We start from the raw sequence: 50005 nt of genomic DNA, 5'->3' as shown, positions 1-50005 counted from the left end.
TGGTAGTAATCCGTACTGAACATATTATACATTATTTTCAGTATAGTTGAGCTTATTATTGACTAGAGTCATGCTCCAATTGCCCCTAGCTTAGGTCAACAACCCAGGGCCCAAGAGACGGGCCTGACGCTCTTCCAGTATGCGGCTTAAGGGGGGCCAGCGCTTCAGGTCGGGGTCTTGGACAATAAGCTGCTCTGCCGCCTGGCGGGCCAGCTGCAGCACCTCTTGATCCTCCATGAGACTGGCCAGGGCAAAATCGGGTAGCCCCGACTGGCGGGTGCCCATCACCTCCCCTGGGCCGCGGAAGCGCAGGTCCATCTCGGCAATGAAAAACCCGTCGTGGGACTGCTCCAGCACCTTGAGCCGCCGCAGGGCCTCCTCGCTTTTGGATCCTGTCATCAGGATGCAGTAGGCCTGGTCAGATCCCCGCCCTACCCGCCCCCGCAGTTGGTGCAGTTGGGAGAGCCCAAAGCGCTCCGCATGCTCCACCAGCATCACCGAGGCATTGGGCACATCTACCCCCACCTCCACCACCGTGGTAGAGACCAGAATATCCAGCTCCCGCCGGCGAAAGGCCGCAATGACAGCTTCCTTCTCGCTACTGGTCAAGCGCCCGTGCAGCAGGCCCACCCGAAATTGGGGGAAGACCTTTTCCTGCAGACGCTGGTGTTCCTCGATGGCAGATTTGAGATCCAGCTTCTCCGACTCTTCAATCAACGGCAGCACCACGTAGGCCTGCCGCCCTTGGGCAATTTCCCGCTCCATCAGCCGCACCACTTGTAGGCGATCTCCAGGTCGAGCCACCACCGTATGCACGGGCTTGCGCCCCGGGGGCAACTCGTCAATCTGGGTAACATCCAGATCCCCATGCAGGGCCAGGGTGAGGGTGCGGGGGATGGGGGTGGCGGTCATGGTGAGCACATCGGGGTGATCCCCTTTCTGTTGCAGAGCGGCCCGCTGCTCCACGCCAAAGCGGTGCTGCTCGTCGATGACCACCAAGCCCAGGTTGCGAAACTGCACTGCCGGCTGGATGAGAGCATGGGTGCCCACCACCAAGGGCAATTCCCCGGTCTGCAACTGCCGCAGGATCTCCCGGCGCTTAGCAGGGGGCGTGGATCCAGTCAACAGTTCAACGGGCACCTGCAGCTGGCTGAGCCATTCCACCAACTTGCGGTAGTGTTGCTCGGCCAAAACCTCGGTGGGAGCCATGAGGGCCGCCTGCCAACTGGATTGAATGGCTGCCAGCACAGCTGCCACCGCCACCACGGTTTTGCCGGATCCCACATCTCCCTGCAAGAGGCGGTTCATGGGCAAGGGATCCCGCAGATCCGCTAGGATCTCGTCGATGGCCCGCTGCTGGGCAGCGGTAAGCTGAAAGGGGAGGATTTGGTAGAAGCGATCCAACAGCTCCCCTCTAGCCGGCTGGTAACGAGGTATGGCCTGAGCTTGGGCACGGTAGCGGTGTCGCCGCTGCAATAGGCTTAGTTGTAGGTAGAAAAACTCATCGAACACCAGCCGCCGCCGGGCCTGGGCCAGCAGCTCTCGGGTCTCAGGAAAGTGGATCTGCTGCAGGGCAACAGGCAAGTCCAAAAGCTGCAACTGCCGCTTGAGATCCGCCGGCAAGGGATCCTCCACCAAGGCCGCCGCCGGCAAAGCCAGTTGCACCGCCTTGCGCACCAGATCGGCGGGGATCCCTTCTGAGAGAGGGTAAACTGGCAAGATCTTGCCCAGCCTGTCCAGCTCCTCGCCCTCTCCCCCCAGCACCTCCAGTTGCGGGTTATCCAGCGTTAGGCCCAACCGGCCCTTTTTGACCAGGCCGCTGGCAGCCACCAGGGCCCCCTTGGGGTATTGCCGCTCCAGGGAAGCTTGCCAACTGCGCTGGGCAAACTGCCGCCCGCTGTAGAAGCGGCTGAGGGTAATTACACCACTTTTGTCGGCAATCTTTAGGTTGAAGATGGTCAGCGAGGGATTCTTAGGGCTGGTAAAGCAACTGCAACTTTTCACCGTCCCTACAAGGGTAACGGTCTCCCCCACCTTGGCTTGGCGGATGAGCACCCGCCGGGAATAGTCCAGGTAGTCGCGGGGGAAGTAGTAGAGGGCATCCCGCACGCTGTGTAGGCCCAGTTGTGCCAGTTTCTCCGCTGACTTGGGACCAATGCCTTTGAGAAACTGCAGCGGCTGCTCCAGGCTGAGGCCGGCGGGGAGAGATGGGGAAATCGTGCTCCGCCCTGCCTCTGGGGGGGTTGTTGCTACGCCTACGGCAGGGAAACCAGAGCGCTGTGGCAACGAGGCTGCAAACGAGCCAGGTTGGTGGGAACTCGGTCGGGACAGCTCTTGCTGACGTCGGACTCGCTCCAGCCAGCGGCGGGTTTCGGCCACCAGGTGCTGGCGTTCGGGCAGCTCCAGCTCGGAATACAGGGTATAGCGGGATCCCAGTTCTTTCCATCGCCGCCGGTCATCTCCACTCAGCGCCCAGTCAGAGGGGGGATCCTGTCCGAACACACTCCCCAAGAATTGGGAGAAGGTCTGCTCTCGCCCCCGCAGGTCGGTAAACCCCACCTCTGCTTCTAGGGAAAGGGCGCGCTGAAGCCGCTGTAGATCCACCTGGCTCAAGTTGCTTGGCTGCCGGGAGTGCTCCTTATCAATCCAACTTTAGCCAACAACGGCAGGACAACCGAAGGAGTGCAGCAGCGCAAGCCACACTTTCCATTCCTTGATAAAGAAAAAAGCCTGCCTTATTACTCCGCAACACTGTCGTGACGGGGCAGGCCGAAGGGATCCAGAGGCACTTTTTGGGAGATGCAGGAGCTTTAGCTGCGGGCCAGGGCGGATCCCAAAAGCAGAGCCATCACTGCCGGCACCAAGGCAATCGCCAGGATGGTGAAAACTTGTGCGTCCGTCATAACCAACTCCCTAACAGTGGAATTGCACAAAAGTTAGCCCCCTCACTCTACCGTAGCTTGAGGGGTAGCCTTGACACCGAGAAGAAAAGCTCAACATTCTTTACAAAGCAGCCCTTGCCCATCCCGCTTGACCGTGGCTCCCAGATCCTCTGCTTGGATCGATTGACATTCTCCCCACCCCTAAAGCAAGGGATTCTTTCTCAGTTTTGGGGTTTTACCCCAGGCAGAAAGGCCGGGGCCTGCGCTGCTGGTTTGCGGGTCATGCTACGATGTTGCTCCGCAACGCCGTCGCGACGGCGAAGCAGTTCTTGCCCATTCCTCCTGCGAAGTTCGGTCTTGGCGTCATCATGGTAGCTGCTCCACAAAGTCTGACCACCTCACGGGATAGCTTGGCCATCCTGGCGGAAACGGATCCCGTTGTTTACCGCCTGATCCAGGAAGAGCTCAACCGGCAGCGGGATCACCTGGAGATGATTGCCAGCGAGAACTTCACCTCTCCTGCCGTCTTGGCAGCCCAGGGCTCGGTGCTCACCAACAAGTATGCAGAAGGGCTGCCGGGCAAGCGCTACTACGGCGGCTGCGAGTTTATTGACGAGATTGAACAACTGGCCATTGACCGGGCTAAGCAACTCTTCGGGGCAGCCCACGCCAATGTGCAGCCCCACTCGGGGGCGCAGGCCAATTTCGCCGTTTTCCTGGCCCTGCTGCAGCCAGGAGACACAATTATGGGCATGGATCTGGCCCACGGCGGCCACCTTACCCACGGCTCCCCGGTAAACGTCTCCGGCAAGTGGTTCCGCGTGGTGCACTACGGGGTGCATCCGCAGACGGAGCGGATTGATTTTGACCAAGTGCGGGATCTGGCCCTGCAGCACCGGCCCAAGCTGATCATCTGCGGCTACTCTGCCTATCCGCGGACAATTGACTTTGCCGCTTTCCGCGCCATTGCCGACGAGGTGGGGGCCTATCTTCTGGCCGACATTGCCCACATTGCCGGCTTGGTGGCCACTGGACATCACCCCAACCCCGTGCCCCTCTGCGATGTGGTGACCACCACTACCCACAAGACGCTGCGAGGGCCGCGCGGGGGACTCATTCTCACCCGCGACCCAGAATTGGGCAAAAAGCTGGATAAGGCAGTGTTCCCCGGCAGCCAGGGGGGGCCGCTGGAGCATGTTATTGCTGGCAAGGCGGTGGCCTTTGGAGAAGCCCTGCAGCCCAGCTTTGCCCAGTACTCGGCCCAAGTTATCGCCAATGCCCAAGCCCTGGCGGGATCCCTGCAACGGCGAGGCATTCGACTGGTTTCCGGGGGCACCGACAATCACCTGATGTTGCTGGATCTGCGCTCGGTTTCGGCGGTGCTGGAAAAAACTGGGGCGGCGGATCCGGTAATGACGGGCAAACGGGCGGATCGGCTGATGGGGGAGAGCCACATCACCGCCAATAAGAACACCATTCCCTTCGACCCACAGCCGCCCTTTGTAGCTAGCGGCCTGCGTCTGGGATCCCCAGCCTTGACCACCCGCGGCTTGGGGCCAGTAGAATTTGAGGAAATTGGGGAGATCATCGCCGATTGTCTGTTTCAGCCTGAGGAGCCTGCTGTATTGGAAGAGTGTCGCCAGCGGGTGGCTCAGCTCTGTCGTCGTTTCCCCCTCTACCCCCACTTGGGATAACCGCAATCCTCGCCACGGCTTGCTATGCCCTACTTGGTTGCCTTTCTGGCTGCTGCCTGTGTGGTTCTGTGGGCAACCCCGGTGGTGAAGGCGGTCGGGATCCGCAGTGGCCAGTTGGACTTTCCCGACGAGCGCAAGATCCACCAGCAACCGATGGTGCGCCTGGGGGGGGTTTCCATCTTTTTTGGCAACTTGGTGGCCCTGCTGTTGCTCTGGGGAGCCGGAGCTTTTGGGGGCTTGCGCACCGAGCAGGAGGACGAGATGTGGGGGGTGACGAGCGGTGGGGTTTTTGTTTTTTTTGATTGGCCTGGCGGACGACCTGTTTCACCTGTCGCCTTTTTCCCGCTTGTTGATGCAATTCGGCGTGGCTGCTGCCGCTTGGGGAGTAGGGGTGCGCATTGAGTTCATCAGTCTGCCCGGGAGAGGGATCTGGCCCTTTCCGGTGTGGTTGAGCCTGCTGATTACCCTGTTCTGGCTGGTGGGGATGGCCAACGCCATCAACTTCATGGACGGGCTGGATGGGCTGGCGGCAGGGGTGTCGGGAATTGCGGCAGTGGTGATGCTGATCGTAACCCTGCTGCTGGATCGACCGGCGGCGGCCATGCTGGCGGCGGCTTTGGCGGGAGCTTGCCTAGGCTTTTTGCGCTACAACTTCAACCCGGCGCAGATCTTCATGGGGGATGGGGGGGCCTATTTTTTGGGCTTTACTCTGGCTGGGATCGGGGTGATCGGGGTGGCCAAGGGGGTGACCACGCTGGCAGTGGCTCTGCCTTTCTTTATCTTGGCGGTGCCGATCCTGGATATGTCCACCGTGATCCTCAAACGGCTGGCCAGGGGGAAGTCGCCTTTCCATCCCGACAAAGGCCACTTGCACCACCGCTTGCTCAAAGCCGGCCTATCCCATCGGCATTCAGTGCTGCTCATCTACGCCATGACCCTCTGGGGGGGATCCCTGGCCTTGGCCTTGGCGGGCTTGCCAGCAGGGGGCACCTACCTGGGCGGGGCCTCGCTGGTGTTGGCAGGGGTGGCTTGGGGGGCTTGGCAACGGCAACGAGCTTTGCCCTCGGAGGACAGGCCCGAACAGGAATATGTTGCTCCGCAATGCTGTTGCGACCAGGAATGTAAAGAAGATTGAGCTGGGCTTGTTCTCCATCGCTCGCCTGCCTAGACTGGAGGCGCTCTATATTTGTTGTTTTTTGTTTTGTTGTTTTTTGTTTAGCTCTGTGTTGCCTCATGCGCCCCACACCTGAGTTGGCAGCTCTCCTGCGCCGCACCGCGGATCGTATCCAATCCCAACACTGGGGCTTCTGGGACTGGGAGTACTGCTGGCGGGACAGCACCCGCTGCAATTGCGGCCTGCTGGTGCGAGAAGCCCTGGGATGGAACCGGCACCAATTGAGCCTGCGCATCCACCGCGGCACCTGGCGCTCCATCGCCCAAACCGCCTACCGAACTGTTGCCCTGGCCTTGAGGGATCCCTGGCAACTGGAGGGGCAGTGCGAGGCCACCGGCCTGCGGCTGGGGTATGTGTTCGAGAAAATGGCAGAGCTGGGGTTCGACCAACCGGAAGACTTTGCCGCCCTGGAGGAGCTGAGCGATCCCGTCATTCTGGCCCGCCTGGCGGAAAAAGGTGTGGAGCCAGCACAGCGCGACCAGGCGATCCATGTGGCGCTTTACATGCGGGAACTGGCGGACTGGATTGACGAACAACTGCAGGCGCAGGCTCAGATCAGCCGCTTGAGCCAACCTTTGCCCAAAACACCAGGGATCCTCGTCCAACAGTCGGTGCACCTTACTTGAGGAACTCAGTTGCCTTCCTCTACCATCACCACATGGGCAGGGATCCCAGGGGGAAGAGCCTTGCAGCCGGACAAAAAGGCCAGCTCGATTAAGAAGGCAAATCCCCCCACCTCAGCGCCGCTCTGGGCCACCAATTGGGCGGTGGCAGCGGCTGTACCCCCGGTGGCAATGACATCATCCACGATCAACACCCGCTCTCCAGGCCGCAGGGCGTGGGCGTGCAGTTGGAGCTGGTCTTGGCCGTATTCCAGGCTGTAAGTCTGGCTGAGCACCGGCGGCGGCAGTTTGCCTGGCTTGCGAACCGGGACAAAGCCCAAGCCCAGGTGTTGTGCCAAAGCAGCCCCTAAAATGAACCCCCGCGACTCGATGCCGACCACATAATCTAGGGATCCCATGCCGGTGGTGCCGGCGGCCAACTGTTCAATAGCCGCCCGGAAGCCTGCCGGATCCTGCAGCAGGGGGGTCATATCCCGAAAGAGGATGCCGGGTCTGGGAAAATCGGGCACCAAGCGAATGAGGGCTCGCAGATCCATCCTGTTTTCCTCGCTGGCCAGTGGCTTGCTGTTCGCGTTAGCGGGACGGAGTCCTCAAAGGACGCTCCAAGCAACCCATCATACTCGGTTAGCTAATGGGCAGATGGGATCCCTTTTGGTCAGTCTGGCAACGGGGAAGATTTTTTATAATTGGCAAGGCTAGGGGCCGCGGCTCACCTGGTCACCCATCTGTGAACTCGGAGACTTCTCATGCGTTATTACATGGCCATCGACTCCAATCCCCTAGCCAGTTTGCCGCTGGCTCTGTTTGGGGTGAGCAGCGAGGCGGCCTATGTCGATCTGCTGCAAGACAAGCTCATTGTGCGGGCGGGCAGCCTGTTCAACGAGACGTTCTCCTTGAGCGAGTTGGGGCGAGGGGAGCGCTTTCCCTGGCCCTGGTACTACGGGGTGGGCGTGCGCACCGATTTTCAGGGGATCGTTGGCCCGGTCACCAGCACCCAAGGGGTAATTGCCATTCCACTGGTGCAGGAAAAGCCTCTTTTTATTCCGTTGCTGGGGCCGGTGGGGCTGCAAGTGCCCTGCAAAAAGCTGGTCTTCAGCCTCAAAGATCCAGACACCTTCCTGGCCAACTTCAATCAGGGTCGCCCAGAGGTGAACGCCGGCCCGAAGAGTGTGGTGATTGAGTAGATGGGGATCCCTGTGAAACCTGAGAGACGGCGGCCTGTCAAGAGCCTACAGAGATCCCCCAAGGGTTGGGGTGACAGGCCCAGAAGCAACGCGGCTTATGCGACGCAAGCCCGGCAAGCCGGCATCCACCACCACCACACTGCCATCCGCTAAGACTACCAAGCCGGCAGGCTGCTCAAACCGGGCTGCCGAGGTGGGGCCATCCTGCCAACCGCGCTGATTCTGTCCGGCCAAGGTGGAAACTTGTCCCCCAGGCTGAAGACGACGAATGCGATGGTTATCTCGGTCGGCCACCCAGAGGTTGCCTGCCGCATCGAAGGCCAGCCCCCCCAGGGTTTGAAAACGGGCCTCTGCCAGGGGGCCATCCCGATAGCCTGGCTCTGCCCCGGAGAGGGTGGTCACTCGTCCGCCAGCAGAGAGCCGGCGCAGGCGATGTCCATCGGCAATCCAGAGGTTCCCCTCCTTATCCACCGCCAGAGCCGTGGGCTGCAGGAGCTGGGCCTGTTCTGCTGGGCCATCGACGGATCCCGGCTGGCCGGTGCCGGCAACCGTGGTCACTTCACCTGCAGGGGTGATGCGGCGGATGCGGCGATTGGCGCGGTCGGCAACGTAGAGGCTGCCATCTGAACCCAAAGCCAGCCCAGATGGCTCCCGGAACTGAGCTCGGTCAAGCCCCCCATCTCGGTATCCGGCTATACAAGTGCCGGCAAAGGTGCTCACCTGTCGTTGCAGGTTGATATAGCGCAGGCAATGGTTGCCGCTGTCGGCCACCCACAATCCCCCCTTGGGATCCCAGAGCAGCCCCTGTGGGGAGTCAAACTGAGCTTGATTGGCTGCTCCGTCGCGGCGGCCTGCTTGGCCTGTGCCGGCCCAAACTTCCAATTCCCCCTCTGGAGACAGCCGGAAGATGCGGTGCTGGGCTCTATCGGCTAAATAGAAGGCTCCTTCAGGATCCACAGCAATGCCGCTGATTTGCTGCAGGTAGATCCTGGACTCGGTGCCGGTGTTATCAGGGGCGTTGCCGACAGGATCTGCCGCGGGCGAGGTGCGGCCATCCAGCAAAGTTTCCACCACCCAGGCCGATGCTGCTGGAGCAGTGGGGGTGGGAGAGGGGCTGGGGGAAGGAGTAGCGGCAGGCCAATCGTAGACCAGAGTGCCCAACCCTTGCCCGGAAGCATCCGCAACAGCAACCCAAACTGAGCCGGAAAGAGAAGAAGGCGGCATCACCACCAAACGGTCACCGCTGCGGGAGCGAATTTCCCCCCTCAGGATGCGCTCGGGATTGGCTGCTGCAGCAAAGAGAACTGTTTCCACCCGCTCCAAATTTTCCCCTGAGAGCAGCAACGGCTGGCCGAGAGCGGGAGTTGTCGAGCTACTGTGCAGAAGCGGCACCCCCACCTCAGAGAGCACCAACATCGAAAGGCGACGCTGACGCTCTGTGTCTTGGGGAGGACGGTTAGCACCGCCAGAACCCTCAGAGCGGACAGAAAGGGTCAGGGATCCCTTCCCTTGCGCCAGAGTGGTGGATCCCCGATAGGCGATGGCGCTGAGCTCCGCTTCCCCGGCGGGAGGATTGGTGAAGGTGAAAGTGGCCGGTTGCCCCGGGCGCAGAGGGGCAGTGGCGGTTTGGCGATAGGTGCCCAGGGTAATGCTCAGGTCGATCCCTTCCACCCCCGGCCAGGTGGGAGTGCGAGCCAGCCAGCGATCCACCTCTGAGGCCGGTAGCTGGGCCACCAGATCGGATCCCTGTTCCTGGAGCAGCAGAACGATGCGGTTGCTGGGCACCGACAAGCCGGACTGGCGGGCTTGCTCGAAAGTCAGAGAAAGCGGGGAGGGAGGGAGAGGAGTTGGAGTTAAAACCGGCTGTAGGGCCGCAGGGGGAACAACGCTGGGAGACAGACTAGAAGAAGAAAGCTCGCCACAGCCCGAGAGAGCCAGCACCAAGGCACTCAGCGCAGGCCAAGGTAGCGGTGTCAGGGAAGCCCGTCGTGGCATGATGCAGCTCATCCCCTCCCACAAACTGGGAAATTGCGGCACCCCCAACCCCCCCGCTTACCTTCATCAGCGTACAAACCGGCGAGAATTGCCCAGCACCCTCTCTGCCGCAGGAGCCACCTCGACCAATGCCTTGGCCCCTGAACCGCATTCCTATTCATGACCAACCATCCTCACCCGCAGGTGAGTCGCACTCCTCACTCCATCTATCCTTACTCAAATCCCCACCGAAAGACCAGATAGCAGTTTCAGCGGCCAGGAAATCATCCAGGCCATAGCGGTAGCGCTGTAAGTCGATGCTGCCCGCGTTCGCCCGACCCGGCTATAGAGTGGGGACAGGCCATTCTCGCGGATGAATCAAGTAGACGGTACCCCCGGAGTGCTCCAGCCACAACGACTCTAGCTGTTCGCGGCGGTAGGTACGGCGAACCTCTTCGTTGGTTTTGGCTGCCGGATCGTGGAGGATGGGATCCCCATGGCTAAACTGCTCCGCACCGCTGCCGCGAGCAAACCCCACCAGCACCGCCAGATGGCCGTTGCTTCTGGGAATTGGCGCCCCTTCCAGTTCTCCCTCACCCCAAGCATAGCTGAGGATCACCGGAACCCCTGCCGCGATCCAGGCTTCTGCTTGAGCCAAGCTCTCCAGCCGCGCCACCACGCCGGACAAACCTTGCTCGGCAGCATGGGCGACGTTGAAAGCCCAGTTGCCATGGCCCTGGTAAACCCGGTCATACACACCGGCCACTGCTGCGCGCACCAACACCTCACAGGGGCGGGGATCCCGCTTCCAGTAGGCCATCACCATCGCCAAAGAGGTGGGGCTACACCAGACCTCTCCCCCATCGGGGTACACCATCTGGGAGCACCAAGGCAGATCCAAGATTTTGCCCCAGCGGCTGGGATCCCCAGGGGATAGGCGGCTGGGCCTGACCGGCTCGTTGGAAATGGCAACTGCCACCTGATCCACAACGGCAGAACGGCCTGGCTCTTGCGTGAACAGGCGCACCCTGACCTGGAAGGCTTCTGCTCCGTTGAGGGTATCCTTGAGCACCAGCAAGTCCGTGTACAGGTTGCCATCCTCATCCCCTTGTCCTTGCACTGAGTGGCTGGCCAGAGTCAAGGGATCCGCAGCCCATACCCCGCCGTGATACCACTTTGTCCAGCGGTCTGAAAGCTTGGCCCGAATCCACAGTTCCAACCAGGTGCCGGGGGGCGTGGTGGCATTCCAGGAAGCGATTGCCCCGACCATAGGGAAGCTGGTGAGGACTGCTGGGCTGGTGGCTTCTCCCACCCAGTAGGGGCCAAGGGGATAGAAAGGGCGCCCCCGAAGCGCCACCTCAGGCTCTTCAAGGCTGACTTCTTGCCGCAAACCCTCTGGATCCAAGACCAATTGCCCTCGGGCGTTCAGGCAGATCCCTTGGGTTGACCAGTCCTGAAACCCCTGAGCTTCTCCCGCCCGCCAGCGCTGAAACCCGGTGCGATAGGTGAAGTGGGTCTGGGCTTGCATCGTCAAGAGTCCTGGAAAAGTTGGAACAGGCTGGGCCAACGCGGGCAACCCCAGCAAGAGCAGCACAACCCCGCTGACCAGCCCAGGCAGCCCCTGCCGTTCGCGTAAGCGGGACGGAGTCCTTTAGCCACTGCCTTCTGCGAGCATTGTCCGCCTGCCCCCACTAATAGCGCGACACCGCCGGATGTCCACCAATGTACCAGCGCCAGGGGATCTCGGCTCCTTGGGTGATGCCGATGCGGGTGGTTTGGACGATGGACAACTGCGTTTGCCAAGAGGGGGATCCCTCCAGCCAAATGCCTTCCTGGCCGGCTTCCGCCCGCTCTAGCCGCCAGCCGTTGTGGGATCCGTCGATGCGCAGTGCTTGACAGAGCAGGCCCGGCCCCGCCGCCGCCCGTGCTGGCTGATTCTGTTTGTTGGCCGGGATCCAGTCTGGCAGGCGATCCAACTGAGCTGCCCGGATCAGAACCGCCGCCGGGATCCCTTCTGGCTCGGTAACGATATTTAGACAGTGGTAGAGGCCGTAGATGCGATAGATGTAGAGATGCCCTGGCGGGCCAAACATGACCTGGTTGCGTTGGGTCTTGCGGCGGTAGGCATGGCAGGCCGGATCCCCAGCCGTGTAGGCCTCCGTCTCTACGATCTGGGCCCGCACCTGCAGCCCATCGGCAAATTGCCGCACCAGAACCATGCCCAGCAAGGCAGGTGCCACCAGCGGGGCCGGCTGGCTCAACCACTCCACAGCGTCCACGGCAGGCTTGGCAGCCCTCAGCCCCCAGCAACGGCAGGGACGATGCTCACCTCGTCCCCATCTTGCAGAGGGGTGTCACATCCCTTGAGGAAGCGAATGTCTTCGCTGTTCACATAAAAGTTGACGAAGCGGCGCAATTCCCCCTTCTCATCGCACAGCCGCGCCTTAATCCCCGGACAGCGTTGTTCCAAAGCATCCAACAATTCGCGGATGGTGGATCCCTCGCAATTCACCACCCCCTGATCCTGGGTGAGCGCCCGCAGCGTGTTGGGAATCAGCACCTTGACTGCCATAGCCCAATGCCTCGTCCATTAACCAACATCAAAAAACTAGGGTAGCAGCACCCCATCGATGCCGTGAATCACGCCGTTGGAAACTGGAATATCCGCCAGGTTCACGTTGGCCCCGTTCACCCGGATGCTGCCATCGGATCCCACTTGCACCTGCAGCGGCAGCCCTGCCAAGGTGGTCAGAGTGGTCGATTGGCCGGGCCGCAGGTCAAACGAGGTAATCCGCCCCGGCACCACATGATACGTGAGAATGCGGGTGAGCTGAGCCCGGCTGGCCGGCTGCAACAGCGTCTCCACCGTACCCGGCGGCAGTTGCCCAAAGGCCACATCGGAAGGGGCAAAGACCGTGAACGGCCCCGGCCCTGCCAACGCCGTATTCAGGCCCGTCGCCCGCAAAGCTGCCGCCAGCGTCGAGTAGCTGCTGGGCAAAGTTTCCAGCTCAACGGCAATGGTGTTCAGCCCTTGTGGCCGGGCCACGGGAGCAAAGACAAGCGGGGTCAGTACAGCCGCCAACGGGATCCAACGGCGAACAAGGCGTTGAACAGAAGGAAAGATAGGCATTGTGCAAAGCTCCTGAGCCAATAGGTCTACGCCAGGGATCTTAACAGTTCTTCATTAAGATTCTGTTAAGAGGCAATGGAGAGGGTCTTCCCTGCAAACCGAGTTCATACTGATGCCTCCTGCCAGTCCAGCCGCTCCAGGGTGCGGGCCCGCTCCAAAGCCTGTTCAAAGCTCTCCAGCCTGGGCGAGATCACCAGCGGATGGCCTACGTGGGCTTGAACCGCCTCCTGGGTCTTCAGACCGTTGCCAGTAATGTAGGCTACTGTAACCGCCTCGGGATCAAGTTGGCCGGACTCTGCTAGGCGTTTGAGCACGGCAATGGTGGTGCCGCCGGCAGTCTCGGTGAAGATGCCTTCGGTCTCGGCCAGGAGCTTAATGCCGGCGATGATCTCGGGATCCGTGGCCGTTGCGATCTGCCCACCGGTTCTGCGGGCAATGTCCAGGGCGTAGATCCCGTCGGCAGGGTTGCCGATGGCGATGGATTTGGCGATGGTATTGGGCTTAACAGGGCTGACAAAATCCCGCCCCTCGCGAAACGCCTGGGCAATGGGCGCGCAGCCCTGCGCCTGTGCGCCGTGGAAGGCGACCGGCTTATCCGCCACCAGCCCCACCTTCACAAACTCCTGGAAGCCTTTATAAACCTTGGTGTACAGGGATCCCGAGGCCAGCGGGATCACTACCTGATCCGGCAGTTGCCAGCCCAGTTGCTCCACCACCTCGTAGGCCAGGGTTTTGGAGCCTTCCGAGTAGTAGGGGCGCAGGTTGATATTGACGAAGCCCCAGCCGTAGCGATCCGCCACCTCGGCGCAGAGGCGGTTCACCTGGTCGTAGTTGCCCTCCACCGCCATGACGGTGGGGTTGTAAATCAGGGATCCCAGCACTTTGCCCGCTTCTAAGTCCGCCGGGATGAAGATGGTGCAGTCCAGGCCGGCATGGGCGGCAATGGCAGCCGTTGAGTTGGCCAAGTTGCCCGTGCTGGCGCAGGAAACGGTGGTAAAACCCAGCTCCTTGGCACGGGTCAGCGCCACCGACACCACCCGATCCTTGAAGCTGAGGGTAGGCATGTTGACGGCATCGTTCTTGAGGTAGAGGTTTTTTAACCCCAGCCGCCGACCCAGCCGCTCCGCTTTGATCAGAGGGGTCAGGCCCGTGCCCACATCAATGGGCTTCTCAGAAGTCACCGGCAGAAAAGGCCGATAGCGCCAGATGGAATGCGGCCCGGCCTGGATGCTCTGACGGCTAACCGTGCGCTTCAGCCAGTCGTAGTCATAAACCACTTCCAGGGGGCCGAAACACAGCTCACAAACATGCTTGGCGACCGACTCATACTCGGCGCCACACTCCCGACAGCGCAAACGGCTGAAGCCCACCTTGGAGCTGTGCAAGGCAGAGGCCAACGGGGAATCGGCAGGGCTGAGCGGGCGTTCGGAAAGAGTTTGGGACATGGGCAGCCTCAAGGTGAAGGAAAGGGTGGGCGCTGGATTGAACTTACCTATCGTTGGGGGGAATCTTATCACCCGCAATCTGCCGCGTCAACTAAACCCGACTAAAATAGTCTGGATTAGATCCGGTTGAGGATAATGGAATCGGTGCTTGGCTCTCTCAGGCGGGCTGTCTGGTGTTTGTATGAGCCGCAACATCCCTTGGGCGACTCTGCCCTTTCCTCTGGGATCCCCTGCTATCGGCAGCCTTGGGGGAGCTGATCCCAGCGCCCTGAGGTCTCTTCAACTCTTCAATCAGGTGACTTAGGCTGGGAACTGAGCCTCTACCCAACTTTATTTCCCAGGGCAACAGAAAACTTTCCCTACTGCTCTGCCTGCCTCAGGCCGGTCGCAAATAACCCTATCCGTTGCCGCCATCGCTAAGCTGGATAAGCGAGCTGAAATAACCTGAAAATTAAAAGACCGGGGATCCCGGCTATTCATTTTGGAATTGCCACCCTATGCTCAGAGTTGGACGGGACAGCATTGATTTTCTCGATCACTACGATGTGGTGGTGGTTGGCGGGGGGCACTCCGGCTGTGAGGCAGCATTGGCGGCAGCGCGGCTGGGCTGTAACACCCTCATGCTGACGTTGAATCTGGACAAGATCGCCTGGCAACCCTGTAACCCCGCCGTCGGCGGCCCGGCCAAATCGCAACTGGTACACGAAATCGATGCCCTCGGCGGCGAGATGGGCAAAGTTACCGACCGCACCTATTTGCAAAAGCGGGTGCTCAACCGTTCGCGGGGGCCGGCGGTGTGGGCGCTGCGGGCGCAAACCGACAAAAGGGAATATGCGCGGGTGATGCGCTCGGTGGTGGAAAACCAGCCTAACCTGACGATTCGCGAGGGCACTGTCACCGATTTGGTGTTGGGGCGCAACGACGAGGTGGTGGGCGTGGTCACCCATTTCGGCACCATCTTCGGCTGTCGGGCGGTGATCCTGACCACCGGTACGTTTTGGGCGCATCTGGATTGGTCGCCACTGGCAAGCTGCCGGACGGGCAGGGGAATTTGCCGTGGAAGGGCTGACCGACACCCTGCGCCAACTGGGCTTTGAAACGGGCCGGCTGAAAACCGGCACCCCTGCCCGCGTGGATCGGCGCAGCGTGGATTTTTCGGTCATGGAGCGGCAACCGGGGGATCCCGATGTGCGCTGGTTTAGCTTCGACCCCGAGGTGTGGGTGCCAAGGGAGCAGATGGATTGCTACTTGACCCGCACCACCCCAGAGACCCACCGCATCATCCGGGAAAATCTCCACGAAACCCCTGTCTATGGCGGCTGGGTGGAGGCCAAAGGGCCCCGCTACTGCCCCAGCATCGAAGACAAGATTGTCCGCTTTGCCGACAAGGAAAGCCATCAGATTTTTATTGAGCCGGAAGGGCGGGATCTGCCGGAGCTCTACATCCAGGGGTTCTCCACGGGGATGCCTGAGAAAATCCAGATCCAGATGTTGCGCTCCTTGCCTGGCCTGGAGCGGTGCGTCATGCTGCGGCCTGCCTATGCGGTGGAATACGACTATCTGCCGGCCACCCAGCTCTACCCCACTCTGATGACCAAAAAGGTGCAGGGGTTGTTTTGCGCCGGCCAGATCAACGGCACCACCGGCTACGAAGAGGCGGCAGCTCAGGGGCTCATAGCCGGGATCAACGCCGCCCGCCTGGTTCAAGGCAAGCCCCTGGTCACCCTGCCGCGGGAGTCCAGCTACATCGGCACCCTCATCGACGATCTCTGCACCAAAGAACTGCGGGAGCCCTACCGCATGCTCACCAGCCGCTCCGAATACCGCCTCATCCTGCGCTCCGACAATGCCGACCAACGGCTCACCCCCCTGGGGCGAGAATGGGGCTTGATCGATGGCCGGCGCTGGGCCCTGTTCCAAGCCAAGCAAGCGCGCATTGCCGCAGAAATCGAGCGCCTGGAAACGCAGCGGGTGAAGGCCCACGACCTGGCCGGCATCCAACTAAGCCAACTGACGGGGCAGGGGATCAAGGGATCCGCCACCCTGGCCGAGATCTTGCGCCGCAACCAGATTCACTACTCCCATCTCCTGGAACTGGGGCTGGGGGATGCGGAGCTGGATCCCTTTGAGCAGGAGGCGGCAGAGATTGCCGTCAAATACAGCGGCTACATCCAGCGGCAGCAGAGCCAAATTGAGCAGGTGAGCAAGCAGTACCACCGCCCTCTGCCTCCCGATCTGGACTACCACTCCATTCCCACCCTCTCCAAAGAGTCGCGGGAGAAACTGGCAGCAGTCCGGCCTCTGACCGTAGGCCAGGCCGCTCGCATTGGCGGCGTCAACCCTGCCGACATCAACGCCTTGCTCATCTACCTCGAGGTGAGACAGCGTCAGAGGGCGACGGCAGAACCTGTTGGCAGCTCGCGGTAATCTTTGCGCCCAGCCGTGTAGAGAGCAGGGATCTCCTCCAGCGCCATGCGCGAAGCCACGCCCAAATCCAAGGGGGAGACCTCCCCGCGCAGCCAGTGACAGAGGCCAGCTGCCCCAATCATGGCGGCGTTGTCGGTACAGAGGGCAACAGGCGGGATCACCACCCGCAGGCCCTTTTGCTGGCCCGCTTCCAGAAGGCGAGCGCGCAGCTCCCGGTTGGCAGCTACCCCGCCAGTCAGCAGCAGGGTTGAGAGGCCAAGAGCTTCGGCGCAGGCCACTGCTTTTTCCGTGAGGACGCGCGTTAGGCAGGCCTGAAAGCTGGCGGCAATGTCGGCAATGGGCAGCTCCTGGCCTTCCTGCTGCAAGTGCTGGACGAGGCGCAGCACAGCCGTCTTCAGGCCACTGAAGCTGGTGTCGTAGGGGTGGTCCAGCTTGCCTTCCGGCAGGGGAAAGCGATGGGGATCCCCTTGTTGCGCCCAGCGGTCAATCTGCGGTCCCCCCGGATAGCCCAGCCCCAGCAGCCGCGCCACTTTGTCAAACGCTTCGCCGGCAGCATCGTCGCGGGTGCGACCCACCGTCTGGTACTGTCCGTAGTCCTTCATCCAAATCAGGCTGGTATGGCCTCCCGATACCAAAAGGCAGAGGCAGGGGGGGCGCAGATCGGGCTCTGCCAAGAAGCCGCTGAAGAGATGGCCCTCCAGATGATGCACCCCGATCAGGGGCTTGTCGTGGAGCAAAGCCAAGGTCTTGGCCCCCATCAGCCCCACCAGCAGGGATCCCACCAGGCCCGGCGCACAGGTTACGGCAATGGCATCTACCTCGGCCACCTCCAATCCGGCCTGCTGCAGAGCAGCCTCTAGCACAAAGGGCAGAGTTTCCACATGCTGCCGTGAGGCCACCTCCGGCACCACGCCCCCGTAGGCCGCATGGAGGTCGATTTGGCTGGCCACCACGGAGCTGAGCTGCCGCGGGGCAAACCCCGGCCAGGCCACATCCGCCGTCACCACAGCCACAGCCGTTTCGTCACAACTGGTTTCGATGGCAAGGGCGCAGGGCATGGGAGAGCAGGCTGGGCAAAAGGGATAGGAGAGCTTTGGGATACTTGAGATACTTGAATTAAGAATTGTGTGAGCTAAAACCCGGGATCCGTCGGGGCGAGGCGCTCAGGAGTATGATACTAACCGTTTGGTGCCTGTTTCTGCACTTAGCATCCCTTAGCATTTGGACAGATCTTAGACCCCTACCTCAAGGACACATCCTGCTATGCGAACCTTTTTAAGCCTTCTTTTGGCCCTTTGCATTGCGCTTGGCCTCGCCCAATCTGTGCAGGCAGAGCCCTTGATCGGTCTGAAACCTTGCAGCGAAGTTCCCGCTTTTCAGGCTCTGATGAACGAACGCCTGAGCAGCCTAGAGGAGAAGATCCTCAACGCCAGCCCTGCTATGGCTCCCGTCTACCAGCAAAAGCTGGCCCAAACCAGCAAGCGCTTTGAGCGCTACAGCAAGCTGCTCTGCGGCGAAGAGGGCCTGCCCCACCTGGTTACGGATGGTCGGTTGAACCATGCGGGCGAGTTTCTCATCCCCGGTCTGCTCTTCCTGTATATTGCCGGTTGGCTGGGCTGGGCGGGGCGTTCTTACCTGATCGCGGTTCGGGATGAGGATAGCCCCGAAATGAAAGAAAGCCTGATCGATGTACCGCTGGCGCTGCGGTGCTTCCTCACGGCTTTGGCTTGGCCCGCTGCTGCTTTTAAGGAAATTGCCAGCGGCGAAATTCGAGAGCCGGAAGCGGCTGTGCCCATCTCCCCCCGCTGAGGAGCTGAGCCCGGCTTTCTAACTCGATTTATTTAACTTTTGAGAGGCGTCTATGGCTGATTTCACCAAGTTTCTCACCACTGCTCCGGTGGCATTTATCCTGTTTTCCAGCTTTGTTTTTGCCCTGTTCATCGAGATCAATCGCTTCTTCCCCGACATTTTGACGTTCTGAGTGTAGGCCAGGGATCCCCAGCGCAACCTACGCCCGGTGGGATCCCTGCTTTTTTAGGCTTTTTTCCATCCTCCTTTGAACTGGACACAGAGTTGCTGAAATGGTCGAACCCAATGCCGATCCTGCTCCGTTGAATAGGTTGAACATGAATAAGGGATACGTCACCGTCCCTGAGGGAGATCCGCAAATTGGGGATCTCTGGACACCGATCAACCACGCGCCTGTTGTCCGGCTGTTGATCGACTGGCTGCCCATCAACCGACCGGGATTGAGTTCCATTTGGCGGGGCTTGGAAATCGGTATGGCCCACGGCTATTGGCTGGTCGGCCCCTTTGCCAAGCTGGGGCCGCTGCGCAACGAGCCCATCGGTCTGCTGAGCGGCTTTTTGGGAGCCTGTGGCCTGATCCTGATCCTGACGGCGGCCCTTTCTCTCTACGGCTCTGTCACCTCGCAGCGCAACACAGGGCCGGTAGGGGGATCCCAATCTTGGAGCGAATTGGCCGCTGGCTTTTTGGTAGGGGGTATGGGGGGGGCGGTCGTCGCCTACCTGCTTTTGCTGAATGCAGATCTCCTTGTCCCCGCATCTTGACTGGAGCTATAGGCCATCCGTTGGATCATCCACAACGTCTTTAATCGCTTCTCGAGCATCCTCGACTCCAGGGTGGGTGGCTGCCTTTGTTTGCTCGGCCTTACCTTCCAGCCTTTCACGCTGATCGCTGGCCAGCTCACCCACAATTTCTTGGATTTTGCTCTCCAGATTCTTGGCAGTAACTCCAACTGGCTTTTCAAGGCTCATAACATCAGCCCCTTAACCGGCTTTGCCCTGTCTACTCGATAGTACCTTTTCTCTCTGGGCCTCGTGATCCAAATCACCTGCAAGGGGGGAAAGAGCGCGAGTCAGGCTAGCAGACCAGAGGAAGCTTGTCTTAGCATGGACTGAATCCTGCAATGAGCCGATGACAGCGGTTCTAGACATTTTTTCTGCCTATCTTTCGTGAGCTGCTGTGAACGATCTGCTGTTCGAGCCCACTTCCGAAAGGCCCTCCTTGGCCGAGATTCGCCGCCTATCGCCCGCAGCCTTGGCCTACTTGGGAGACGCCATTTACGAACTGCATGTGCGGCGGCAACGGCTATTTCCTCCGGATCGACTGGAGCGCTATCATCAGCAGGTGGTGAGGCGGGTGCGCGGCTCGGCTCAGGCTAAGCTGCTGTTGGCCCTGTTGCCCCATCTCAACCCCGAAGAGCAGGAAATTGTCCGCTGGGGTCGCAATGGCTGCGGTCGCCCACCCCGGCATCTGCCTCTTGCCGATTACCAAAACGCCAGCGGCCTGGAAACAGTTCTGGGCTATCTCTACCTGGCCAATCCCGAACGGCTGCGCCATATCCTCGCCCTCACTGATGTTTTGGCTGAGACCCTAGGCGAGTGGGAAGGTTAGGATAGTCTTTCCGTCTTTCCATCTTCCACGCCCATGCCCAAGACTTCTCAGCGCAAACCTGCTTCACGGCTGTCTCGCTCGGGCAAACTGCAGCCGCGAAGGGCAGGGCAATCCGTTAGCAAGCGGGTACAGCGGCCCAAACGCCGAGACGGGGATCCCAAGCTTGCCCTCCGAGAGGCTCCAGTGAAGCCCATCCGTCGCGACGCGCAACGGCAGTGGCCCCAAGGCAAGATGGCTCCTCAACCAGTAGGCGAGCTGGATCCCGGCCTCTCCACTGGCGAGACAGGGATCTTGCCAGGGGAAGTTCAGCCTCAGGCCGACGGGAATCCGGAGACCGAGCTGGAGCAAGAGATTATCTACGGTCGCCAGACAGTACTGGCTGCTTTGAAAAGTCAAGCCACCCTCAATCGGGTTTGGATCTTGCCGAAGTTGCGCTACAGCCCCCAATTTTTGTCTCTGTTGGAAGAAGCCAAAGCGCGGGGCACCGTTATCGACGAAGTGTCTCCAAAGCGGCTGAACGCCCTCACGGCTGGCGCCAACCACCAGGGTATCGCTGCCCAAGCCACGCCTTATCAGTACGTGGCCCTGGAGGATTTGGTGGAAAGAAGCCGGCAGGCCAGCCCCAATCCGGTGCTGGTAGTCCTAGACGGGATCCAGGATCCCCATAACTTGGGAGCCATTGCCCGTAGTGTGGAGGCTTTTGGCATGCAGGGGATGGTGATCCCACAACGGCGGGCAGCAGGGGTAACCTCGACGGTGATGAAGGTAGCGGCGGGAGCCCTCTCCACCTTGCCGGTGGCGCGGGTGGTGAATTTGAATCGGGCTTTGGAATACCTCAAAGAGCAGGGGTTTTGGGTTTATGGCACCACCAGCCGAGGGACTGACCTCATCTATAGAGCCGATTTTCAACGGCCCATTGCCTTGGTGGTGGGATCCGAGGGGGAAGGGATTAGCCTGCTCACACAGCGCCATTGTGACCAACTGCTGTCCATTCCCTTGGCAGGCCGTACTGAAAGCTTGAATGCTTCTGTGGCCGCCGGCATTGCCCTCTACGAAATCCACCGGCAGCGCTCTCCCCACCACCTCAAACGCCCTGAGGTTGATACATTCCTCAACAAATCGTCAATAAAAGTAGTAGAATCTAGGGGATTGCAAAAGGACATCCAATGATTGCTAGACTTGATAATGGGGGATGGATCCCGTGAGCAACCCTTTGGTCAGTCTGTTGGATAAGCTGCGCGGCATGTCGGTCTGGATCGAGATCACCACCGAGGACTGTACCTACTACTACGGCCCCTTCTCCGATGAAGCCGAGGCAGAGCAGCTCAAAGGCCACTACATCGCCGACCTGCAAAAGGAAGGAGCCAAAAAGATCCAGGCTTTGGTGAAGAAGATGCGCCAGCCACAGTCTCTGACGGTGACCCGTACTCCGTCGGGAGCCCGTTCCTGATGTCTGCTACGGCTTATCAAGTAACCCTTCATCACCGCGGCCAAACCTACCGCTTCCCTGCCTCTGCGGATCAGACGGTTTTACAAGCTGCTCTTGAACACGGGATAGAGCTACCTTCCTCTTGTCAGGCGGGGGTTTGCACCACCTGTGCGGGGCGGCTGAAGTCGGGATCTGTGACTCAGACAGAGGCAATGGGGATTGGGCCAGAACTGCAGGCCCAAGGGTTTGTGCTGCTGTGTGTAGCCTATGCTACCTCCGATTTGGAGGTGGAGACCGATCAAGAGGAAGAGGTTTACCGTTTGCAGTTTGGCTCCTAACCGTGCCGGATTTCTGTTCAGGTCTACTTGTTAGTAGGTGTTGTAGTCATTTCGATTCAAACTAGGACACTGTACCCACAACTAAAACCTTGGTCGCGTCAGCGTTGCGGAGCAATAATGCAGGGGCCCAAAAGGTTTTTCTCAGTAGCCCGGCTGTCTCAGCCTAATCTGAAAATACTACATTAGTTTATATTGTTGGATTCTTAGTGTTAGAAGTTATCGAAAGTAAGTCTGTTTCCTTGGCGAGATCAGTTCTCGACTCCTGTGAAGTTGCATTTGTTGCACCTATCTCTGCCGTTGAGCTCGCCTCTCTCTGCCCCGCAACTGGAGCAATCCCTCTGTCAGCAAGTTGACCGGGAGCTGGGCCAGCCGGCTCGGCTTCTGCGCTGGAGCTTGACGGCGGTGGAGGGGGATAGAGCCTGGGTTGAGGTGGTCGCCACCACTGATGAGGGCTACTCGGATTTAGACTAGGACAACTCACTCTTAGTCAGCTTCTTGACAGACGTCTGCAAGAGTTTTCCCAATACCCCAGTGGTCTCAGACCAATCGAGAACCAACAGTTTCATTGCTACGTTAAAGAGATGGTTCATATTGATTGATGGAAATGGCTATCGGTACCCTTGCCCATTTTTGTCGTTTGGCCAATGTCTGTCTCTGCATCTGAACCAACTCCGGCTCCACTGCTGGCCGAGCAGCACCCCCCTGTCGCCCTCACCATCGCTGGATCCGACAGTGGTGGGGGAGCAGGGATCCAAGCGGATTTGCGCACCTTTGCTTTCCAACGGGTACACGGTACCTCTGCCCTGACCTGCGTGACTGCCCAAAATACCCTTGGGGTGAGCCGGGTCGATGCGCTGCCCCCCGAAGCCGTGGCCGCCCAAATTGAGGCCGTGGTGCAGGACATTGGGGTGCAAGGGATCAAGACGGGCATGTTGCTGAATGCCGAGATCGTGCTGGAGGTAGCCCATCAGGTGGAGCGCTGGGCGTTGCGGCCTCTGGTGGTGGATCCGGTGATGGTGTCCCGCACGGGAGCAAAGTTGCTGGCAGATGAAGCCATTCAGGCCATCCGCGAGCGGCTGATCCCCTTGGCCCAGGTGCTGACCCCCAATCGCTATGAGGCGCAAATTTTAACGGGGCTGCAGCTGCAGTCCCTGGCGGATATGCAAACGGCGGCTCAGCAGATTCGCACCCTGGGCTGTGGAGCGGTGTTGGTCAAAGGTGGGGGTATGCCGGGGGAACTGCAGGGGGTGGATGTGTGGTTCGATGGCGAGCGACTGGAAGTGCTGAAAACAGAGCGGATCCCCACCCGCCACACCCACGGCACCGGCTGTACCCTCTCGGCGGCCATTGCAGCACAGATGGCCTGGGGCAGGGATCCCTTGGCGGCCACAGTGGCGGCCAAAGCCTATGTAACAGAAGCGCTGCGACATCCTTTGGCCATCGGGTCAGGTCAGGGGCCAGTGGGGCACTTCTACCCGCTTCTGTCCGGGATTGGCAAACCTGTGCCATAAGAGAGAGGTCACTCTCTCTGGCTGCTATGGCTAGCCCGTCGAATCTTTCTCAGAAGGGATCCCTGCCCAAATGGCGGTTTTGGCTACCCCTACTGCTGCAGCTGGGTATCGTTCTGCTGATACCGGCTCGGCAAGCGCTGACTCTTGCTGTCGGAACCACGATCTACCTGCAAACGGCCCCTGTGGATCCCTATGACCTTTTGCGGGGCCGGTACGTGACCTTGGGCTACGTCGTCGCTCGACGCTCCACCCTAGAGCAACTGCCGGGTTGGTCACCTGAATTGGAGACCCCAGGGATCCTTTATCTGCGCTTGGCTCCCCCCGCAGGGGAGCCAACTCAACCTTGGCAAGCAATCGGTGTCAGCCGGGAGATGCCCAAAGATTTGCAGCCTGAAGAGAAAGTACTGCGAGGCTGGTTTGACGGGTGGCAGCTCAAGTTGGGAACCGAAGAATTTTTTATTCCCGAAGCAGCTGGAGATGCCTTGGAAGAAGATATTCGGCGTTACCCTGAAGCCACGCGGGCAGAAGTGAAAGTGGATCCCTGGGGCAAGGCAGCATTGGTCGGCCTCTGGGTAGGGGAGCATCGGTACTAAGTGCTCATTCTGCCCGGCTTTAACGCTTTAACAATTAATCACCATATTCTGACATCCGAACCCGAAGGAGAGCCGGAAAACTGAATGGGGCAGGGATCCCTATCACTTGCCCCTCGAAACCCTGAAGATGGCGAGAACCGGAGCTGTGCCATTGAGGAGCTTGCTAAGTGCTGCACAGCCTTGCTCAACACCTGAATTAGGGTCATCCCAATTGGGTCAAACTTCTTCAGGTTTTCACTTCCGAATCTCTCCTATCCAACAGGTTTTGCAACCACACCTGAATATCCCGCAGGCTCTCCGGGGAAACTTCATGGCCCATCTCGTACTCGCGATAGGTAAAGTTCAGTGGCAGCGGGGCAAAATAATCCCGGATCTGACGGCCAAAAGCAATCGGCAAAACAGCATCAGCAGTGCCATGAACCACCAGGATGGCCAGGTGTTTCATCCGCTCCGGCTCCACCGCCTCGGCCAGGATCTCTGGAGATAGGCGCCCACTCATTGCCACCACCCCCGCCAGCTTCTCCGGCTGGGTCAGAGCCAAGTACAGGCTCATGATCGCCCCCTGGCTAAACCCCAGCAAATACACCTGCCTGGGATCCAAGGCAATCCCCGGGATCCCATTGGGCAGCGTCTGTTCTAGAAAGCGGCTCAGGAGCTGGAGGCTACCGCGCGCCTGGTGGGGATCCCCCACCAGCCCTTCTGGCGTCCAGGCCATTTCAAACCAGGCAAACCCGCCTCCACTCCAAGGAATAGGGGCTCTCAAGCTGATCACCGCCAACCGAGGATCCAGATAGGGGGCCAACTGGAACAAATCCCCCTCGTGGCTGCCGATCCCGTGCAGCATTACCAACGCAGGCGCGGGTCCTAAGCCGCCCTGTCGGGGGGGCTGAACGCGGTAGGTGAGGGGGAAAGGAGAAAACACGCCACGGATCCTCAGAAGCAGAGACGGGGTATGGCCGGCCTACGCCCAATCCTGGGGCTGGCGGAGCACCTGGTAGAGCTTAGCTTCCCACGTGTCCGGCTGGGGCTCGTAGCCATATTCCCAGCGCACCAATGGCGGCAAAGACATCAAGATCGACTCGGTGCGGCCCTGGGTCTGGAGTCCAAAGATCGTGCCGCGGTCATAGACCAAGTTGAACTCCACGTAGCGCCCGCGACGATAGAGCTGGAATTGCCGTTCTCTCTCCCCCCATTCCATCCCCTGCCGCCGCTCCACAATCGGCACATAGGCCGGCAAGAAGGCGTCGCCACAGGTTTGCACCAACTCGAAAAGATGTTCCCAACTGCGGGATCCCACCCGCACCTGTAACGATGGTGGCTCAGAAGCCAGTTGTTCGGGATCCCCTTCCGCCTGGCCTTCAGGCCGATAGAGCAGCCCAGGGCGTTCATCCTGATAGTCGAAGAAAATGCCGCCAACGCCGCGCGCCTCGCCGCGATGAGGTAGGAAAAAGTAGCGATCGCACCAGATCTTGAAAACTGGGTAGTAGACGGGATCCAAGCGGTCACAGGCTGCCTTGAGGGTGCGGTGAAAATGGGCCGCATCCTCCTCAAACAGGTAATAGGGGGTGAGATCCATCCCGCCCCCAAACCACCAAACCGGCCCCGCCTCGAAATAGCGATAGTTCAGGTGTACCGTCGGCACATAGGGGTTGCGAGGATGCAACACCATAGAGGTGCCTGTGGCGTAGAAAGGATGCCCTGCCGCTTCTGGACGCTGTTTCAGAATCGAAGGGGGCAGATGGGATCCGAACACCTCGGAAAAATTGACTCCCCCCTGCTCAAACACGTCTCCCTGCTGAATGACCCGCGAGCGCCCGCCCCCTCCTCCAGGGCGTTCCCAACGGTCTTCCCGAAACTTGGCTTTTCCGTCTAGGGCCTCCAGACGGGCACAGATGTCATCTTGTAGGCGCTGCATGAATTGGCTCACCTGTTGACGGGCATCCACTGGCAGCGCTGTAGGGCTTGAGGCCAGCATCATAGTCTTCCAATCTCTCGAAACTCGACAAAAACCTCTCCAGCCCCCATCAAACCTCTCAGACTGGGAGAGCCGAACTGCCATACTGAAGAGTTCTAACCTGGCCGGGCAAGAAACTCCCTGGAAATCCAGGCCGCTCTTGGATCTTACGTGGGAACCGCCTCATAGGGACGAAGTCGCGCCCATTTGTTCCGTTCCTCGCGAAAGCTCTGGCAGCCCACCACATCCCATTCCATCTCGGTGCCCCCATTGCGGATATTGACATTGATCTGGGGGCCCTGCGGCTCAAAATCCGGCGTCAGTGTGAGATGAGGTTGCTGATGCTGCGCTTCCACGGCATGGTAGGTGGTACAGCGATCCACGTAGTAGCAGTGAATACAAATACACATGGCTGCTGCCTACAAGAAACGGTTCCCAATCTTGAGGGTAGCATCCTGCCTCCTTCCAGACGGCGGATCCCCTCTTTCTCAGCCGATTCTTGAGATATTTCTTAGCAAAGAGAGGCATCTCCTCGTCTCTCGTCTAAAATCTCGACATATTTCTCAGGATGGGGCTTGATCTGTCCTTAGGATCGAACCATCCAGGCTATCCAGAGGAACTGCCATGAACACCCACACCCGCTACCGCTTCACCTGCACCCTCTCCTTTGGAGATATCTACGGCCAGATCATCGTTTGGCTGATTGTCATCTTTGCCAGCTTGGCCGCTGCCCTCTCCCTGATGAATAGCCCCCTCTACGCTTTTCTCACCATTGCTCTGATTTTGGTGATCTCCCTGCCTTTCCTGCTCTTCGCCTTCGTGACCACCCTGCTCAATCACATCGAGTTTGCCGTTGTCCCTCCTGAGGAAGAGGAAAATCGCGCTGCTGCTGCCGCTAAGTCGCCCGTGGCCGTCAGTTAGAAACAACTGGCAGTCGGTTGGCGCTTGTCGGATGGATCCCTTGCCCCAAAGACACCTGTGCTGAGTTAAAAAAACCTTGGCTCTCTTGGCCTAGCGCTTGAGTTGGCCCCTGCAAGGCGAGCAAGCGGGTAGCCTTTTATTGGCATTTTATTGGCAATTGTTTTACCAAAGAATTGGGTCTAAAGCCCTGCCGTTCACGGCAGCTTTTGTGCTGTACTCTAGACCAGTAGTAGAGTAGTCAACCACTTAAAAAACCCGGTAGTCCGGCGACTACGCAAGCAACCTAAATAGGTTTTGCCCTTTAGGTTTTGCCCTTTCTCTTCAACGGTACTTAGGGCAGAAGGGAACTGCCCCGCTTGGGGAGATGGGCACCGCTGTCGTAAAGGGGCAACCCGATACGGCAAGTGCTGTCTTGGAACCAAGAGCCAGAATCCTCTGCCTTTGGGCAGGGGATTATGGTGACATCCTCCCGGCGCTCGTCCTGTGGACAGACGCGGGCCACCCTTCCCGTCAGCAGGACGGAGTCCTTACCTCGCGGTCGGGCATTCCTGCCCCACGCCACTTGTCTGGGTCTACAACCCCCGACAGACCGACTGGACAGGTGGTTCCCCTTCCCCAGCCTCCCTGGCTACTGCCAGCTTGCAAAACAAGTCTAATCCCAGGGAACGGTGCATCGGCAGACAGGATGGACTCCTGCACCCAGGAACCCCTGTCCACCGGCCAAGAGCAAGATGCTATCCACTCGTTGATTTCCGGCAAAGTGTAGTTGTATACGTCCCGGCCAATCTCCAGCCACGCCAACAGCAAGGCCTCCGTCCCGCTGACGCGAGCGGCTTGTTGAGAGGCATCTGGATCAATCCGGTGCTTGTAGGTTACACCAGCATAAGTAGGTTTTGCTACAGATTTCGCTCAGGGGTATGGTGGGGATCCCTGTATCCCGGTGCTTACCCTGCGGGTAGAGCGCAGGACTGATTGCCCCCGCACCACCGTTAGCTAAACCGTTGAGTTGCTCTGCAAGCTAAGATCGGCAAACCCTGTTCCATCGATGAGGATCCGCGTCGGCCATGATGACCGTAATGGAGTTTTTCGCCCTCAGTGCTGGGGAGTGGATGTGCCAACGCACCAGCCATCACTTGGCTTTTCGCCGCTCTGAGGGTGGGAGGTCGCGGCTACAAATTGCCACCCTTGCGGCAACCGATCCAGCAGTCATCCGGGTTTGCGAGTTGTTCAGGGTGGATCCCCGACGAGCTGTGGGAGCAGCGCGGGTGCGGTGGGATGGCGAGCAGGAGTGGGACAACGAAGAGTACAAGGGAGACGTGGTGCTGGTACCTATCCCCGATGAGACCGATCCCATGCGCGGGCAGTTGCTGCGGGATCAGGGCTACGCTGAGAAAGTACCGGTGGCCGGTACCTATGTCATGGGATCCGATGGCGCCCTCACCCTCTACACCCAGTATGAGATGACCGAATCGGAAGAGCGCATTTGGTTTGCCAGCCCCAACTTGCGCCTGCGGGCCAGCACTGTCAAGCGGTTCGGTGGCTTCAGCATGGCTTCTTTCTGCTCCGAGGTGCGTAAACTCTCCGTCGGCCCTTCTCCCACCCCTACGGTGGCCGAATCCAGCTCTTTCCGCAGCTAGAGCGTTTTCTCCTCAACCGCAACACGGGTTGTGCCATGCACCAAGTCTTGGATCTGGGGATTAACCTGCTCCACGCCAATCAACACCAGGCCGACCACAACCGGGAGCATTTTGATGCCTGGGGAGTAACCTGTCTGAACCTCATGAGCGCGCCGGGGGCGGGTAAGACGTCTTTGCTGGAGAAAACCGTGGTCGCTCTTGCCGGCTCGCTGCGCCTGGCGGTGATCGAGGGAGACATGACGACCCAACTGGACGCGGAGCGGTTGCGTCGCTACGGGATCCCGGTGATTGCCATCAACACGGGGCGGGCCTGTCATTTGGATGCGGCCATGGTGGCCGGGGGCTTGCAGCAATTGGAAGCACTGCTGGATCCCCAACAACTGGATTTGCTGCTGGTGGAAAATGTCGGCAACTTGGTCTGCCCGGCGGAGTTTGAGGTGGGGGAACACGCCAAGGTAGCACTGCTCAGCGTCACAGAAGGGGAAGACAAGCCTCTCAAGTACCCAATCATGTTTCGAGAGGCGGATTGTCTGCTGATCACCAAAGTGGATCTGGTTCCTGTGTTGGAGGTGGATTTGGATCGGATCCAGGCCAATATCCGCGAGATCAACCCTTCTGTGCCGATTTTTTGTCTTTCTGCCAAGACGGGCGACGGGCTGGAGCCCTGGCTGGGCTGGATCCGAGAGCAGATTCTCCTTGCCCAACACCGACGGCAGCCGCAGTGAAGGGTATCATACTGAGCATCTAGCCGTGGAACTCTCCTCACCTGAGCTGGCCAGGCAGGGGATGAGTTAGCACCTCTGGCGGGTCAATTTGCAGATAACTTGTGTGGATGGAAAATCCCGGCTATGGCCAATTTAAGTGACTTTGTACAGGGCATTGAGCAGTTGATCGAGCTGGCTCAGAAGCTGGACGAGAAAAAGCAAAGTGGAGAGCTGCGAACCGAAGTCCGCATCCAGGCCCGTCCTCTGGGCAGTTCTATTCCCCCTTCCGGCTCCATCCCCCGCCGCCGCAGCCCTGCCCAAACGGGGGATCCCCCCTGGAGCAGCGAGCCCCAAGTGATGTCTGCGGTTCGCTTCCAGGAACCGTCCAAGGCCGCTGTGCCCGACCCGCCAGCAACTTCTGCCGACCGCCCAGAGTCTTGGGCTGGGCCACGCCTCAAGGATGTGGGGGGACTGAGGGAACAGCTCCAAGCGCTGCGGGAGATGGTGGAGATCCCCCTCAAGCGGCCCGATCTGCTGGCCAAGCTGGGGTTGGATCCGCCCCGCGGCGTGTTGTTGGTAGGCCCCCCCGGCACCGGCAAAACCCTGACGGCCCGCGCCCTGGCCGAGAGCCTGGGGGTGAACTACATCGCCATTGTCGGCCCGGAGCTGATCGGCAAGTACTACGGCGAGGCGGAGGCGCGCCTGCGGCAACTGTTTGAAAAGGCAGCCAAATCGGCTCCCTGTCTGGTGTTTATTGACGAAATCGATGCCCTAGTGCCCAACCGCGCCACTGTCGAGGGGGAGGTGGAAAAACGCCTGGTGGCCCAGATGCTGGGGCTGATGGACGGGTTTGTGGCCCAAAAGGGGATCGTGGTGCTGGCAGCCACCAACCGGCCCGAGGCTCTGGATCCGGCTCTGCGGCGACCGGGGCGCTTTGATCGGGAGGTGATCTTCAAGGTGCCGGACCGGGAGGGGCGGCGGGAGATCCTGGCCATCCACACCCGCGGCATGCCCTTGGCGGAGGATGTGGATCTGGACAGCCTGGCGGATCAGACGCTGGGCTTTGTGGGGGCAGATCTGCGGGGCCTGTGCCAGGCAGCAGCCTATGCGGCTTTGCGGCGGCAGGTGCCCGATTTGGGATCCCCCATCCCCGAGTCCCTGACGGTAACCGCAGCGGATTTTCAACAGGCTCTGCAACAGGTGAAGCCGGCGGTGCTGCGCTCGGTGGAGATTGAATCCCCGCAGGTGAGCTGGGATCAAATTGGCGGCCTGGAGCACGCCAAGCAGATTTTGCAAGAGGCCATCGAGGGATCCCTGCTGCACCCTGAGTTGTACGAGCAGGCTCAGGCCCAAGCGCCCAAGGGCATCCTCCTCAGCGGCCCCCCTGGCACTGGCAAAACCCTGTTGGCCAAAGCCATCGCTTCCCAGGCCAAGGCTAACTTCATTGCCGTCTCCGGCCCGGAGCTCTTGAGCAAATGGGTGGGATCCTCCGAGCAGGCGGTACGGGAACTTTTTGCCCGCGCCCGCCAATGCGCCCCCTGTGTCATCTTCATCGACGAGATCGACACCCTCGCCCCGGCGCGGGGAAGCTACTCCGGGGATAGTGGGGTCAGCGACCGCGTTCTGGGGCAGCTGCTGGCAGAGCTGGACGGGATCCGCCCCAGCCAGGGGGTGTTGGTGGTGGCCGCCACCAACCGCAAAGCCAGTTTGGATCCCGCCCTCACCCGGGCCGGCAGGTTGGAGCTGCACCTGAGCGTGGAGCTGCCGGATCGCAGCGGGCGACGGGAAATTTTGGCCGTTCACAACCGCAAGCGTCCCCTGGGGCCTGATGTGGACTTACAGGGTTGGGCCGAGCAGACCGAAGGTTGGAGTGGTGCCGACCTGGCCCTGCTCAGCAACCGCGCCGCCATTGCCGCCATCCGCCGCCACCGCGCCACTTCCGAGACGGTGGATGCCAAAACCCTGGTCATCCAACAGGAAGACTTCTGTCGAGCCTTTGCCGAGCTGCAGCAGCAACGCCAAGCCGGCTGATCCCAGCCTGAGGGCTATTCCAATCACGCCAGCGGTTCGGAGCACCTTCAAACTTTCAAAATCAAAAGACTGGGATCCCTTGCCATTCTGGTTGGCTGTGGGCGTGGGCTGACTCACCGCAGGTGCGGGGGGTGGGAAAGATCTTGCCGGGGTTGGCGATGTGCTGGGGGTCGAACACCTGCCGCACCCATTGCATGCTCTCCAGATCGGCAGGCGTAAACATTTCCGGCATGTAGCAGCGTTTGTCTGCCCCGATGCCATGTTCGCCGGAGATGCTGCCCCCCAAGCGCACGCAGAGCTTAAGGATCTCGCCCCCCAGTTTCTCCACCTGCTCCAGGGATCCCGGCACCGACTCGTCGTAGAGGATCAAGGGGTGCAGATTGCCGTCGCCAGCGTGAAACACATTGGCCACCGGATAACCGTACTCACGGCTGAGGCGCTCGATTTCCTTCAAGACAAAGGCTAGCTGGCTGCGGGGGATCACCCCATCCTGAACATAGTAGTTGGGGCTGAGCTTGCCCATGGCGGCAAATGCTGCCTTACGTCCTTTCCACACCCGCGCCCGCTCTTCCGGGTCGGATGCGACTTGCACCTGTCGCGCCCCATTTTTGAAGCACAGCGCCCTCACCTGTTGGCCGGCTTCCTCCACCTCCAGCTCTAGCCCATCCACCTCCACCAGCAAAATGGCCGCCGCATCCCGCGGGTAGTAGCCCAACTGAACCACATCTTCCACGGCATTGATGCTGAAGTTATCCATGATCTCCAGGCCGGCGGGGATGATCCCGGCAGCAATGATGTCGGAGACGGTGGATCCCGCCGCTTCCACACTGTCAAAGTCTGCCAGCAAAACCTGCACCTGAGCCGGGGCCTTGAGCAAGCGCAGGGTAATCTCGGTGGCAATGCCCAGGGTGCCCTCGGATCCCACAAACAGCCCCACCCAGTCGTAGCCGGGCATCTCCGGGATCTTGCCTCCCCAGCACACCACCTCCCCATCCGGCAGCACCACCGTCAGGCCGAGAATGTGGTTGGCTGTTACGCCGTACTTGAGGCAGTGGACACCGCCGGAGTTCTCCGCCACATTGCCGCCGATGGAGCAAACCGACTGGCTAGAGGGATCCGGCGCATAAAAGTAGCCTTGGGCGGCCACGGCCTGGGTAATCCAAGTGTTAATAACCCCCGGCTGCACCACCATGCAGCGGTTGTCCAGGTCGATTTCCAGGATCTGCTTCATCAGGGTGGTGGCGATGACGACGCTATTTTCCACCGGCAGGGCTCCCCCTGAGAGGCCCGTACCGGATCCCCGCGCCACGAAGGGCACCTGGTAGCGGCTGCACAGCTTCACCACCTGCGCTACCTCTTCTGTTGTGCGGGGCAGCACCACCAGCGCCGGCCTTTGCCGGTAGCTGACCAGCCCATCGCATTCGTAAACCAGCAGCTCCTCCGGCTTGCTGATCACCCGCTGGGGATCCAGAATCTTTTTGAGCTCAGCCGTCAGCCTGATCCAGTCGAAGGTGAGGCCGGTCTGTAGAGGATGAGCAGAAGCGTTCGCGCTAGCGGTGCGGAGCACTTTCATAACAGTAGGCTCAGCAGGAGTTTGAGAGGGGGATATTGTCACTATAGTCTTGCTGGCTCCAACAGATAGTCCATGCAGCCCAACTCCCCCAGCGCCGAACAAATCCTCAACCAAGTGCGGCAGCTCTACGAGCTCTACCCCTTCCCCCCGCAGCCCATCGGCACTGTTCCCCCGCCAGGGTGGAATTGGCGCTGGAGTTGGCCCCAGGCCCATGCCTTTTGTACGGGATCCCATCCGGGTCGGCGCAAGGTGCGCATTCTGGATGCGGGCTGTGGCTCGGGAGTGGGAACAGAATACATTGCCCACCAAAACCCCAACGCAGAAATTTGGGCCTTTGATCTGAGCAGCCGCGCCCTGGAGATTGCCGAGGCCCGTTGTCGGGCTTCCCAGGCACCGCCGGTGCAGTTTCGCCAGCTCAACGTCTACGACATCGACCAGCTGCCGGGGCAGTTTGACTTCATCAACTGCGTGGGCGTGCTCCACCACCTGCCCGATCCGCTAGCGGGGCTGCAGGCTTTGGCCGGCAAATTGGCTCCCGGCGGGCTCTTGCACCTGTTTGTGTATGGTGAGCTGGGCCGCCACGAAATCCGCCTCATGCAAAAGGCCATCCGCCTGCTGGTAACAGGTTCTGAACACCAGACCCTTGCCTCGGCGGAGCAATTGCAGAGGGGTCTCCAGGTGGGCCGCCGCCTTTTCGAGATCTTGCCGGAAACCAACCGCATCCAGCAGCAAGAACGGGCCCGCTGGGCCATCGAGAACGTGGACGACGAATGCTTCGCCGATATGTACCTGCACCCCCAGGAAGTGGACTACACCATCGAGACTCTGTTTGAATTAATCCGGGCTTCCGGACTGCAGTTTCTGCGCTTTTCCAACCCGGAGTTTTGGCGGCTGGAACGGGTGTTGGGCCAGGACGAGGCCCTGCTGGCTCAGGCGGCTCAGCTGCCGGAACCGGAACGCTATCGCCTGATCGAGCTGCTGGATCCGGTGGTAGCCCACTACGAGCTGTTTCTCGGCAAGCCCCCCATCCGCTGCTGGGAATGGACAAGCCCGGAAAGTGTAGCATCAGCCATTGCCCACCTCAGCCCCTGTCTGGGCCTGTGGCCGGGGCGGAGCATTTTCAACTATGCTTACGAAGCCATCTCCCTGAGCGAAGAAGCCTTCGCCTTTCTCCAACAGGTGGACGGGATCCGCACCGTCCAAGAGATCCAGGCTGGCCTAGAGTGCCCCCTGAGCTTTGAGCAACTGCAACGCTTGCTGCGCTGGCAAGTGCTGCTGCTGGAGCCTCAAAACTCAGTCTCCTGAGAGTTTCTCGACCCCTTTCCCTTGCCTCAGCGGGACGAACCTTGGCATTTGCCCTCTTGTTCTTCTATGGCTTATCCTAGAAAGCTGTGACCTTTAGCTCTGGCCCCGCATATTCTGGGGTTGTCATCATGCCCAAAATCAAAACCCGCAAGGCAGCAGCCAAGCGCTTCCGCCTGACCGGCAGCGGCAAGTTTATGCGTCGCAGGGCCGGGCACAACCACTTGCTGGAGCACAAAACCAGCAAGCGCAAACGCAAATTGGCTGGTGTGGCCCTGGTGGACAAGCGGGATGTGGTCAATGTGCGCCTGATGTTGCCCAACACCCACTAGCCGGGATCCCGCTCGCGCCGGCAAGAAGATTTCAGGGGCTGGCATTGGCGACAGCAGTTCCGATCCCGTTAGCAGGACGGAGTGCTTCTACCCTTCAGTTTGAGTTTGTTCAAGTTCCTATTGAGTTACTGCCATGAGAGTCAAACGGGGCAATGTCGCCCGCAAGCGCCGCAAAAAGATCCTCAAGCTGGCCAAAGGCTTTCGGGGAGCTGGTTCAAAGCTGTTCCGCACCGCCAACCAGCAGGTGATGAAGGCTTTGCGCAGCGCCTACCGGGATCGCCGCCGCAAGAAGCGGGATTTTCGTCGCCTATGGATTACCCGCATCAACGCGGCCACCCGTGCCCAGGGCCTGCGTTACCACGAGTTCATCGATGGTCTCAAAAAAGCCAATATCCAGCTCAACCGCAAAATGTTGGCCCGCTTGGCTTTCCTGGATCCAGAGGCCTTTACCCAGGTGGTGGAGGCAGCGCGCCAGTCTCGCGCCTCCTGAGGAGGTTCCGACGGCTATCCAGAAGTCCTTCCTGGCAGCCATTCTGGCCCTCGCCTGCCTGGGGAGAGGGATCCCTACTGTGGCTCGTCCTTGGCCGGAGATTGTGGATTCTGGACGGCTGCGCGTTGCCGTAAAAGACAACTTGAGGCCGCTGGGGTTTCGCACTCCCCAAGGGGATCTGCAGGGGTTTGAGATCGAGCTGGCTTGTGAGCTGGGATCCCGGCTGTTGGGCTCGGCAGAGGCTGTGGAGTTGGTGCCGGTCTCGAATGTAGAGCGGCTGCAGGTGCTGGCTGACGGCCAGGTGGATTTGGCCATTGCTCAGATCGGCATTACACCCGATCGGGCACGCCAAGTGGAGTTTACCTCTGCTTACTACCAGGACGGCCCCAGCTTGGTTGTGGCTCGTTCCCACAACTGGGAAAGCTGGTCGGACTTGCGGGGCGGTCGCGTTGCGGTCTTGCGCGGCTCCAGCGCCATTCCCCTGCTGAATCGATACCTGCCAGGGGTGGAGTTGGTGCCTGTCGATTCCTACCGAGAAGGGGCGGAACTGCTCCTGAAAGGGGCGGTGCAGGGGTGGGCAGCAGATCGCTCGGTGCTGGCAGGGTGGCTAGCAGAGCATCCCCGTCGCGAAAGCGCTGCGGAGCAACAGTTTCAATTTCTGGGATCCCCCTTGGCAACGGTGGGGCTGGGCATTGCCATGCCCAAGGGGCTGCAGCACGCCGAATTGCGGCTGCGGGTGCGCCGAGAACTGGAGAATTTGCGGGCTGAGGGCTGGCTGGCAGAGCGGGCCAGAGCCTGGGGGTTGCCCTAAAGTTGAGGATACTCCCTACTCTTTGTCTCTCTTGGGAAGATTTCTCTCTTGAGCAGAAAGGCGGGCTCAGTGCAGAAAGTGACGTATGCCGGTGCAAACCATGGCAATACCGGCAGCGTTGGCAGCAGCAATGGAATCGGCATCGCGGATGCTCCCCCCCGGCTGGATGATGGCGCGGATCCCTGCTTGGGCAGCCATCTCCACGCTGTCGGCAAAGGGGAAGAAGCCATCGCTGGCCAAAACAGCTCCTGCTGCTTGGGATCCCGCCTGCTGGAGAGCGATCTCCGCTGCTCCCACCCGATTCATTTGTCCGGCTCCGATGCCAAGCGTCTGTCCCTGCTTGGCGACGACAATGGCGTTGGATTTCACATGTTTGCAGACTATCCAGGCAAATTCCAGATCCGCCCACTCCTCCGGTGTGGGCTGGCGCTGGGTGACCACTTGCCAAGAAGGGGGGCTGTCGGTTTGCGTCGGTTCCTGGTCGCGACAGCGTTGCAGAGCAACAGGTGAATCGGCGTCTTGCACCAGAAAGCCCCCGGCCAGGGTGCGGATTGTTTGGGCAGGCCCCACACACAAGTCCGGCAAGATCAAGACCCGCAAGTTCTTTTTGACTGACAGTAGCTCAGCCGCTTCTGGAGTGCAATCGGGAGCCACCACACACTCCAAAAAAGGCTCCACCAGCCGTCGGGCGGTCTCTGCGTCCAAGGGTTGGTTGAGGGCGACGATGCCCCCAAAGGCCGAAACTGGATCAGCAGCCAGGGCAGCCTCGAGGGCGGCAGCCGGCGATGGGCGAATGGCCACCCCGCAGGGGTTGTTGTGCTTAACCACCACCGCCACCGCTTGTTCAGGTTGCAAGAACTCCCTCCGAGCAGAGCCAGAAGACACAGAGCCCTTCCCGTCAGTGGGCCGCGTCGCATCAGCATTGCGGAGTAACAAGGTTAACTCTGCCGCCAGGGCACGGGCCGCCTCCAGATCCAGCAGGTTGTTGTAGCTCAGCTCCTTCCCCTGCAACTGCTTAGCCCGGTGCCAGCCGGGGGCAGCCGGATCCGTCACATACCAAGTGGCAGCTTGATGGGGATTTTCCCCGTAGCGCAGGCGTTGCCACAGGATCCCTTGCAGTTGAAACCTGTCTTCAGCGGCAGCTGCGGAGGACTGGGAGGGACCTGCTAGCTCCAGGCGAGCCAGGTAGGTGACGATGGCGCGGTCGTAGGCCAGCACCTGCTCAAAGGCCCGACGAGCACACTGGAAGCGAAACGCCAGCCGCTCTGTTTCCCCATAGGCCCCGGAGAGCAGTTGCAAATACTGGGGGTACTGGCTGGGATCCGTCAGCACCGTAACGTAGGGATAATTTTTGGCTGCCGCCCGCGCCAAAGTGGGCCCGCCGATATCGATCTGCTCAAAAGCTTCCTCCAGAGACACTCCTGCCTGGGCCACTGTCTGTTCAAAAGGGTAGAAGTTGACCACCACCAGTTGGATGGGAGGGATCCCCAGCGCCTCTAGGTCTGCCCGGTCTTCGCTGCATTCCAGGCGGGCCAAAATGCCGCCGTGGATGCGGGGGTGCAGCGTCTTCACCCTTCCCCCCAAGATTTCCGGCGCGCCAGTGTGGGCAGAGACAGGGGTGACCGGGATCCCAGCTTCTGAGAGCGCCTTGGCGGTTCCCCCACTGCTGAGCAGTTGAAAGCCATGCTCTTGCACGAGGGACTGGGCCAGCGGGATCAGTCCGGTTTTGTCGGATACACTCAACAAAGCCAACGGTACAGAATCCTGTTCGCGACAGCGTTGCGCAGTAGCAAGGGGCATTGGAGGCGTTATCCAGTAGAGAAGGGCCCAGAGGAAAAAGCTGGCCGGGATACCCAGCCCAGCGCTCTCACAGCATACCCCGAAAGCTGAACCCTCTTGTCCAGCCACCTGGTTCAGACAAATCTTCAGATCGTTCGCATCAGCAGGACGGATCAGGAATATTCTGCTTCGCCTCTCACCTGATCCTGCCGGACCTGTTCCCGCTCCCGGTTAAGGCGGGCCACCTGGGCTTCCAGATCTTGGATACGGTGCAGCAACTGTTCGATAGCCCGTCCCACTGGGTCAGGCATGAGATGGTGATCCAGGTCAATGCCATGGGCGGGGATGCGGCGCTGATGGGGCGGGATGACCGCACGGCCTGGGATCCCAACCACCGTCATGCCGGGAGCTACATCCTGAATCACGACCGCGTTGGCTCCGATACGAGCTTTTTCCCCAATGCGAACCGGCCCCAGAATCTTTGCCCCCGTGCCGACAATCACCCCATTTTCCAGGGTGGGATGACGTTTGCCCTTGTTCCAAGAGGTACCCCCCAAGGTGACCCCGTGGTAGAGGGTAACATCATCGCCAATTTCTGCCGTCTCACCGATCACCACCCCACAGCCGTGGTCAATGAAAAAGCGCCGCCCAATCTTGGCTGCCGGGTGGATTTCAATCAATGTGAAAGAACGAGCCAAGAAGCTGAGCAGCCGCGCTAGGAAAAACCAGCGCCGTTTCCACAGCCAGTGGGCGATGCGGTGCAAAAACAGAGCATGCACACCGGGATAAGTGAAGATGACCTCCCAGCGATTGCGTGCTGCCGGATCCCGATCGAAGACACAATCAACATCCTCCCAAAATTGCTGCCAGAACCCCAGTTTTGGCTCCGGCTTGCCAGCAGGGAGAGAATTGCCCTCCCCCATTTTGGGGCTTTCCACCGCCGACTGCTCGGCCTCCGTCAGCATGAATGGTCTCCGTTTAGGAACCTCCACTCCCCTTTTAGCACTTTTTGCCGGCAGCAAGGAGAGATCTCCAATCGCGCCAAGGGAGCTCCTCGCGCAACTCTCCACTGGGTCGAGCTCAAGCAAATTGCCTTCTGCCCTAGCCTTTACTCAACTGCTGAGCCACCAGTTCTCCAATGGCTTGCGCGGCTCCCGGCCTTCCCCCCAGCCGCTGCAGTTCTGTCTGCATTTGCTGACGGCGCTGGGGATCTTCCAGCAGAACTCGCATTTGCTCGGCCACGGCCACCGGGCGCAAATGGCCCCGCAACTCTGGCACCACCTCTCGCCCCGCCCAGATGTTCGGCCAAGCCAAGTGGCCCAGCCAACGCAGAGCAATCCTATTGAAGACGCGGGCCAGCCAAGTGCCCAAGCCCGGAAGGTGGGCCAACAGGCCGAGGATCCCATCCCAGGCGCGCATTGCCTCCAGCTTGTTGGTGGGGATCACCACGATCATCGGCACCCCCAAATAAGCCAGCTCGGCGGTGTTGGCGCCAATGGTGGTCAGACAGAGATCGCAGTTGGCCAGCACAGAATAGGCGGGGAAGCTCGTCCACAATTGCACCGTGCTGCCAAAGGGGGTAACAAACTGGGATCCCAGATTGGTCTGCTCCAGAATGGCTGAGGTGCCATAGATCAAAGCCATATCGGGATTGAGCTTGGGATGGGCATAGGCTGCCAACGACTGGGGGGTTTGTCCTGGGGCCACCGGGATCACAAAGCGGACATTCGGCAGCATCTGTCGCAGCTCATCGGCCACAGCCAACACCAATGGCACCCCCAAGGAGAGCTTGGCTGGCTTGGAGCCTGGGAGCAGCCCCACCTGGTAGTGGGTGCGGTTCTCATCGCTCAGACGCTGCCAGCCGCGCGGTAGCAATTCTTCATCGGTGAAGCGGTTCCCCACTCTCTCTGGCGCAGTTCTTACAGGCTCCCCCTCGCCGATGGAGCTGGGAGATGCATCTTGGAGCAGGCCAAAGGCTTGGGTTGGGGAAGAAAAGCCTGCCGTGGGTTTGGAGGCAGCGGCAGGAGATCTGCTGCCAAGCCAGCCGGAAAGGGGCACCCCCGGCAAATAGACAGCGCTGGCTACGCCATCCGCCATCAAATCCCCGACAACGTGCATTTTGTGGGCCCAAGGGTGGCCCAGCAGCCGTCCGCCATCGTAGCGGCGTTTGATTGCCTCGGTTCGCACGGCGAAAGCATGTACCCAAGGCCGCCAACGGGGTTGATGCTCAGCATAGACCACCAGCCGATAGCGCAAGCGGCGAGCAATCCAGACGGCAAAAAACTGATCCCCCCCCAGAAACAGCACCACCCCTCGCTTGGCCCAATTCCAGGCTTCTTCGGTTTGGCCAGTAAGCAAAAAAGCCAGAAAAAAATCGGGATCCTGCACCCGATCCACGTCGACGAACGCTTGCGCTATCTTCATCTCTTGCCCGGAAGCATGGGGGCAGGGGGACAGCACCAGGGAGAGGCGTGCCTGAGGCAGTTGCTGGCGCAATTCCATCACCACCGGACGCACCCAGGTGGTCAGCTCTCCAGGGCCGTTTGAGAGAATAAGAATGTCATAGGGAGGCTCACCGCTGCTCAGTGGGGCCATCGGAGGCTGGGATCCTGCAATTAGTCGTCTCATTCTACCGTTTGCCCATGGCCCTGGGCCGATTCCTGCCAGTCCGGAGATTTGTCGGGATCCCTTCCCAAAGAGGCAGCCCCAGCGTCGGCTGAGGGGCAAGGCGTTCTTCAGAGAGGCATCTGGCCATGCGAGAGGCCAGGGGATCCCTCAGGCCAGCAGGGACCCGCCGATCATCCCCGCCAGCAGAATAAACCCTTGCACCACATTTTGGCCGAAGATGGCCAGGTACAAGGTGGGAGAGGCATTCCTTTGGTGGAGCTGCCAGGTTTGCCGGCCCCAGAGGACAGTGACGATGGCCAAGCTGACAAAATAAACTCCATGCAACCGTAGGCTGAGGCCTACCCCCAACAGCGCGATGGCAGTGCCCAAAAAAAATAGCCCTACCGCCGTCGGCGTCCGCTGCCCGAAAAAACGGGCGCTGGAATGGATCCCGGCCCGCTCATCGTCCTCCCGATCCGCAAGAGCATAGACGGTATCAAATCCCAGTGTCCACAACACCGTGGCCAGCCACAGCCAGCCCAGCCCCTCTTCCCACAGGGGTGTGTTGGCATCTTGGCCGCTCACCGCCGTCCAACTGATGAGCACGGCAAATCCCCACGCCAGAGCCAGCACCAACTGCGGCACCGGAAACACCCGCTTGGCCCCCGGATAGAGCAGGATCACCGGCACCGCCGCCACACAGAGGGCAAAGCTAACCGGGTTGAGAAACAGCGCCAGCCCTGCCGCACAGGCCAAACTCACCACCGCCATCAGGATCCCGACGCCAACGGTCAACTCCCGGCTGGCCAACGGGCGATGGCGGGTGCGCTCCACCAATGGATCTAAGTCCCGATCCCAAAGATCGTTGATGACACAGCCCGCTCCGCTGGCGGCCAAACTGCCCAGAATCAGGATCCCGACCAACGGCCAAGGGGGCGTTCCCCGTCCGGCCAAAAAAGCTCCCCACAGCGCCGGGATCATCAAAATCAATCGCCCTGCCGGCTTATGCCAGCGCAACAGCCGCAGAATGGCTCCGCCAGTGGCCCAGAGTGCAGAAGGGGAAGCAGACATAACCGGTTTCCGGCCAATCGCGACAGCGGGACGGAGTCCTTAAAGCGTGAGTTGCCGTTCGCGGGAGGGGTGCAGAGCACCATGAGGCGTGGGTAGGGGCGGCTCCACATTAGAGATCTTAAATCAATCATCCTGAATTGCAGGTTTTTGGAATCCTTTCGGTTCCATTCGCCGTCTCAAGGCCCTGTGCAAGTCAGTCCGCCCCTGTTCTCTTTATTGGCCTGCCCTGGAAGTTTGATATCCTATCGGGGGGCTGCTGTTGACGGTGGCGGCACTTGCCCTTCTTCCCCTGTGAGGCAGTGATTGCTACGTGACCCGCTCTGCTCTGGGGGGTTGAGGCCGCAAATGCGCAGGCGCGACGGAGTTCTGTATGGAAGCAACCCTCTCCATGACCGGTTCACTTCCTCAAGCCAAGGAAGCTGCTCCCCATCTGGAGACCCTGCTGGTGGTGGAGGACGAGGATGCCATTCGGGAAACGGTTGCCCTGGCTTTAGAAGAGCAGGGGTATCAGGTTTTACAAGCCGCCGATGGTCGGCAAGCCCTTGAGTTGGTGCACACGGCGGAGCGGCTGGATTTGATGATCCTGGATTTGATGTTGCCCAGCTTGAACGGTTTGGATCTATGCAGGCTGCTGCGCAGGGAGGGCAACACGATTCCCATCCTGATGTTGACGGCCAAAAGTAGCGAAACCGACCGGGTGGTGGGCTTGGAACTGGGGGCCGACGATTATCTGACCAAGCCCTTCGGCATGCGGGAGCTGATCGCCCGCTGTCGCTCGGTGTTGCGTCGGCAACAACTGGCCCAAGCCAGCGATGCCACGGTGCTCCGTTACGGGGATCTGTGTATGTTTACCCAGGAGTGCCGCGTGTTGGTGCGGGGCGTTGAGGTGAGTTTTTCCCCCAAGGAATTTCGCCTGTTGGAGCTGTTTATGTCCAATCCCCGCCGCGTTTGGACGCGGGAACAGCTTCTGGAGCGCATCTGGGGATCCGACTTCATGGGCGACAGCAAGACCGTCGATGTGCATATCCGCTGGCTGCGGGAAAAATTGGAGCTGGATCCCAGCAACCCAGAGTATTTGGTGACGGTGCGCGGCTTCGGCTATCGCTTCGGCTAGTCTTTTTGCTGGCCACGCCACCGGCGGGCAAAAGAGAGCGCCTCGGCACGAGTTTGAATCTGCCCCCAAGCCTGCGCCTCCTGGAGGTCTTGCAGCAACTGGCCTACCCAGGGGCCGGGTTTGGCCCCCAAGCTGTGCAGCAGATCGCGGCCATCCAGCAAGGGCACCAGATGGGCCAGGGGATCCTGGGGGTCTTCGTAGCGTTTGAGCCAAGACTCTAGCTTTTGAGGGTCGCCGCCCGTAGCCACCGCCAACAGCGCCAGGCCACCAAACAGGGATCCCGCCTGTTGATAAAGCCGCCACTGTTGCGCAGGGGTGGGGGAGTCCGTCAGGAGAAGCTGAAGCTGAGGCAGAAGATGGTGTAGCTTTTGGATGGCCCGCATTTCCGCTCGGCTGAAGCGCAGCCGCTCCAGCTCGGTTTCCACCCTTTCTGCCGTTCGCGTCAGCAAGACAGAGTCCTCAGTTCCCGCTGGATCCCACAACAAGGCCGCCAGCACCACTGCCAACAGCCTGCCGCGCCCTTCGCGTGAGGATGTCAAGGGCTGGGCCAGCTCTGCCAGCGTGCGGGGATACAGCGGTCGCCAGCGTTCGGCCCACTCCCACACCGCCTGAGCTTGAGGGAAGCCCGGACTTTCCGGTTTCAGGTGGGGCAGCCAAGCCTGCAGCAACCCCGCCGCCACCGCCCCCTGTAGGTGAGCCAGCCCGGGGATCCCTGCCTCCAAGAGGGCCACTACCTCTGCCCGCACTCGTTCTGCCGCCACGTTGGCCAAAAGGGGGGCCCGCTCCCGGATTGCCTCTTGCGTAGCCGGATCCAGCCCAAACCCCAGTTGAGCTGCCTGTCGATAACCCCGCAACAGCCGCACCGGATCGGCGCTGAGGTTGTCGGGGTGGATCATGCGCATCCGGCCCTGGCGAATATCGGCTTGTCCGCCCGTGGGATCCAGCAGTTGCTCCCGTTGCAGATCCAAGGCCAGGGCATTGCAGGTGAAGTCCCGCTGCTCCAGATCCGCCTCAGGGGTGGATCCCACCTGCAGCCCCACGTCCACGGTCAACTTTGCCAACACAATGCGGGCAATCTGCCGTTCGGGATCCAACACCACAAAGCCCGCCCCCAACCGCCGTGCCACTGCCGCTGCCCAGCCCACGGGATCCACAGCGCACATCAGGTCCAAATCCACCGACGCTGAGGACTCCATCCCACCGTCGCGAGCGGGATCCCCAGCAGCACAGCTCCGCAGCCAAGCCAGGTAAGCATCCCGCAGGGATCCCCCTACCCAATAGCTTTCCTGCGGCAGCCACTCTTGGGGGAAAGGCAGCCGTTGGTAAAAATAGGTCAGCAGCCACTTCGTCAGCAAGGCTTCGCTCGGGCTTAGGGTCATTCTCAGTCAAAACTCCATGAAGATGAGACACCTGGGGTGGTAGGAGAACGCTTCTGGGGGTATGAAGTCAGCGTCCTCGTCTGGTCGCGTCAGCGTTGCAGAGCAACAATGAGCAGAGCAACAATGAAATGCCTGGCGTTCTTCCCTACCGCTCCAGCAGCGAGCTGCCCACAGCAGCAGGGACAAAGGCAGGAGCTGCCAAGCCCGGAGTGAGCAGATGAGGCCGCACCAGCGCCGCCAAGCCAGCAATGAACAGAGGGTCGGTATTTAAGGCGGGCACACGGCGAAAATCGGCAATCCCAGCTCGATGGGCCAGTTCCCGATACTCGATGTCGATCTCCTGCAGGGTCTCGATGTGCTCCGACACAAAGCTAATCGGCACCACCAGCAACTGCTTCACGCCTCGGGAGCCCAACTCCAGGATGACCCGTTCGGTATAGGGCTGCAGCCACCGCACCGAACCCACCCGGCTTTGATAGGAGAGGGTGTGGTCATTGGGGCGTCCCACCTGCTGCCAGATCAGCCGCACGCAGGCTTCCATTTCCTGTTGGTAGGGATCCCCGGCCTCGGTGACATAGCTTTCGGGAATGCCGTGGGCGCTGAACAGCACATGCACCCCTTCGGGAGCGGCAAATCCATCCAACTGTTCCCGAATCCCTCTGGCCATCGCCTGCACATACTGGGGCTGATCGTACCAGGAGCAGATCTGGCAGCGCTCGATGCATGCCAGCTCCGGATCTTCAGCCCAGAGCCGATCCAGCAGCTTAAAGCTGGATCCCGTCGTGCTGATGGAATACTGCGGGTAAAGCGGCAGCACCACCAAGCGGGTGATCCCATCCGACTTGATCTGCTGCACCACCGACTCGATCAACGGATGCCAGTAGCGCATGGCCACATACACCGGCACGTCATAGCCCTCAGCCACCAGGTGGGCCTGCAGTTCTCGCGCTTGCTCAGCAGTGATGCGCCGCAAGGGGGATCCCCCCCCAATGGCCGCATAGTTGCGACGGGATTTCTCGGCCCGCAGCATGGAGATGGCCCAGGCAAAGGCCCGCTGCAAGAAGGGAAATGGCAGGCGGATCAGCTCAGGATCGGCGAACAGATTGTAAAGAAAGGGCTGCACATCAGCCTGGGTCTCTGGCCCCCCCAAGTTCAGCAGGAGCACGCCGCTTTTGGACATAACAAGGCTCATTGCGTTGGCGGTGCGGAGCACCATATTCTTCTTTATCCACTGTAGGGGCTCTTATCCCCCAGCGGGAAAGTGACCTTAAGTTTTTTTGCAGTCTTTCTCAGCTTTCCCCTCAGGAGAAACCACCCGCACCCAAACCTACAAGTCCAATCCGGAGACTCCGTCCCGCTGTCGCGAACAAAGTCCAAAAAGGGATCCCCACCCACTGCAGGGATCCCCGGCATCAACACCCCATTGCCGCTAAGGAGCAGAGCGGTGTTAAAACTCTCGACCTCGGTAAACCCGCTGCAGGGCCGGAGTGACCGGATAGCAATCGACATCGGCCAGGCTCAACTTCAAGCGCAGCGCATTGAGAAGTCTCCAGTAGGGGGGCACAAAAGCCTTTTCAGGGATGGGTTGGACGGCAGGAGAGGGATCCCCAGGTCGGGCAACCGTCTCCATGGGGCAGCCGCGGTAGCGGAGCGGACGGGATCCGAGGTGAGCTGAGCGCAGATCTCGGCTGGGATCCACCGTCAAGCCGCGAAACTGGATCGCCCCCGGACGAGAGGCTTCCCGATAGCGCAGATAGCCTGCCCACACCTGGGCAATCCACTCCGGCAAAGCTTCGGGCCGAATGTGATAGCGCTCCGGCAACAGACGGTCGTTGAGAAAACCCATCAGCCCAGACCAAACTTGCCAGAGGAAAGCTCCGACAACGCCAGCAGCGGGAGACGATGAAATCTTCATGGTGGAAGCTGAAAAATGTAAAGAACCCAAAAAACCGGTATGCAGCCAGGACTTGCCGTTGATTATACCAGCCCAGATGCATCGGAACGCTCACCCTGAACCTTTTGGCCTCGAGTTTTTCTGCTCACTGGAAAGCAGAAGCCGGCTTGCGGCCAAGCGCGTTGAGCCACCCAAATCCATCGACTACAATAGGCCCAAGGCTTGGGTGTTGCTTTCTCTCTCTGAATCTTTAGCTGGTGGGGATCCTGGAAGCGCACCGACAAGCAAACTTCACTTCAATGACCACTGCACCTAATAGGGATCGACGGATTATGACCTGGCGCGGCGACATCACTCCCATCAATCGGCTGTGGGGATCCCTTCCCTACCTTCTGCCTTTGGTATCGGCTCTGCCCTTGGGCTTTTTGCCCTCTGGGCTGTTTCAATCTTTGCCAGGGCTGATCCCCATTTTTGCGCCTCTGTTTCGTCTGGTGCCCCTGGCCACGGGCTGGCTGGGAATGGGGGTGTTTTTGGCTCTCCTGTTCCTGGTGATCCGCAACACCCGCGTAGCCCATTTTGTTCGCTTCAACACCATCCAGGCGCTCTTGCTCAACATTGCCTTGTTCTTGGTGCAGGTGCTGATGCAGGCGTTTGGCATACTCTTCGGCAACGTTGGCCTGGCAGCGATGGTCAGCATTTTGGCCACCACGGCTCTCTTGGGGGTGATTGCCATCACCGTCTACGCCTGGGTGCAAAACATTCGCGGCCACTACGCCGAGGTGCCGGTGCTCTCTGATGCCGCCTATGCCTGGATTCGCTACTAGTTGTCAAGTCCCTGCGGGTCTGGTTGCCGATTTGCCGACCTCATCGGAGCCTAAGCCAACTCTTCAGCTCTCAAGGATTGTGGGAGGCCGGGGTGCCATCGGATTCGAGTTCTAGTCGCGCCAGCAGGACAGAGTCCTTTGTTGGGCAAGCCCTCACCCACCTGGACGCCTCTGGCCGAGCACAAATGGTGGAAGTGGGACACAAGCCCATGGTTGCCCGCTTGGCCACTGCCCAAGGACAGGTACGCATGTCAGAAACGACTTTGCAGGCTATTCTGGCCGGTCAAGGGCCCAAAGGGAATGTGGTGGAAACGGCCCGCCTGGCCGGGATCATGGCTGCCAAGCGCACCGCCGATCTGATCCCGCTGTGTCATCCTCTCCCCTTGAGCAGCGTCACTGTGGATCTGGATCCGGATCCCCATCTGCCCGGCTTTCTGATCACCGCTACAGTAAAAACCAACGCCCAAACAGGGGTGGAGATGGAGGCTCTGACGGCTGTTTCCGTGGCCGCCCTCACCCTGTACGACATGGCCAAGGCCCTGGAAAAGACGATGGTGATCGAAAACATCCGGCTGTTGCGCAAGTATGGGGGGAAGTCTGGGCCTTTCGAGGCAGAGGATCGGGATAACGCCGAGAAATGCTGAAAGCTTTGCAACAACCAGAGAGGGGTGTTGGGCTAGGGTTGTTGGTGGGCATTGGGGTGCTGCTCTGGCCCATGCTGCACCAGGGCTATCCCATGACTCACTCCACTCACTTCAACCTCAGTTGGGCCTTTCAGTATCAACGACAGTTTTTCGGCGGGCAGTTTTACCCCCGCTGGCTGGAGTATTCCAACTTCGGCTACGGCAATCCCACCTTTGCTTTTTATCCCCCTCTGTGCATGGTGGCCCCTTTGCCGTTTCGCCTGCTGGGGCTGGACATGCCCACCTCTTTGGTGGCCAGCATGGGCTTGGCGATGGCAGTCTTTGGCGCAGGGCTGTATGCCCTTCTCCGGCAACTCATCCCCTGGGCTCTGGCCCTGGTTTTGGCTCTGGCGGGTATGGCCGGCCCCTATTGGCTGGTGGATATCTATCAACGGGGGGCAATGGGGGAAGTGTGGGCCATTGCTGTCTCTCCCTGGATTTTCTGGGCCTCAGTCCAGGTGATCTGCCGGCCCCAGTCCCTTTGGCCGATTGTGGCCTTAGCCATTAGCTACGGCCTGTTGGCCCTATCTCACTTGCCCACTTTGCTGGTCTTTACGCTAACTTGGCTGCCTCTGCCTTGGGTGCTGGGCCGCTGGGATCCCCTCTGGCCCAGGGTGGGGCGCTGCTACTTGGGGTTTGGGCTGGGGCTGGGGTGGACGGCGTTTTATCTGCTGCCAGCCTTTTGGGATCAGCGCTTTGTCCAGGTGGACTTCGTCAATTTCGTCGAAGAGTACATGCCCCAACATCGCCTGATGCTGAGTGGGCTAACCCGGCTCCAGCCGCAACTGACGCAGCACTGGTTTGAAAGCGGCCTGGTAGGGTACTGGCTCTGGATGGTAGCCGTTGTCTTGGGTGTTGGAATCCTGATTCTCCCAACTTGGCTGGCCTGCAGGACAAGGGGGATGACCCCGATCCATTCCGTTCGTGCTGGCGAGACGGAGTCCCATGGTGCCTTAGAATCCTCTGCTCCCCTGGCCAAAGCGATCCTGCTCTACAGCTTGGGGGCCAGCTTGGTGGCCTTGCTGATGATGACGGATCTGCTGGGTTGGCTCTACGAGTGGGTTTTGCCCCTGCGGCGCATTCAGTTTTCTTGGCGCTGGATGGCGGTGACGGCGGTAACCGTGCCCTGGCTGTTGGGATCCCTGGCCGCCTGGAGGTGGGGGCAAAAGGGCTGGAGGATCCTCTTGATTGTGGGGATAGGTCTGGCAATGGGGATACAAAGCTGGCAGGGCTGGCAGGTCTTGTCCAGAGCCTGGTTTGACCCGCAAACCATCCAGACTTTTCAAGAGCTGTCTGCCGCCAAGCAATTTCCCAACGAGCCCCAGGAGCGACCGGGCATTGCTTTTCTCCACATGCACTGGCGCTTTCCCGACGGGCTGGCGCTGGTGGATGTGCTGGAGTACCGGCCTCGCCAGGCAACGCTGCCCATGCCGCCCCCAGAGGTGGATCCGCTGCTGCGGTGGCAAGGCGACATGGTGAACTTTGGACGAGAACAAAGCGATCTGGAGCCACTGTTGGAAGTGGAGCAGTGGCGCTATGGCTACCGTCGTTTTCGGGCCGTTAACCCCACCGATCAGGATCAATGGGTAGTCCTGCGCACTTTTTACTACCCTGCTTGGCGGGTACAGGTGGATGGTCGCCTCACGTCTGCTGAGCACAGCGGAGTGGGGCTGTTGCAGGTGCGGATCCCACCGGGGGATCATCGCGTGCAGGTGCGCTATCTGGGTACTGCAGCCGAGTGGATGGGGTGGATCTTGACCGGCCTGACGGGGGTGCTGCTGGTGAAGCTGCGGCGGCTGCTTCGTTTGTTGAATTTGAACGGAGCACAGAGACAAGACACTCCAGAGGAGGCAACAGCATGCTGAGTCGCGTGGCCGATTCCATCTACTGGCTCAACCGCTACGTGGAGCGCGCCGAGAACATCGCCCGCTTTATCGATGTCAACCTAAACCTGATTCTCGACTCGCCCAGCGGCACCGCTCAGCAGTGGGATCCCATCGTCTACACCACCGGGGATCAGGAGCTGTTTTACCAACGCTATGGCCAGGCAACCCAAGAAACAGTCATCCAGTTCCTGGCTTTTGATAGGGATTACCCCAACTCCATCCTTTCCTGTTTGCGGCTGGCGCGGGAAAATGCCCGCTCTGTGCGGGAGGTCATTTCTTCAGAAATGTGGGAGCGGGTCAACCGCTTTTATTTGATGGTCAAAGAAGCGGCTCAGCAAGGCCCCCACCTGAGTCAGCTCCATGATTTTTTCACGGAAGTGAAGCTGGCCAGTCACCTATTCGCCGGGGTGATGGATGCCACCATGACCCACGGGGAAGGTTGGCACTTTGGCCAGATTGGCCGTCTTTTGGAGCGGGCGGACAAAACGGCGCGCATTTTGGACGTTAAGTATTTTATCTTGCTGCCCTCTCTGCAGTACGTGGGCACGGCTTTGGATGAGTTGCAGTGGATTGCTTTGCTGAAGTCGGCCAGTGCTTATGAAATGTACCGGAAATACAGCCGCCAGCACCGCATCAATCCCAGAGAGGTGGCCTCTTTCCTGATTTTGGATCGGCAATTTCCCCGCTCCATTCAGTTTTGTCTTATTCATGCGGATCGATCCCTGCACCAAATCACCGGCACCCCAGCCGATACTTGGCGGGATCCCAGCGAGCGAGCTTTGGGCCGCCTGCGTTCTGAGCTGGACTACCTGACCATCGACGACATTATGGAGCAGGGCTTACATGAGTTTCTCGACAAATTGCAGCTACAAATGAACCATGTTGGCGATTGTATCTACGAAACTTTCTTTGCCACTCGCCCCTTGCAACCGTCTGAATCCCCTCTACTCTCTCAACGTCAAGCCCAACTGACATGAACGGCCTCGACTCTAAATGCAACGAGAAAAACAGGACACCTGGCCAATTGGGCTGGATCGGCAGCCGACGGGAGTAGATGAGGCAGCCTTTATTGCCGCCAATGCCACAGTAAACTACCCGACCCTGACTGCTTCGCAGTACGGAGCGGGCTTTCAGTAGCCCTGAGCCTGCTCTGCTCTACCAGAGAACAAAACAGGCCCGAACCTCTAGGCTG

At 60.0% G+C, this 50005-nt stretch carries 49 protein-coding genes and 2 pseudogenes; 29 read left to right on the top strand and 22 right to left on the bottom strand.

Annotated features, from left to right (window positions below; all coding sequences use genetic code 11):
* Positions 1 to 90 precede the first annotated feature (90 nt).
* Positions 91 to 2604, bottom strand: coding sequence for an ATP-dependent DNA helicase RecG (gene recG / locus NW805_RS07400; RefSeq protein WP_414422158.1), 2514 nt, complete (start codon positions 2602 to 2604; stop codon positions 91 to 93).
* A 206-nt stretch (positions 2605 to 2810) separates the two neighbouring features.
* Positions 2811 to 2903, bottom strand: coding sequence for a photosystem I reaction center subunit XII (gene psaM / locus NW805_RS07395; RefSeq protein WP_011434349.1), 93 nt, complete (start codon positions 2901 to 2903; stop codon positions 2811 to 2813).
* Between the two features lie 347 nt (positions 2904 to 3250).
* Here psaM and glyA point away from each other — a divergent pair, with 347 nt between their 5' ends.
* The 3 genes and pseudogenes from glyA to NW805_RS07380 all read left to right on the top strand — a co-directional run bounded on the left by glyA (position 3251) and on the right by NW805_RS07380 (position 6376).
* Complete coding sequence (gene glyA / locus NW805_RS07390) at positions 3251 to 4576, top strand: serine hydroxymethyltransferase (protein ID WP_414422157.1); 1326 nt, start codon at positions 3251 to 3253, stop codon at positions 4574 to 4576.
* A gap of 24 nt (positions 4577 to 4600) precedes the next feature.
* Positions 4601 to 5711 (top strand): annotated as a pseudogene (locus NW805_RS07385) (glycosyltransferase family 4 protein).
* Positions 5712 to 5809: 98 nt separating this feature from the next.
* On the top strand, positions 5810 to 6376 hold the full coding sequence (locus tag NW805_RS07380) for a hypothetical protein (protein WP_414422113.1): 567 nt from the start codon (positions 5810 to 5812) through the stop codon (positions 6374 to 6376).
* A 5-nt stretch (positions 6377 to 6381) separates the two neighbouring features.
* Here the strand turns inward: NW805_RS07380 and NW805_RS07375 are convergent, their stop codons facing one another.
* On the bottom strand, positions 6382 to 6909 hold the full coding sequence (locus tag NW805_RS07375; protein ID WP_011434353.1) for an adenine phosphoribosyltransferase: 528 nt from the start codon (positions 6907 to 6909) through the stop codon (positions 6382 to 6384).
* 210 nt (positions 6910 to 7119) lie between these two features.
* On the opposite strand from NW805_RS07375, the gene NW805_RS07370 reads away from it, so the two are divergent.
* Positions 7120 to 7557 (top strand): hypothetical protein, encoded by a 438-nt coding sequence (locus tag NW805_RS07370; protein ID WP_011434354.1) that lies wholly within the window; start codon positions 7120 to 7122, stop codon positions 7555 to 7557.
* 45 nt (positions 7558 to 7602) lie between these two features.
* On the opposite strand, the gene NW805_RS07365 is transcribed toward NW805_RS07370, so the two are convergent.
* From NW805_RS07365 to thrC, 6 genes are all read right to left on the bottom strand, one after another.
* Positions 7603 to 9552: an NHL repeat-containing protein gene (locus NW805_RS07365; protein WP_414422112.1), complete on the bottom strand. Its 1950-nt coding sequence runs from the start codon at positions 9550 to 9552 to the stop codon at positions 7603 to 7605.
* Between the two features lie 322 nt (positions 9553 to 9874).
* The gene (locus NW805_RS07360; protein WP_414422111.1) at positions 9875 to 11059 is read right to left on the bottom strand and encodes a C39 family peptidase; all 1185 of its coding nucleotides are present in this window, start codon (positions 11057 to 11059) and stop codon (positions 9875 to 9877) included.
* 163 nt (positions 11060 to 11222) lie between these two features.
* Complete coding sequence (locus tag NW805_RS07355) at positions 11223 to 11801, bottom strand: DNA-3-methyladenine glycosylase (protein WP_011434357.1); 579 nt, start codon at positions 11799 to 11801, stop codon at positions 11223 to 11225.
* A gap of 26 nt (positions 11802 to 11827) precedes the next feature.
* Positions 11828 to 12103 carry a ubiquitin-like small modifier protein 1 gene (locus tag NW805_RS07350; RefSeq protein ID WP_011434358.1) on the bottom strand — a complete coding sequence of 92 codons (276 nt, stop codon included), beginning with the start codon at positions 12101 to 12103 and terminating at the stop codon, positions 11828 to 11830.
* 36 nt (positions 12104 to 12139) lie between these two features.
* Positions 12140 to 12661 carry a fasciclin domain-containing protein gene (locus NW805_RS07345; protein WP_414422110.1) on the bottom strand — a complete coding sequence of 174 codons (522 nt, stop codon included), beginning with the start codon at positions 12659 to 12661 and terminating at the stop codon, positions 12140 to 12142.
* A gap of 104 nt (positions 12662 to 12765) precedes the next feature.
* Complete coding sequence (thrC, locus tag NW805_RS07340) at positions 12766 to 14106, bottom strand: threonine synthase (protein ID WP_414422109.1); 1341 nt, start codon at positions 14104 to 14106, stop codon at positions 12766 to 12768.
* Positions 14107 to 14603: 497 nt separating this feature from the next.
* Between thrC and mnmG the strand changes: the two are divergent.
* Positions 14604 to 16533, top strand: a pseudogene (gene mnmG / locus NW805_RS07335) (tRNA uridine-5-carboxymethylaminomethyl(34) synthesis enzyme MnmG).
* Here the strand turns inward: mnmG and tsaD are convergent.
* Entirely contained in the window at positions 16494 to 17591 is a 1098-nt protein-coding gene (gene tsaD / locus NW805_RS07330; RefSeq protein WP_414422108.1) for a tRNA (adenosine(37)-N6)-threonylcarbamoyltransferase complex transferase subunit TsaD, read from the bottom strand. The pseudogene mnmG and the gene tsaD overlap by 40 nt on opposite strands.
* Positions 17592 to 17796: 205 nt before the next feature.
* On the opposite strand from tsaD, the gene NW805_RS07325 reads away from it, so the two are divergent.
* From NW805_RS07325 to NW805_RS07315, 3 genes are all read left to right on the top strand, one after another.
* Positions 17797 to 18342: a Photosystem I reaction center subunit III gene (locus NW805_RS07325; protein ID WP_414342216.1), complete on the top strand. Its 546-nt coding sequence runs from the start codon at positions 17797 to 17799 to the stop codon at positions 18340 to 18342.
* Positions 18343 to 18394: 52 nt separating this feature from the next.
* Complete coding sequence (locus NW805_RS07320) at positions 18395 to 18514, top strand: photosystem I reaction center subunit IX (RefSeq protein WP_011434365.1); 120 nt, start codon at positions 18395 to 18397, stop codon at positions 18512 to 18514.
* A 100-nt stretch (positions 18515 to 18614) separates the two neighbouring features.
* Positions 18615 to 19103: a photosystem I reaction center protein subunit XI gene (locus tag NW805_RS07315; protein WP_414422107.1), complete on the top strand. Its 489-nt coding sequence runs from the start codon at positions 18615 to 18617 to the stop codon at positions 19101 to 19103.
* Between the two features lie 6 nt (positions 19104 to 19109).
* Here the strand turns inward: NW805_RS07315 and NW805_RS07310 are convergent, their stop codons facing one another.
* A complete protein-coding gene (locus tag NW805_RS07310; RefSeq protein ID WP_414422106.1) occupies positions 19110 to 19310 on the bottom strand; it encodes a CsbD family protein in 201 nt (66 codons plus the stop codon).
* A gap of 208 nt (positions 19311 to 19518) precedes the next feature.
* Here NW805_RS07310 and NW805_RS07305 point away from each other — a divergent pair, with 208 nt between their 5' ends.
* The 7 genes from NW805_RS07305 to NW805_RS07275 all read left to right on the top strand — a co-directional run bounded on the left by NW805_RS07305 (position 19519) and on the right by NW805_RS07275 (position 23821).
* The gene (locus tag NW805_RS07305; RefSeq protein WP_011434368.1) at positions 19519 to 19950 is read left to right on the top strand and encodes a ribonuclease III domain-containing protein; all 432 of its coding nucleotides are present in this window, start codon (positions 19519 to 19521) and stop codon (positions 19948 to 19950) included.
* Positions 19951 to 19983: 33 nt separating this feature from the next.
* A complete protein-coding gene (gene rlmB, locus NW805_RS07300; RefSeq protein WP_414400106.1) occupies positions 19984 to 21120 on the top strand; it encodes a 23S rRNA (guanosine(2251)-2'-O)-methyltransferase RlmB in 1137 nt (378 codons plus the stop codon).
* A 22-nt stretch (positions 21121 to 21142) separates the two neighbouring features.
* A complete protein-coding gene (locus NW805_RS07295) occupies positions 21143 to 21400 on the top strand; it encodes a DUF1816 domain-containing protein (protein WP_414422105.1) in 258 nt (85 codons plus the stop codon).
* On the top strand, positions 21400 to 21717 hold the full coding sequence (locus tag NW805_RS07290; RefSeq protein WP_011434371.1) for a 2Fe-2S iron-sulfur cluster-binding protein: 318 nt from the start codon (positions 21400 to 21402) through the stop codon (positions 21715 to 21717). Before NW805_RS07295 ends, NW805_RS07290 begins: the two co-directional genes overlap by 1 nt.
* Positions 21718 to 21981: 264 nt before the next feature.
* Entirely contained in the window at positions 21982 to 22188 is a 207-nt protein-coding gene (locus tag NW805_RS07285; RefSeq protein WP_414332282.1) for a hypothetical protein, read from the top strand.
* Between the two features lie 173 nt (positions 22189 to 22361).
* A complete protein-coding gene (gene thiD, locus NW805_RS07280) occupies positions 22362 to 23228 on the top strand; it encodes a bifunctional hydroxymethylpyrimidine kinase/phosphomethylpyrimidine kinase (RefSeq protein ID WP_414422104.1) in 867 nt (288 codons plus the stop codon).
* Positions 23229 to 23254: 26 nt separating this feature from the next.
* On the top strand, positions 23255 to 23821 hold the full coding sequence (locus NW805_RS07275) for a GDYXXLXY domain-containing protein (RefSeq protein ID WP_414422103.1): 567 nt from the start codon (positions 23255 to 23257) through the stop codon (positions 23819 to 23821).
* Positions 23822 to 24047: 226 nt separating this feature from the next.
* On the opposite strand, the gene NW805_RS07270 is transcribed toward NW805_RS07275, so the two are convergent.
* From NW805_RS07270 to NW805_RS07260, 3 genes are all read right to left on the bottom strand, one after another.
* The gene (locus NW805_RS07270) at positions 24048 to 24743 is read right to left on the bottom strand and encodes an alpha/beta hydrolase (RefSeq protein ID WP_414422102.1); all 696 of its coding nucleotides are present in this window, start codon (positions 24741 to 24743) and stop codon (positions 24048 to 24050) included.
* A gap of 39 nt (positions 24744 to 24782) precedes the next feature.
* Positions 24783 to 25796: an oxygen-dependent coproporphyrinogen oxidase gene (gene hemF, locus NW805_RS07265; RefSeq protein WP_414422156.1), complete on the bottom strand. Its 1014-nt coding sequence runs from the start codon at positions 25794 to 25796 to the stop codon at positions 24783 to 24785.
* Between the two features lie 146 nt (positions 25797 to 25942).
* The gene (locus NW805_RS07260) at positions 25943 to 26185 is read right to left on the bottom strand and encodes a Ycf34 family protein (protein ID WP_011434378.1); all 243 of its coding nucleotides are present in this window, start codon (positions 26183 to 26185) and stop codon (positions 25943 to 25945) included.
* 214 nt (positions 26186 to 26399) lie between these two features.
* On the opposite strand from NW805_RS07260, the gene NW805_RS07255 reads away from it, so the two are divergent.
* The 4 genes from NW805_RS07255 to NW805_RS07240 all read left to right on the top strand — a co-directional run bounded on the left by NW805_RS07255 (position 26400) and on the right by NW805_RS07240 (position 31068).
* A complete protein-coding gene (locus NW805_RS07255; RefSeq protein WP_011434379.1) occupies positions 26400 to 26696 on the top strand; it encodes a hypothetical protein in 297 nt (98 codons plus the stop codon).
* 1064 nt (positions 26697 to 27760) lie between these two features.
* Entirely contained in the window at positions 27761 to 28333 is a 573-nt protein-coding gene (locus tag NW805_RS07250) for a phycobiliprotein lyase (RefSeq protein WP_041436880.1), read from the top strand.
* 35 nt (positions 28334 to 28368) lie between these two features.
* A complete protein-coding gene (gene hypB / locus NW805_RS07245; protein ID WP_414343585.1) occupies positions 28369 to 29058 on the top strand; it encodes a hydrogenase nickel incorporation protein HypB in 690 nt (229 codons plus the stop codon).
* 123 nt (positions 29059 to 29181) lie between these two features.
* Positions 29182 to 31068 (top strand): AAA family ATPase, encoded by a 1887-nt coding sequence (locus NW805_RS07240; protein WP_011434384.1) that lies wholly within the window; start codon positions 29182 to 29184, stop codon positions 31066 to 31068.
* A gap of 61 nt (positions 31069 to 31129) precedes the next feature.
* Here NW805_RS07240 and glcD read toward each other — a convergent pair whose 3' ends face one another.
* Entirely contained in the window at positions 31130 to 32641 is a 1512-nt protein-coding gene (glcD, locus tag NW805_RS07235) for a glycolate oxidase subunit GlcD (protein WP_414422101.1), read from the bottom strand.
* Positions 32642 to 32713: 72 nt separating this feature from the next.
* On the opposite strand from glcD, the gene NW805_RS07230 reads away from it, so the two are divergent.
* The 4 genes from NW805_RS07230 (at position 32714) to NW805_RS07215 (ending at position 35576) form a co-directional block, all read left to right on the top strand.
* Positions 32714 to 33946, top strand: coding sequence for a class I SAM-dependent methyltransferase (locus NW805_RS07230; protein WP_414413497.1), 1233 nt, complete (start codon positions 32714 to 32716; stop codon positions 33944 to 33946).
* A gap of 128 nt (positions 33947 to 34074) precedes the next feature.
* A complete protein-coding gene (rpmI, locus tag NW805_RS07225) occupies positions 34075 to 34275 on the top strand; it encodes a 50S ribosomal protein L35 (RefSeq protein ID WP_011434387.1) in 201 nt (66 codons plus the stop codon).
* Positions 34276 to 34408: 133 nt separating this feature from the next.
* Positions 34409 to 34765 (top strand): 50S ribosomal protein L20, encoded by a 357-nt coding sequence (rplT, locus tag NW805_RS07220; protein ID WP_011434388.1) that lies wholly within the window; start codon positions 34409 to 34411, stop codon positions 34763 to 34765.
* Between the two features lie 79 nt (positions 34766 to 34844).
* On the top strand, positions 34845 to 35576 hold the full coding sequence (locus NW805_RS07215; RefSeq protein WP_041436884.1) for a transporter substrate-binding domain-containing protein: 732 nt from the start codon (positions 34845 to 34847) through the stop codon (positions 35574 to 35576).
* Positions 35577 to 35642: 66 nt separating this feature from the next.
* Here NW805_RS07215 and purH read toward each other — a convergent pair whose 3' ends face one another.
* The 4 genes from purH to NW805_RS07195 all read right to left on the bottom strand — a co-directional run bounded on the left by purH (position 35643) and on the right by NW805_RS07195 (position 41033).
* Positions 35643 to 37376: a bifunctional phosphoribosylaminoimidazolecarboxamide formyltransferase/IMP cyclohydrolase gene (gene purH, locus NW805_RS07210; RefSeq protein ID WP_414422100.1), complete on the bottom strand. Its 1734-nt coding sequence runs from the start codon at positions 37374 to 37376 to the stop codon at positions 35643 to 35645.
* A gap of 152 nt (positions 37377 to 37528) precedes the next feature.
* Complete coding sequence (gene cysE / locus NW805_RS07205; protein ID WP_414422099.1) at positions 37529 to 38320, bottom strand: serine O-acetyltransferase; 792 nt, start codon at positions 38318 to 38320, stop codon at positions 37529 to 37531.
* A 136-nt stretch (positions 38321 to 38456) separates the two neighbouring features.
* Complete coding sequence (locus tag NW805_RS07200) at positions 38457 to 39950, bottom strand: hypothetical protein (protein ID WP_414422098.1); 1494 nt, start codon at positions 39948 to 39950, stop codon at positions 38457 to 38459.
* 180 nt (positions 39951 to 40130) lie between these two features.
* A complete protein-coding gene (locus NW805_RS07195; RefSeq protein ID WP_414399646.1) occupies positions 40131 to 41033 on the bottom strand; it encodes a 4-hydroxybenzoate solanesyltransferase in 903 nt (300 codons plus the stop codon).
* 370 nt (positions 41034 to 41403) lie between these two features.
* Between NW805_RS07195 and NW805_RS07190 the strand changes: the two genes are divergently transcribed.
* Positions 41404 to 42147 (top strand): response regulator, encoded by a 744-nt coding sequence (locus NW805_RS07190; RefSeq protein ID WP_414422097.1) that lies wholly within the window; start codon positions 41404 to 41406, stop codon positions 42145 to 42147.
* Here the strand turns inward: NW805_RS07190 and NW805_RS07185 are convergent.
* From NW805_RS07185 to NW805_RS07175, 3 genes are all read right to left on the bottom strand, one after another.
* Positions 42144 to 43526, bottom strand: coding sequence for a CCA tRNA nucleotidyltransferase (locus NW805_RS07185; RefSeq protein WP_414422096.1), 1383 nt, complete (start codon positions 43524 to 43526; stop codon positions 42144 to 42146). The two genes, NW805_RS07190 and NW805_RS07185, sit on opposite strands and share 4 nt — an antisense overlap.
* 145 nt (positions 43527 to 43671) lie before the next feature.
* On the bottom strand, positions 43672 to 44706 hold the full coding sequence (gene hemH / locus NW805_RS07180; protein WP_414422095.1) for a ferrochelatase: 1035 nt from the start codon (positions 44704 to 44706) through the stop codon (positions 43672 to 43674).
* Positions 44707 to 44973: 267 nt separating this feature from the next.
* A complete protein-coding gene (locus NW805_RS07175) occupies positions 44974 to 45441 on the bottom strand; it encodes a hypothetical protein (RefSeq protein ID WP_414422094.1) in 468 nt (155 codons plus the stop codon).
* Between the two features lie 278 nt (positions 45442 to 45719).
* Between NW805_RS07175 and NW805_RS07170 the strand changes: the two genes are divergently transcribed.
* From NW805_RS07170 to NW805_RS07150, 5 genes are all read left to right on the top strand, one after another.
* Positions 45720 to 46244 (top strand): Tic20 family protein, encoded by a 525-nt coding sequence (locus NW805_RS07170; protein ID WP_414422093.1) that lies wholly within the window; start codon positions 45720 to 45722, stop codon positions 46242 to 46244.
* Between the two features lie 92 nt (positions 46245 to 46336).
* Entirely contained in the window at positions 46337 to 46888 is a 552-nt protein-coding gene (gene moaC, locus NW805_RS07165; protein ID WP_414422092.1) for a cyclic pyranopterin monophosphate synthase MoaC, read from the top strand.
* The gene (locus NW805_RS07160; protein WP_414422091.1) at positions 46882 to 48792 is read left to right on the top strand and encodes a hypothetical protein; all 1911 of its coding nucleotides are present in this window, start codon (positions 46882 to 46884) and stop codon (positions 48790 to 48792) included. The genes moaC and NW805_RS07160 overlap by 7 nt, the downstream gene beginning before the upstream one ends.
* Positions 48786 to 49790 (top strand): alpha-E domain-containing protein, encoded by a 1005-nt coding sequence (locus NW805_RS07155; protein ID WP_414383389.1) that lies wholly within the window; start codon positions 48786 to 48788, stop codon positions 49788 to 49790. Before NW805_RS07160 ends, NW805_RS07155 begins: the two co-directional genes overlap by 7 nt.
* A 16-nt stretch (positions 49791 to 49806) precedes the next feature.
* On the top strand, positions 49807 to 49950 hold the full coding sequence (locus NW805_RS07150) for a hypothetical protein (RefSeq protein WP_414422160.1): 144 nt from the start codon (positions 49807 to 49809) through the stop codon (positions 49948 to 49950).
* The last annotated feature ends 55 nt before the right edge of the window (positions 49951 to 50005 follow it).

The sequence above is a fragment of the Synechococcus sp. W60.1 genome, from assembly GCF_047461575.1.
Taxonomy (GTDB): Bacteria; Cyanobacteriota; Cyanobacteriia; order Thermostichales; family Thermostichaceae; genus Thermostichus.
The sequence above is the reverse complement of the archived record's forward strand: the minus strand, read 5'-3'. Positions and strand labels throughout refer to the sequence as shown.

Excerpts from the sequence above, each read along its gene's own strand:
- psaM (WP_011434349.1), bottom strand. The coding sequence starts at position 2,903 with ATGACGGACGCACAAGTTTTCACCATCCTGGCGATTGCCTTGGTGCCG.
- glyA (WP_414422157.1), top strand. The coding sequence starts at position 3,251 with ATGGTAGCTGCTCCACAAAGTCTGACCACCTCACGGGATAGCTTGGCC.
- NW805_RS07380 (WP_414422113.1), top strand. The coding sequence starts at position 5,810 with ATGCGCCCCACACCTGAGTTGGCAGCTCTCCTGCGCCGCACCGCGGAT.
- NW805_RS07375 (WP_011434353.1), bottom strand. The coding sequence starts at position 6,909 with ATGGATCTGCGAGCCCTCATTCGCTTGGTGCCCGATTTTCCCAGACCC.
- NW805_RS07370 (WP_011434354.1), top strand. The coding sequence starts at position 7,120 with ATGCGTTATTACATGGCCATCGACTCCAATCCCCTAGCCAGTTTGCCG.
- NW805_RS07365 (WP_414422112.1), bottom strand. The coding sequence starts at position 9,552 with ATGCCACGACGGGCTTCCCTGACACCGCTACCTTGGCCTGCGCTGAGT.
- NW805_RS07360 (WP_414422111.1), bottom strand. The coding sequence starts at position 11,059 with ATGCAAGCCCAGACCCACTTCACCTATCGCACCGGGTTTCAGCGCTGG.
- NW805_RS07350 (WP_011434358.1), bottom strand. The coding sequence starts at position 12,103 with ATGGCAGTCAAGGTGCTGATTCCCAACACGCTGCGGGCGCTCACCCAG.
- NW805_RS07345 (WP_414422110.1), bottom strand. The coding sequence starts at position 12,661 with ATGCCTATCTTTCCTTCTGTTCAACGCCTTGTTCGCCGTTGGATCCCG.
- thrC (WP_414422109.1), bottom strand. The coding sequence starts at position 14,106 with ATGTCCCAAACTCTTTCCGAACGCCCGCTCAGCCCTGCCGATTCCCCG.
- tsaD (WP_414422108.1), bottom strand. The coding sequence starts at position 17,591 with ATGCCCTGCGCCCTTGCCATCGAAACCAGTTGTGACGAAACGGCTGTG.
- NW805_RS07325 (WP_414342216.1), top strand. The coding sequence starts at position 17,797 with ATGCGAACCTTTTTAAGCCTTCTTTTGGCCCTTTGCATTGCGCTTGGC.
- NW805_RS07320 (WP_011434365.1), top strand. The coding sequence starts at position 18,395 with ATGGCTGATTTCACCAAGTTTCTCACCACTGCTCCGGTGGCATTTATC.
- NW805_RS07315 (WP_414422107.1), top strand. The coding sequence starts at position 18,615 with ATGGTCGAACCCAATGCCGATCCTGCTCCGTTGAATAGGTTGAACATG.
- NW805_RS07310 (WP_414422106.1), bottom strand. The coding sequence starts at position 19,310 with ATGAGCCTTGAAAAGCCAGTTGGAGTTACTGCCAAGAATCTGGAGAGC.
- rlmB (WP_414400106.1), top strand. The coding sequence starts at position 19,984 with ATGCCCAAGACTTCTCAGCGCAAACCTGCTTCACGGCTGTCTCGCTCG.
- NW805_RS07295 (WP_414422105.1), top strand. The coding sequence starts at position 21,143 with ATGGATCCCGTGAGCAACCCTTTGGTCAGTCTGTTGGATAAGCTGCGC.
- NW805_RS07290 (WP_011434371.1), top strand. The coding sequence starts at position 21,400 with ATGTCTGCTACGGCTTATCAAGTAACCCTTCATCACCGCGGCCAAACC.
- thiD (WP_414422104.1), top strand. The coding sequence starts at position 22,362 with ATGTCTGTCTCTGCATCTGAACCAACTCCGGCTCCACTGCTGGCCGAG.
- NW805_RS07275 (WP_414422103.1), top strand. The coding sequence starts at position 23,255 with ATGGCTAGCCCGTCGAATCTTTCTCAGAAGGGATCCCTGCCCAAATGG.
- hemF (WP_414422156.1), bottom strand. The coding sequence starts at position 25,796 with ATGCTGGCCTCAAGCCCTACAGCGCTGCCAGTGGATGCCCGTCAACAG.
- NW805_RS07260 (WP_011434378.1), bottom strand. The coding sequence starts at position 26,185 with ATGTGTATTTGTATTCACTGCTACTACGTGGATCGCTGTACCACCTAC.
- NW805_RS07255 (WP_011434379.1), top strand. The coding sequence starts at position 26,400 with ATGAACACCCACACCCGCTACCGCTTCACCTGCACCCTCTCCTTTGGA.
- NW805_RS07250 (WP_041436880.1), top strand. The coding sequence starts at position 27,761 with ATGATGACCGTAATGGAGTTTTTCGCCCTCAGTGCTGGGGAGTGGATG.
- hypB (WP_414343585.1), top strand. The coding sequence starts at position 28,369 with ATGCACCAAGTCTTGGATCTGGGGATTAACCTGCTCCACGCCAATCAA.
- NW805_RS07240 (WP_011434384.1), top strand. The coding sequence starts at position 29,182 with ATGGCCAATTTAAGTGACTTTGTACAGGGCATTGAGCAGTTGATCGAG.
- glcD (WP_414422101.1), bottom strand. The coding sequence starts at position 32,641 with ATGAAAGTGCTCCGCACCGCTAGCGCGAACGCTTCTGCTCATCCTCTA.
- NW805_RS07230 (WP_414413497.1), top strand. The coding sequence starts at position 32,714 with ATGCAGCCCAACTCCCCCAGCGCCGAACAAATCCTCAACCAAGTGCGG.
- rpmI (WP_011434387.1), top strand. The coding sequence starts at position 34,075 with ATGCCCAAAATCAAAACCCGCAAGGCAGCAGCCAAGCGCTTCCGCCTG.
- rplT (WP_011434388.1), top strand. The coding sequence starts at position 34,409 with ATGAGAGTCAAACGGGGCAATGTCGCCCGCAAGCGCCGCAAAAAGATC.
- purH (WP_414422100.1), bottom strand. The coding sequence starts at position 37,376 with ATGCCCCTTGCTACTGCGCAACGCTGTCGCGAACAGGATTCTGTACCG.
- cysE (WP_414422099.1), bottom strand. The coding sequence starts at position 38,320 with ATGCTGACGGAGGCCGAGCAGTCGGCGGTGGAAAGCCCCAAAATGGGG.
- NW805_RS07200 (WP_414422098.1), bottom strand. The coding sequence starts at position 39,950 with ATGGCCCCACTGAGCAGCGGTGAGCCTCCCTATGACATTCTTATTCTC.
- NW805_RS07195 (WP_414399646.1), bottom strand. The coding sequence starts at position 41,033 with ATGTCTGCTTCCCCTTCTGCACTCTGGGCCACTGGCGGAGCCATTCTG.
- NW805_RS07190 (WP_414422097.1), top strand. The coding sequence starts at position 41,404 with ATGGAAGCAACCCTCTCCATGACCGGTTCACTTCCTCAAGCCAAGGAA.
- NW805_RS07185 (WP_414422096.1), bottom strand. The coding sequence starts at position 43,526 with ATGACCCTAAGCCCGAGCGAAGCCTTGCTGACGAAGTGGCTGCTGACC.
- hemH (WP_414422095.1), bottom strand. The coding sequence starts at position 44,706 with ATGTCCAAAAGCGGCGTGCTCCTGCTGAACTTGGGGGGGCCAGAGACC.
- NW805_RS07175 (WP_414422094.1), bottom strand. The coding sequence starts at position 45,441 with ATGAAGATTTCATCGTCTCCCGCTGCTGGCGTTGTCGGAGCTTTCCTC.
- NW805_RS07170 (WP_414422093.1), top strand. The coding sequence starts at position 45,720 with ATGACCACTGCACCTAATAGGGATCGACGGATTATGACCTGGCGCGGC.
- NW805_RS07160 (WP_414422091.1), top strand. The coding sequence starts at position 46,882 with ATGCTGAAAGCTTTGCAACAACCAGAGAGGGGTGTTGGGCTAGGGTTG.
- NW805_RS07155 (WP_414383389.1), top strand. The coding sequence starts at position 48,786 with ATGCTGAGTCGCGTGGCCGATTCCATCTACTGGCTCAACCGCTACGTG.
- NW805_RS07150 (WP_414422160.1), top strand. The coding sequence starts at position 49,807 with ATGCAACGAGAAAAACAGGACACCTGGCCAATTGGGCTGGATCGGCAG.